This window comes from Paracoccus panacisoli (genome assembly GCF_042435015.1).
Taxonomy (GTDB): Bacteria; Pseudomonadota; Alphaproteobacteria; order Rhodobacterales; family Rhodobacteraceae; genus Paracoccus; species Paracoccus panacisoli.
Map to the genome: position 1 here is coordinate 31,530 of NZ_JBHMQU010000052.1, position 54,331 is coordinate 85,860.

General features: G+C 71.3%; 55 protein-coding genes and 2 tRNA genes (1 of these 57 running past the window's edge). 37 read left to right on the forward strand and 20 right to left on the reverse strand.

Translation table 11 applies throughout. The features are described 5' to 3' along the window. Both ACFHYO_RS11505 and tyrS read right to left on the reverse strand, forming a co-directional pair. Window positions 1-603, reverse strand: a 603-nt coding sequence (locus tag ACFHYO_RS11505) for a PfkB family carbohydrate kinase (RefSeq protein WP_394320552.1), incomplete at its 3' end; no start/stop codon positions are given. Then, window positions 600-1,847, reverse strand: a complete 1,248-nt coding sequence (tyrS, locus tag ACFHYO_RS11510; protein ID WP_394320554.1) for a tyrosine--tRNA ligase — start codon at window positions 1,845-1,847, stop codon at window positions 600-602. The genes ACFHYO_RS11505 and tyrS, both read right to left, overlap by 4 nt. A gap of 91 nt (window positions 1,848-1,938) precedes the next feature. Between tyrS and ACFHYO_RS11515 the strand changes: the two genes are divergently transcribed. From ACFHYO_RS11515 to ACFHYO_RS11615, 21 genes are all read left to right on the forward strand, one after another. Further along, window positions 1,939-3,063, forward strand: a complete 1,125-nt coding sequence (locus tag ACFHYO_RS11515) for an anhydro-N-acetylmuramic acid kinase (protein WP_394320555.1) — start codon at window positions 1,939-1,941, stop codon at window positions 3,061-3,063. Window positions 3,064-3,201: 138 nt separating this feature from the next. Continuing rightward, window positions 3,202-3,996: a PRC-barrel domain-containing protein gene (locus tag ACFHYO_RS11520; protein ID WP_394320557.1), complete on the forward strand. Its 795-nt coding sequence runs from the start codon at window positions 3,202-3,204 to the stop codon at window positions 3,994-3,996. 178 nt (window positions 3,997-4,174) lie between these two features. Then, window positions 4,175-5,371: a hypothetical protein gene (locus ACFHYO_RS11525; RefSeq protein WP_394320559.1), complete on the forward strand. Its 1,197-nt coding sequence runs from the start codon at window positions 4,175-4,177 to the stop codon at window positions 5,369-5,371. Between the two features lie 210 nt (window positions 5,372-5,581). After that, window positions 5,582-5,658, forward strand: a tRNA-Asp gene (locus ACFHYO_RS11530). 27 nt (window positions 5,659-5,685) lie between these two features. Further along, window positions 5,686-5,762, forward strand: a tRNA-Asp gene (locus ACFHYO_RS11535). Window positions 5,763-5,882: 120 nt separating this feature from the next. Next, on the forward strand, window positions 5,883-6,353 hold the full coding sequence (locus tag ACFHYO_RS11540; protein ID WP_394320561.1) for an SspB family protein: 471 nt from the start codon (window positions 5,883-5,885) through the stop codon (window positions 6,351-6,353). 136 nt (window positions 6,354-6,489) lie between these two features. Beyond that, complete coding sequence (locus ACFHYO_RS11545) at window positions 6,490-7,050, forward strand: class I SAM-dependent methyltransferase (protein WP_036711629.1); 561 nt, start codon at window positions 6,490-6,492, stop codon at window positions 7,048-7,050. Window positions 7,051-7,146: 96 nt separating this feature from the next. Next, window positions 7,147-8,544: a class II fumarate hydratase gene (gene fumC / locus ACFHYO_RS11550; RefSeq protein WP_394320563.1), complete on the forward strand. Its 1,398-nt coding sequence runs from the start codon at window positions 7,147-7,149 to the stop codon at window positions 8,542-8,544. Window positions 8,545-8,582: 38 nt separating this feature from the next. After that, window positions 8,583-8,729: a hypothetical protein gene (locus tag ACFHYO_RS11555; RefSeq protein WP_394320565.1), complete on the forward strand. Its 147-nt coding sequence runs from the start codon at window positions 8,583-8,585 to the stop codon at window positions 8,727-8,729. A 32-nt stretch (window positions 8,730-8,761) separates the two neighbouring features. Then, window positions 8,762-9,457: a fumarylacetoacetate hydrolase family protein gene (locus tag ACFHYO_RS11560; protein ID WP_394320567.1), complete on the forward strand. Its 696-nt coding sequence runs from the start codon at window positions 8,762-8,764 to the stop codon at window positions 9,455-9,457. 152 nt (window positions 9,458-9,609) lie between these two features. Then, a complete protein-coding gene (locus ACFHYO_RS11565; protein WP_036709407.1) occupies window positions 9,610-10,326 on the forward strand; it encodes a GntR family transcriptional regulator in 717 nt (238 codons plus the stop codon). Between the two features lie 99 nt (window positions 10,327-10,425). Further along, window positions 10,426-11,388 carry a dihydrodipicolinate synthase family protein gene (locus ACFHYO_RS11570; protein ID WP_036701467.1) on the forward strand — a complete coding sequence of 321 codons (963 nt, stop codon included), beginning with the start codon at window positions 10,426-10,428 and terminating at the stop codon, window positions 11,386-11,388. A gap of 143 nt (window positions 11,389-11,531) precedes the next feature. Then, on the forward strand, window positions 11,532-12,353 hold the full coding sequence (locus ACFHYO_RS11575; protein ID WP_052512996.1) for an ABC transporter substrate-binding protein: 822 nt from the start codon (window positions 11,532-11,534) through the stop codon (window positions 12,351-12,353). 60 nt (window positions 12,354-12,413) lie between these two features. Continuing rightward, entirely contained in the window at window positions 12,414-13,079 is a 666-nt protein-coding gene (locus ACFHYO_RS11580; protein ID WP_394320570.1) for an amino acid ABC transporter permease, read from the forward strand. An 8-nt stretch (window positions 13,080-13,087) separates the two neighbouring features. After that, window positions 13,088-13,741 carry an amino acid ABC transporter permease gene (locus tag ACFHYO_RS11585; RefSeq protein ID WP_036701462.1) on the forward strand — a complete coding sequence of 218 codons (654 nt, stop codon included), beginning with the start codon at window positions 13,088-13,090 and terminating at the stop codon, window positions 13,739-13,741. Continuing rightward, window positions 13,734-14,456 (forward strand): amino acid ABC transporter ATP-binding protein, encoded by a 723-nt coding sequence (locus ACFHYO_RS11590; RefSeq protein ID WP_036701460.1) that lies wholly within the window; start codon window positions 13,734-13,736, stop codon window positions 14,454-14,456. Before ACFHYO_RS11585 ends, ACFHYO_RS11590 begins: the two co-directional genes overlap by 8 nt. A 14-nt stretch (window positions 14,457-14,470) precedes the next feature. Beyond that, window positions 14,471-15,709: an NAD(P)/FAD-dependent oxidoreductase gene (locus ACFHYO_RS11595; RefSeq protein ID WP_394320572.1), complete on the forward strand. Its 1,239-nt coding sequence runs from the start codon at window positions 14,471-14,473 to the stop codon at window positions 15,707-15,709. A gap of 1 nt (window position 15,710) precedes the next feature. Next, a complete protein-coding gene (locus tag ACFHYO_RS11600) occupies window positions 15,711-16,712 on the forward strand; it encodes a 4-hydroxyproline epimerase (RefSeq protein ID WP_394320574.1) in 1,002 nt (333 codons plus the stop codon). Then, window positions 16,709-18,382, forward strand: a complete 1,674-nt coding sequence (gene lhpI, locus ACFHYO_RS11605; protein WP_394320575.1) for a cis-3-hydroxy-L-proline dehydratase — start codon at window positions 16,709-16,711, stop codon at window positions 18,380-18,382. The genes ACFHYO_RS11600 and lhpI overlap by 4 nt, the downstream gene beginning before the upstream one ends. 4 nt (window positions 18,383-18,386) lie before the next feature. After that, window positions 18,387-19,415 carry a trans-3-hydroxy-L-proline dehydratase gene (locus ACFHYO_RS11610; RefSeq protein WP_394320577.1) on the forward strand — a complete coding sequence of 343 codons (1,029 nt, stop codon included), beginning with the start codon at window positions 18,387-18,389 and terminating at the stop codon, window positions 19,413-19,415. 54 nt (window positions 19,416-19,469) lie between these two features. Beyond that, entirely contained in the window at window positions 19,470-20,288 is an 819-nt protein-coding gene (locus ACFHYO_RS11615; RefSeq protein WP_394320579.1) for a formate/nitrite transporter family protein, read from the forward strand. A gap of 6 nt (window positions 20,289-20,294) precedes the next feature. On the opposite strand, the gene ACFHYO_RS11620 is transcribed toward ACFHYO_RS11615, so the two are convergent. Further along, complete coding sequence (locus tag ACFHYO_RS11620; protein ID WP_231555275.1) at window positions 20,295-21,254, reverse strand: 1-acyl-sn-glycerol-3-phosphate acyltransferase; 960 nt, start codon at window positions 21,252-21,254, stop codon at window positions 20,295-20,297. A 44-nt stretch (window positions 21,255-21,298) separates the two neighbouring features. Next, entirely contained in the window at window positions 21,299-23,860 is a 2,562-nt protein-coding gene (gene pepN / locus ACFHYO_RS11625; protein ID WP_394320581.1) for an aminopeptidase N, read from the reverse strand. 168 nt (window positions 23,861-24,028) lie between these two features. On the opposite strand from pepN, the gene ACFHYO_RS11630 reads away from it, so the two are divergent. The 5 genes from ACFHYO_RS11630 (at window position 24,029) to ACFHYO_RS11650 (ending at window position 28,793) form a co-directional block, all read left to right on the forward strand. Beyond that, the gene (locus ACFHYO_RS11630) at window positions 24,029-24,586 is read left to right on the forward strand and encodes a hypothetical protein (protein WP_394320583.1); all 558 of its coding nucleotides are present in this window, start codon (window positions 24,029-24,031) and stop codon (window positions 24,584-24,586) included. A 216-nt stretch (window positions 24,587-24,802) separates the two neighbouring features. Next, window positions 24,803-26,377, forward strand: a complete 1,575-nt coding sequence (locus ACFHYO_RS11635; protein WP_168782343.1) for a Re/Si-specific NAD(P)(+) transhydrogenase subunit alpha — start codon at window positions 24,803-24,805, stop codon at window positions 26,375-26,377. 15 nt (window positions 26,378-26,392) lie between these two features. Continuing rightward, window positions 26,393-27,913, forward strand: a complete 1,521-nt coding sequence (locus ACFHYO_RS11640) for an NAD(P)(+) transhydrogenase (Re/Si-specific) subunit beta (protein ID WP_394320585.1) — start codon at window positions 26,393-26,395, stop codon at window positions 27,911-27,913. A 117-nt stretch (window positions 27,914-28,030) separates the two neighbouring features. Beyond that, window positions 28,031-28,405 (forward strand): MerR family transcriptional regulator, encoded by a 375-nt coding sequence (locus tag ACFHYO_RS11645; protein WP_394320586.1) that lies wholly within the window; start codon window positions 28,031-28,033, stop codon window positions 28,403-28,405. Further along, window positions 28,386-28,793: a carboxymuconolactone decarboxylase family protein gene (locus ACFHYO_RS11650; protein ID WP_036701439.1), complete on the forward strand. Its 408-nt coding sequence runs from the start codon at window positions 28,386-28,388 to the stop codon at window positions 28,791-28,793. The genes ACFHYO_RS11645 and ACFHYO_RS11650 overlap by 20 nt, the downstream gene beginning before the upstream one ends. A gap of 22 nt (window positions 28,794-28,815) precedes the next feature. Here ACFHYO_RS11650 and ACFHYO_RS11655 read toward each other — a convergent pair whose 3' ends face one another. Further along, window positions 28,816-29,325 carry a L,D-transpeptidase family protein gene (locus ACFHYO_RS11655; RefSeq protein WP_394320588.1) on the reverse strand — a complete coding sequence of 170 codons (510 nt, stop codon included), beginning with the start codon at window positions 29,323-29,325 and terminating at the stop codon, window positions 28,816-28,818. A 159-nt stretch (window positions 29,326-29,484) separates the two neighbouring features. Here ACFHYO_RS11655 and ACFHYO_RS11660 point away from each other — a divergent pair, with 159 nt between their 5' ends. Both ACFHYO_RS11660 and ACFHYO_RS11665 read left to right on the forward strand, forming a co-directional pair. Then, the gene (locus tag ACFHYO_RS11660; protein ID WP_394320590.1) at window positions 29,485-30,813 is read left to right on the forward strand and encodes a DUF3422 family protein; all 1,329 of its coding nucleotides are present in this window, start codon (window positions 29,485-29,487) and stop codon (window positions 30,811-30,813) included. A gap of 138 nt (window positions 30,814-30,951) precedes the next feature. After that, window positions 30,952-31,305: an arsenate reductase family protein gene (locus ACFHYO_RS11665; RefSeq protein WP_156127466.1), complete on the forward strand. Its 354-nt coding sequence runs from the start codon at window positions 30,952-30,954 to the stop codon at window positions 31,303-31,305. 15 nt (window positions 31,306-31,320) lie between these two features. Here ACFHYO_RS11665 and ACFHYO_RS11670 read toward each other — a convergent pair whose 3' ends face one another. From ACFHYO_RS11670 to sciP, 4 genes are all read right to left on the reverse strand, one after another. Next, window positions 31,321-31,938 (reverse strand): YitT family protein, encoded by a 618-nt coding sequence (locus ACFHYO_RS11670; protein WP_074826403.1) that lies wholly within the window; start codon window positions 31,936-31,938, stop codon window positions 31,321-31,323. Between the two features lie 71 nt (window positions 31,939-32,009). Next, the gene (locus ACFHYO_RS11675) at window positions 32,010-32,954 is read right to left on the reverse strand and encodes a nucleoside hydrolase (protein ID WP_036709434.1); all 945 of its coding nucleotides are present in this window, start codon (window positions 32,952-32,954) and stop codon (window positions 32,010-32,012) included. Between the two features lie 943 nt (window positions 32,955-33,897). Beyond that, window positions 33,898-34,611 (reverse strand): response regulator transcription factor CtrA, encoded by a 714-nt coding sequence (gene ctrA, locus ACFHYO_RS11680; RefSeq protein WP_394320593.1) that lies wholly within the window; start codon window positions 34,609-34,611, stop codon window positions 33,898-33,900. 96 nt (window positions 34,612-34,707) lie between these two features. Then, entirely contained in the window at window positions 34,708-34,983 is a 276-nt protein-coding gene (sciP, locus tag ACFHYO_RS11685) for a CtrA inhibitor SciP (RefSeq protein WP_036705088.1), read from the reverse strand. Window positions 34,984-35,154: 171 nt separating this feature from the next. Between sciP and mnmA the strand changes: the two genes are divergently transcribed. Next, window positions 35,155-36,336 carry a tRNA 2-thiouridine(34) synthase MnmA gene (gene mnmA / locus ACFHYO_RS11690; protein ID WP_394320595.1) on the forward strand — a complete coding sequence of 394 codons (1,182 nt, stop codon included), beginning with the start codon at window positions 35,155-35,157 and terminating at the stop codon, window positions 36,334-36,336. Next, window positions 36,333-36,878, forward strand: a complete 546-nt coding sequence (locus ACFHYO_RS11695) for a glutathione peroxidase (protein ID WP_394320597.1) — start codon at window positions 36,333-36,335, stop codon at window positions 36,876-36,878. Before mnmA ends, ACFHYO_RS11695 begins: the two co-directional genes overlap by 4 nt. A 193-nt stretch (window positions 36,879-37,071) precedes the next feature. On the opposite strand, the gene ACFHYO_RS11700 is transcribed toward ACFHYO_RS11695, so the two are convergent. After that, window positions 37,072-37,479: a SufE family protein gene (locus ACFHYO_RS11700; RefSeq protein ID WP_036710463.1), complete on the reverse strand. Its 408-nt coding sequence runs from the start codon at window positions 37,477-37,479 to the stop codon at window positions 37,072-37,074. A 136-nt stretch (window positions 37,480-37,615) separates the two neighbouring features. Between ACFHYO_RS11700 and ACFHYO_RS11705 the strand changes: the two genes are divergently transcribed. Beyond that, window positions 37,616-38,110, forward strand: a complete 495-nt coding sequence (locus tag ACFHYO_RS11705; protein ID WP_394320599.1) for a hypothetical protein — start codon at window positions 37,616-37,618, stop codon at window positions 38,108-38,110. Between the two features lie 45 nt (window positions 38,111-38,155). On the opposite strand, the gene ACFHYO_RS11710 is transcribed toward ACFHYO_RS11705, so the two are convergent. The 5 genes from ACFHYO_RS11710 to ACFHYO_RS11730 form a co-directional block, all read right to left on the reverse strand. Further along, window positions 38,156-38,701, reverse strand: coding sequence for a GNAT family N-acetyltransferase (locus ACFHYO_RS11710; RefSeq protein WP_394320601.1), 546 nt, complete (start codon window positions 38,699-38,701; stop codon window positions 38,156-38,158). A gap of 155 nt (window positions 38,702-38,856) precedes the next feature. Beyond that, window positions 38,857-39,126, reverse strand: a complete 270-nt coding sequence (rpmA, locus tag ACFHYO_RS11715; protein ID WP_036705093.1) for a 50S ribosomal protein L27 — start codon at window positions 39,124-39,126, stop codon at window positions 38,857-38,859. A gap of 3 nt (window positions 39,127-39,129) precedes the next feature. Then, window positions 39,130-39,648, reverse strand: a complete 519-nt coding sequence (gene rplU / locus ACFHYO_RS11720; RefSeq protein ID WP_036705094.1) for a 50S ribosomal protein L21 — start codon at window positions 39,646-39,648, stop codon at window positions 39,130-39,132. Window positions 39,649-39,863: 215 nt separating this feature from the next. Next, window positions 39,864-41,696 (reverse strand): ABC-F family ATP-binding cassette domain-containing protein, encoded by a 1,833-nt coding sequence (locus tag ACFHYO_RS11725; protein WP_394320602.1) that lies wholly within the window; start codon window positions 41,694-41,696, stop codon window positions 39,864-39,866. Between the two features lie 61 nt (window positions 41,697-41,757). Beyond that, window positions 41,758-42,789, reverse strand: a complete 1,032-nt coding sequence (locus ACFHYO_RS11730; protein ID WP_394320604.1) for a serine hydrolase domain-containing protein — start codon at window positions 42,787-42,789, stop codon at window positions 41,758-41,760. A 119-nt stretch (window positions 42,790-42,908) separates the two neighbouring features. On the opposite strand from ACFHYO_RS11730, the gene ACFHYO_RS11735 reads away from it, so the two are divergent. The 4 genes from ACFHYO_RS11735 to ACFHYO_RS11750 all read left to right on the forward strand — a co-directional run bounded on the left by ACFHYO_RS11735 (window position 42,909) and on the right by ACFHYO_RS11750 (window position 48,723). After that, window positions 42,909-43,925, forward strand: coding sequence for a Fe(3+) ABC transporter substrate-binding protein (locus tag ACFHYO_RS11735; protein WP_394320606.1), 1,017 nt, complete (start codon window positions 42,909-42,911; stop codon window positions 43,923-43,925). Between the two features lie 156 nt (window positions 43,926-44,081). Next, entirely contained in the window at window positions 44,082-46,313 is a 2,232-nt protein-coding gene (gene ligA / locus ACFHYO_RS11740; RefSeq protein WP_394320608.1) for an NAD-dependent DNA ligase LigA, read from the forward strand. Continuing rightward, a complete protein-coding gene (recG, locus tag ACFHYO_RS11745; protein WP_394320609.1) occupies window positions 46,289-48,502 on the forward strand; it encodes an ATP-dependent DNA helicase RecG in 2,214 nt (737 codons plus the stop codon). Before ligA ends, recG begins: the two co-directional genes overlap by 25 nt. A gap of 89 nt (window positions 48,503-48,591) precedes the next feature. Continuing rightward, the gene (locus ACFHYO_RS11750; protein WP_269429082.1) at window positions 48,592-48,723 is read left to right on the forward strand and encodes a hypothetical protein; all 132 of its coding nucleotides are present in this window, start codon (window positions 48,592-48,594) and stop codon (window positions 48,721-48,723) included. Between the two features lie 138 nt (window positions 48,724-48,861). Here the strand turns inward: ACFHYO_RS11750 and ACFHYO_RS11755 are convergent, their stop codons facing one another. Continuing rightward, window positions 48,862-49,320: an iron-sulfur cluster assembly scaffold protein gene (locus tag ACFHYO_RS11755; RefSeq protein WP_394320611.1), complete on the reverse strand. Its 459-nt coding sequence runs from the start codon at window positions 49,318-49,320 to the stop codon at window positions 48,862-48,864. Window positions 49,321-49,412: 92 nt separating this feature from the next. Here ACFHYO_RS11755 and hisI point away from each other — a divergent pair, with 92 nt between their 5' ends. After that, window positions 49,413-49,769 carry a phosphoribosyl-AMP cyclohydrolase gene (gene hisI, locus ACFHYO_RS11760; RefSeq protein WP_394320613.1) on the forward strand — a complete coding sequence of 119 codons (357 nt, stop codon included), beginning with the start codon at window positions 49,413-49,415 and terminating at the stop codon, window positions 49,767-49,769. Here hisI and gluQRS read toward each other — a convergent pair. The 3 genes from gluQRS to ACFHYO_RS11775 all read right to left on the reverse strand — a co-directional run bounded on the left by gluQRS (window position 49,715) and on the right by ACFHYO_RS11775 (window position 52,669). Further along, window positions 49,715-50,602, reverse strand: coding sequence for a tRNA glutamyl-Q(34) synthetase GluQRS (gene gluQRS, locus ACFHYO_RS11765; RefSeq protein WP_394320618.1), 888 nt, complete (start codon window positions 50,600-50,602; stop codon window positions 49,715-49,717). The genes hisI and gluQRS overlap by 55 nt on opposite strands. Then, window positions 50,599-51,936: a methylenetetrahydrofolate--tRNA-(uracil(54)-C(5))-methyltransferase (FADH(2)-oxidizing) TrmFO gene (gene trmFO, locus ACFHYO_RS11770; RefSeq protein ID WP_394320614.1), complete on the reverse strand. Its 1,338-nt coding sequence runs from the start codon at window positions 51,934-51,936 to the stop codon at window positions 50,599-50,601. Before trmFO ends, gluQRS begins: the two co-directional genes overlap by 4 nt. 82 nt (window positions 51,937-52,018) lie before the next feature. Further along, a complete protein-coding gene (locus ACFHYO_RS11775) occupies window positions 52,019-52,669 on the reverse strand; it encodes a 50S ribosomal protein L25/general stress protein Ctc (protein WP_036704036.1) in 651 nt (216 codons plus the stop codon). A gap of 195 nt (window positions 52,670-52,864) precedes the next feature. On the opposite strand from ACFHYO_RS11775, the gene ACFHYO_RS11780 reads away from it, so the two are divergent. Then, complete coding sequence (locus tag ACFHYO_RS11780; protein WP_394320616.1) at window positions 52,865-53,689, forward strand: alpha/beta fold hydrolase; 825 nt, start codon at window positions 52,865-52,867, stop codon at window positions 53,687-53,689. A gap of 3 nt (window positions 53,690-53,692) precedes the next feature. Here the strand turns inward: ACFHYO_RS11780 and ACFHYO_RS11785 are convergent, their stop codons facing one another. After that, on the reverse strand, window positions 53,693-54,331 hold the 3' portion of the coding sequence (locus ACFHYO_RS11785) for an alpha-hydroxy acid oxidase (protein WP_168782328.1). It continues 525 nt past the right edge of the window; only the last 639 of its 1,164 coding nucleotides appear in the window; the start codon falls outside the window, past its right edge; it ends in the stop codon at window positions 53,693-53,695.

A 54,331-nucleotide genomic window follows, 5' to 3' on the forward strand; every position in this document is an offset into this window, starting at 1 on the left:
CGTCTCGGCCTCGGCGCGGTTGAGGTAGAGCGTGACGTGATCCGGCCCGATCAGCGGGGCGAGGCGTTCGGCCTTGCCCGGGCTCGCCGGCACCACCCGCAGGTCGGCGCGGGACAGCGCCGGGTCGGCGGCGATGGCTGCGAGCTGCGCGGTCGTGAGGTTCCCGTCCACCACGACAAGGCCGCGCCATGGGTCGGCGGCGCTGCCCAGCCGGCCGTCGCGCAGGGGCGCCAGCACCGCCTCGCCCGCCGCCTCGAGCGAGTGGGCGTCGGCGATGGCGGCGATCAGCCCCTCGCTGTCCTCGATTGCCATGTAGGCGTCGGTGGGGCGCGCCGGATCGCGGTGAACCCAGTCCACCCCCACCCCCAGCGCGCGGGCCGCGTCGATCAGCGCCGCGCCCTCGGGGTCGGTGCCGACCGCGCCCAGCACCGCCGCCGCCCGCCCGCGCGCGGCCAGCGCCGCGGCGACGTTAAGCGCGACGCCCCCCGGCTGGTGGCGGATACGGCCCGGCACGTCGGCGCCCGGCCCCATCGGCGCCGGGCTGCGGCCGATCACGTCCCAGAGCACCGCGCCGAGACAGAGGACGGGCAGGGCCGCGCTCATGCCGGGCGCAGCATCCGGTGCTTCTTCTTGCCGATCGAGACCTTGATCCCGTCGCCCACCGTCGCGGCCGTGACCATCGCCTGCGGGTCGCTGACGGCGGCGTTGTCGAGCCTGAGCCCGCCCTCGGCGATCAGCCGCTTGGCCTCTTTCCCCGAGCCGACCAGCCCCGACTGCACCAGCATCTGCTGGACGCTCACCCCCTCGGCCAGCACCGCGGCGGGCAGCGTCACCACCTCGAGGTCGCCGCCGGCGCCGCCCTGCTCGAACACCTCGCGCGCGGTCGCCTCGGCCGAGGCGGCGGCCTCGGGGCCGTGCAGCAGCGCCGTGACCTCGTTGGCCAGCCGCACCTTGGCCGCGTTGATCTCGGACCCGCCGAGCGCGCCCAGACGCTCGCATTCCGCGACCGGCAGCTCGGTGTAGAGCTTGAGGAAGCGGCCCACGTCGGCGTCGGTGGTGTTGCGCCAGAACTGCCAGAACTCGTAGGGCGAGAGCATCGCCCCGTTCAGCCACACCGCGCCGCCCGCCGACTTGCCCATCTTTCGCCCGTCCGAGGTCGCCAGCAGCGGCGAGGTCAGGCCCCAGATCTCGCGGTCGAGCACCCGGCGGGTCAGGTCGATCCCGTTGACGATGTTGCCCCACTGGTCCGACCCGCCCATCTGCAGCCGGCAGTCGTAGCGCCGGTAGAGCTCGAGGAAGTCGTAGGCCTGCAGGATCATGTAGTTGAACTCGAGGAACGACAGCGACTGTTCGCGGTCGAGCCGCGACTTGACGCTTTCGAAGGACAGCATCCGGTTGACCGAGAAATGCCGGCCGATGTCGCGCAGGAACTCGAGGTAGTTGAGCCCGTCGAGCCATTCGGCGTTGTTGAGCATCCGCGCGCCCTCGGGGCCGTAGTCGAGGTAGCGCGCAAAGACCTGCCCCATGCCGTCGATGTTGCGCTGGATGGCGGCATCGTCGAGCAGCGGGCGTTCCTCGGACCGGAAGGACGGGTCGCCGACCTTGGTCGTGCCGCCGCCCATCAGCGTGATCGGGCGGTTGCCGGTCTTCTGGAACCAGCGCAGCATCATGATATTCAGCAGGTGCCCGACGTGCAGGCTGGCCGCCGTCGCGTCGTAGCCGATGTAGGCGGTGACCGGCCCCGCGATCAGCGCCTCGTCGAGGGCCTGAAGGTCGGTGCAGTCGGCCAGATAGCCGCGCTCGATCATCACGCCGAGAAAGTCGGATTTCGGACGGTATGTGGTCATCGGCGCAGCTCCGGGTCGGGTGGCAGGGGTTTTTCCCCAGGTTTCGACGTGGCTATACAGCCGGCCAGGGGCAAGGGAAAGCGAGGGGCGGATGTTCGGCACGGCGGGGGGCCTGACCCGGGGCCGGATGGTCACGGCGCTGGGGATGATGTCGGGCACCTCGCTCGACGGGGTCGATGCGGCGGTGCTGATGACCGACGGCGAGGAGATCGCGGATTTCGGGCGCAGCGGCTTTCGCCCCTACGGCGCGGCCGAGGCCGACGTGCTGCACGCCGCCCTCGGGCGCTGGCCGGGTGAGCCGGGGGTCGCGGCGGCGGCGGCGCTGTCGGTCGCCTCGCACGCGGCGCTCGCGGCGGATTTCCCCGAGGCGGCGGTGATCGGCTACCACGGCCAGACGCTTGCCCATGATCCGGCCGGGGGGCGGACCCACCAGGCCGGGCAGGGGTGGCGGCTGGCGCGGGCGACCGGGCGGCCCGTGGTGTGGGACTTTCGCACCGAGGACGTGCGGCAGGGCGGCGAGGGGGCGCCGCTGGTGCCGGTCTTTCACCATGCGCTGGCCCGCTGGGCGGTCGGGCAGGGGCGACTGCCGTCCGCGCCGGTGGTGTTCCTCAACCTCGGCGGGGTCGGCAACCTGACCTGGTGCGACCCGCGCGCGGCCGATCCGCTGGGTGCCTGCCTTGCCTTCGACACCGGCCCGGCGAACGCGCCGCTGAACGACCTGATGCGGGCGCGACGGGGTGCTGCGCGCGACGAGGGCGGGGCGCTGGCCGCCGCGGGGGCCCCGCGCGAGGCGGTGATCGCGGACTTCCTGCGCCACCCGTATTTCGCCCGGCCGGCGCCCAAGTCGCTGGACCGGGATGCCTTCGCGGCGCTCGGCCCGGCGGTCGCGCAGATGGATGAGGCCGATGCCGCGGCGACGCTGGTCCACGCCGCGGCGGCGGCGGTCGCGGCGGGGCTGGCGCTGCTGCCGGCGCGCCCGGCGTCGATCCTCGTCTGCGGCGGCGGGCGGCGGAACGCGGCGCTGATGGCGGCGCTGGGCACCCGCACGGGCGTCACGGTGCAGCCGGTCGAGGCCGCGGGCCTCGACGGCGACATGATCGAGGCGCAGGCCTTTGCCTTTCTCGCCGTGCGGGTGCTGCGCGGGTTGCCGACCTCGGGGCCGTCCACGACCGGCGTTCCGGGCCCGGTCTGCGGGGGGCGGATCAGCGCTCCGTGAGGGGCGCGCGGCGGGCGGCCGCCTCGCCTGCGGCGCGGAAACATTTCCGAGGGAACGACTTTCTCGCGGGGTGCGTTGTCGGCTCGAAGCGGGGGTCCGGAAGGGTCGCCGCCGAGACCTAGAGGAAGGACTGACCCGATGAAAGCTTTGCTTCTCGCCGCGACCTCGTCGCTTGCGCTGACCGGTTTCGCCATGGCGCAGACCGCCGCCCCGGCGCCTGCGCCGGCCACGACCACCACCACGACCGTCGCCGACCCGGTGGCCGCCGCGGGCGACAAGGCCGAGGACGCCGCCGACAAGGCCGAAAACGCGGTTGACGCCGCCGGCAACAAGGTCGACGAGGCGGTGACGACCTCGGCCGCCGACAAGGCCGAGGATGCCGCTGACCGCGCCGAGGATGCGGCGGACAAGGCCGAGGAGAAGGCCGACGCGGCCGCGACCGCAGGCACCGCGACCACCACGACCACGACCGTTCCGGCTGCGACCACCACCACGGCGCCGGCGGCGACCACCACCACCACGGCGACCACCGCGACCCCGGCTGACGCCGTTGTCGTGGCCCCCGACGTCGATGCGCCGGTGATGTCGGCCGAGAACCCCGGTCTGCTGGGCTCGTACATCATGAACCGCCGGATCTGGACGACCAACCAGCCGTCCTCGACCGCGTGGGCTGACACGACCATGACCGAGCGTCCGGCCGAGTGGACCGACATCGCCAAGGTCGGCGACATCGTGGTCGACCCCGAGGGCAACATCATGGGCTACACCGCCGACATCGGGGGGTTCCTGGGCCTCGGCGCCAAGACCGTGCTGCTGGGCAAGGACGCCCTGCACCTGGTGCGGATCGGTGACGACGTGTTCTACGCCACCAACTTCACCAAGGAAGAGCTCGAGGCGCTGCCCGACTTCGACTCGACCACCGTGCTCAAGTGATTTGTAGCCGCCCTTGCGGCGGCCACCCCGCTTAACAAAGAACAAGGGCGCCCTAAGGGCGCCCTTTCCAATTCTGGGGAACCCTAGGCGGGTCAAGTTGTTGTGACAGCGATGCCTGAGACACCGGCGGGCACGTCATAACAAAAATGACCTTAGAATGACCGAGAGGAAACTCCCCATGATGATCAAGCAGCTTCTGGGCACCGCGGCCGCCCTGGCCTTTGTCGCAGCCGGCGCGATGGCCCAGACGTCCCCGGCCCCGGCCGAGACGACCGCGCCCGCCGCCGATGCGACGGCGCCTGCGGCACCTGCGACGACGGCGCCTGCGGCGACCGACGCGGCGACCACGGCCCCGGCCGTCGCCCCGGCGACCGACGCGACCGTTGCCGTCCCAGGCGGCCAAGTCGTCGTCCAGCAGGCCGAGCCGACCGTGAACGTCAACGTGCCGACCCCGGACGTGAAGGTGAACCAGCCCGCGCCGCAGGTGACGGTGGAACAGCCCGAGCCGACGGTGACCGTCACCCAGGCCCCGCCCGAGGTGAACGTCGAGCAGTGCGCCCCGAAGATCACCGTGACCCAGGCCGAGCCGACCGTCACCGTCAACATCCCGCAGCCGGTCGTCTCGGTGGCGCTGCCCGATCCGGTCGTGACCGTGGGTGACGTTACCCCGGTGGTCACCGTCGACGTGCCCGAGCCGGTCGTCTCCTTCGTTCAGCCCGAGCCGCGCGTCGTCGTCGAGAGCGCCGATGCCAAGGTCAACGTGACCGACGCCGAGGCCCAGGTCGAGGTGACCAAGGCCAACGAGGCTCAGGTCGAGATCCGCCAGAACGAGGCCACAGTCGACGTCCAGCAGACCGGCGAAGCGCAGGTCAACGTCGGCGCCGCCCCGGCCCCGGAAGTCGCGGTCGAGAAGGCCGGCGAGGCTCAGGTCAAAGTCGAGCAGGGTGATGCCGCGGTCAACGTGACCGGCGCTACCCCGGCCGCCGGCGCCGCTGTTGCTCCGGCTGCCGCCCCCGCCGCGGCGCCCGCCGATGGCACCGTGGCCGTGGCTCCGGTGATGGCTTCGGACATCGCGCTGCGTGAGGGCTATAACGCCGTCCCGGCCGGTGAAGTGACCGGCGAGGGCCTCGACGGGCTGCAGGTGTTTGCCCGCGAAGGCAACGACTACCGCGAGATCGGCGAGATCGATGCCTTCGACGCCGCCAACAATTCGGCCATCGTGTCGGTGGGCGGCTTCCTCGGGATCGGCGAGCGTCAGGTTGCGTATCCGCTCGACCAGATCTCGTTCCAGCGCACCCCCGCGGGCGACCTCGAGGCCTATGTCGGCACCCCCGCCGACCAGATCGAAAACCTGCCGGCCTACACCCGCAACTGATCCGAGGCTTGGCCTCTGGACCGGAAAGGCCCCGCACCCGCGGGGCCTTTTCACGTTCCGCGCGGGGGTGATGACGGCCCCGCCGCGCGCCTGCATCCGGGGTCGGGGGTTTTTTGCGGGAAACCCATCCGACCCGCGCTTTGTCGCTTGACCGCACCGGCGGGGCTGCGTAAACCCCCCGCACCCCGGAGGCGATCCGGGTGTGGTTGGGCGGTTGTAGCTCAGTTGGTTAGAGTACCGGCCTGTCACGCCGGGGGTCGCGGGTTCGAGCCCCGTCAACCGCGCCACCACCACACCATCGCCCTGGACCATGCGCGGTTGTAGCTCAGTTGGTTAGAGTACCGGCCTGTCACGCCGGGGGTCGCGGGTTCGAGCCCCGTCAACCGCGCCATCCTTCCCCTTTCCCGACCTGACCGTTGCGCCGCCGCGTCGCCCCGACGCGCCGGGCTTTTCATTCCCCGCGCCATCCCTATGCTCGACCCAAGGGACGAGCCTGCAGGAGAGACGCCACATGGCACGCGGAATCGACTATGGCGGCATGATGCATCGGGCGATGCAGGGTCTGATCGCCGATGTGCTGCAGGCCGTGGCCGAGGACGGCCTGCCGGGCGAACATCATTTCTTCATCACCTTCGATACCCGCGACGAGGGGGTCGAGATGGCCGACTGGCTGCGTGAGCGCTATCCCGAGGAAATGACCATCGTCATCCAGCACTGGTTCGAGAACCTGGCGGTGACGCACGAGGGGTTCGCGATCACGCTGAACTTCGGCAACTCGCCCGAGCCGCTCTACATCCCGTTCGATTCGCTTCGGACCTTCGTCGACCCTTCGGTCGAGTTCGGGCTGCGGTTCGAGACGCAGGAGGACGGCGAGGACGACGAGGAGACCGCCGAGACCCCGGCCGAGCCCGAGGCCGCCGCGCCCTCGACCCCCGCCACCGGCGGGGCCGAGGTCGTCAGCCTCGACAAGTGGCGGAAATAACCGCGAACGGCGCTGCGGCCTTCGGCTGACATCGGACCGTCGCGGGACTGACGCGCGGCCGACACGGGGCCGCGGCGCGACTGTCACATCGCGCGGCTAAGGGAGGGCGGAACCCGCCCCCCGCATGAGAGCCCCGATGTCCGACCTCTCTCTCTTTCTCGGCCAGCTGATCCGTCGCCCGACCGAGATCCGGGCCATTGCGCCCACCGCCAGCGCCGCCGCGCACGAGATGGCCCGCTGCATCCGCCCCGAGATGGAGGCCGTGGCCGAGATCGGCGCCGGGACCGGCACCATCACCCGCGCCATCCTCGCCCGCGGCCTGCCGCCCGCCCGGCTCGAGCTCTACGAGCTGAACGCCGCCTTCTGCGCGCGCCTGCGGGACGCCTTTCCGGGGGTGACGGTGCACAACCGCCCGGCGCAGGACATGGTGAACGTAGGGCGCAAGAACCTCGACGCGGTGATCTCGGGCGTGCCCACGCTGCCGATGCCCGACGAGATGCAGCACGCCATCGTCGGCGCGGCGCTGTGGATGCTGAAGCCCGGCGCGCCCTTCGTGCAGATCACCTACGGCACCCAGCCACCGCTGTCCGAGCGGGTGCGCGAGGACCTGGGCCTCAGCTTCACCCGCAGCCGGCGCATCTGGCGCAACCTGCCGCCGGCGCAGGTCTATGCCTTCCGGCAGGTCGAGGCCGGTTAGCGGCGCATCCCGCGTCCGTTAACGCAACCAGAGAATTGCCTTCGCGCAGGGGCTTGCCTATCACCCCGGCAACCCCAAACACCGCGGAGGCACCCGATGACCAAGACCACCCGCACCGAAACCGACAGCTTCGGCCCGCTCGAGGTGCCGTCCGACAAGTACTGGGGCGCGCAGACGCAGCGCTCGATCCAGAACTTTCCGATCGGCTGGGAAAAGCAGCCCGTGGCCATCGTCCGGGCGCTCGGCGTCATCAAGCAGGCGGCGGCGCAGGTGAACATGGCCACCGGCAACCTCGACCCCAAACTGGGCGAGGCGATGGTGCAGGCGGCCTCTGAGGTCGTGGCCGGCAAGTTCGACGACAACTTCCCGCTGGTCGTCTGGCAGACCGGGTCGGGCACGCAGTCGAACATGAACGCCAACGAGGTGATCTCGAACCGCGCGATCGAGATCCTGGGCGGCGAGCTGGGGTCGAAGAAGCCGGTCCACCCCAACGATCACGTCAACATGGGTCAGTCGTCGAACGACACCTTCCCGACCGCGATGCACGTCGCCATCGGCATGGTGGCCCGCGACGTGCTGCTGCCGGGGCTGGAAAAGCTCGCCGACGCGCTCGAGCGCAAGCGCGACGAGTTCGCCGACATCATCAAGATCGGCCGCACCCACACCCAGGACGCCACCCCCCTCACGCTGGGGCAGGAGTTCTCGGGCTACGCCCATCAGGTCCGCATGGGGATCGAGCGGGTGCGGATGTGCCTGCCGCAGATCTACGAGCTGGCGCAGGGCGGCACCGCGGTCGGCACCGGGCTGAACACGAAGAAGGGCTGGGACACGGCCATTGCCGACGAGATCGCCTCGATCACCGGGCTGCCGTTCGTGACCGCGCCGAACAAGTTCGAGGCGCTGGCCGCGCACGATGCGATGGTGTTCTTCTCGGGCGCGCTCAAGACGGTCGCGGCAAGCCTCTTCAAGATCGCCAACGACCTGCGGCTGCTCGGCTCGGGCCCGCGCTCGGGTCTGGGTGAGCTGATCCTGCCCGAGAACGAGCCGGGCAGCTCGATCATGCCGGGCAAGGTGAACCCGACCCAGGCCGAGGCGCTGACGATGGTCTGCGCGCAGGTCATGGGCAACGATGCGGCGGTGGGCTTTGCCGGCAGCCAGGGGCATTTCGAGCTGAACGTCTACAACCCGATGATGTCCTATAACGTGCTACAGTCCATGCAGCTTCTGGGCGACGCGGCGGGGTCGTTCACCGACAACATGGTGGTCGGCACGCAGGCCAACCGGCCGCGGATCGAGAAGCTGATGAAGGAAAGCCTGATGCTGGTGACGGCGCTCGCGCCCACCATCGGCTATGACAACGCCACCAAGGTCGCCAAGACCGCCCACAAGAACGGCACCACCCTGCGCGAGGAGGCCGTGGGCCTCGGCTTCGTCACCGAGGAGGAGTTCGACCGCATCGTGCGCCCCGAGCAGATGGTCGGCCCCGAGCACTGACGCGCAGGCGTGCCGCCGAGCCGCCCCTGCGCCGGCTGGTGGCGCGGGGGCTCGCGGCGGCGGGGCAGGGCATCCGCGCTCACCACGCCCGCCTCGCGGTGCCGGTGGGCCGCGCCAGCCTGCGGGGCGCCGTGATCGTGCTGGCGGCGCTGCTGGCGCCGTTCGTCCTCTCGGGCTGGCGGTGAAAGCCGCCGGCCCCTCAACTCGGGTGACCCGCATGACCACGCTTCTCTTTCCCGCCCCCGACTGGCCGACCCTTCCGGTCGAGGGCTCCGACGCCCGCTTCCCGGTCCGCCGGGTGTTCTGCGTCGGGCGCAACTACGCCGCCCACGCCGCCGAAATGGGGGCCGAGGTGGACCGCGAGGCGCCATTCTACTTCACCAAGTCGGCGCTGGCGGTGGTCCCCTCGGGGACGACCCAGCCCTATCCCCCCGCGACCGCCGACCTGCATCACGAGGTCGAGCTGGTGGTCGCGCTGGGCGCCGCGGGGTTCCGCGTCGCGCCCGAGGCGGCGATGGGGCTGGTCTGGGGCTACGGCGTCGGGCTCGACATGACCCGACGTGACCTGCAGGCGGCGGCCAAGGACAAGCGGCGGCCCTGGTCGATGGGCAAGGACTTCGCGGGCAGCGCGGTGATCGGGCCGCTGACGCCCGCCGCCGGGTTCACCCCGGACGCGCAGCGCATCGCGCTCAGCGTGAACGGCGACCTGCGGCAGGACGCGGTGCTGGCCGAGATGGTCTGGCGCGTGCCCGAGCTGATCGCGGACCTCTCGCGCTACGAACGGCTGGGGCCGGGCGACCTGATCATGACGGGCACCCCGGCGGGGGTGGGGGCGGTGGTCCCCGGCGACCGACTCGAGGGGCGGATCGACGGGCTGGCGCCGGTGACGCTTTCGGTCGGGCCCGCGGACTGAGGCTGCGCGGCGCCTGAGCCGCGCGCAACCGCTTGACCGAGAAAACCATATACCGACGCGCCCGGGGCCGTTAACACCGGCGGGGCAGGCGGGCGTGCCGGACGCGGCCCCGCCACGCCCCCCGCTGCTCCCTTGCGAAGAGAACCGAATCGATGACCGACGAGAGCCTGGCAGCCCTGCCCGACGCCGCGCCCGAGCGCCGTCGGGGGTCCGGCGTGCGCCTTGTCTATGAAACCCTCCGCGATGAGATCCTCGACCTGGTGCTGCGCCCCGGCAGCGCACTGGACGAGGTGGCGCTGGCCGAACGCTTCGGGATGTCGCGCACCCCGATCCGCGAGGCGCTGGTGCGCCTGGCCGGCGAGGGGCTTGTGGACACGCTGCCCAACCGCTCGACGATGGTCGCGCCCATCGACTATCTGAACCTGCATCATTTCTTCGACGCGATCACGCTGATGTACCGGGTCAGCAACCGGCAGGCGGCGCGCTATCACACCCCGGCCGACCTGGCCCGCATCCGCGCCGCGCAGGCTGATTATGCCGCGGCGGTGAACGCCCAGGACGCGCTGGCGATGATCGCCGCCAACCGCGCCTTCCATGCCGCCATCGCCGAGGCGGGGGGCAATCCCTATTACACGCAGTTCTTCGTGCGGATGCTGGACGAGGGGCGGCGGCTCTTGCGGCTCTACTACCAGTCCTTCGACGACCGTCTGCCGCAGGAATACGTCGAGGAGCACGAGGCGATCATCGCCGCCATCGCCTCGGGCGACGTGGGCGCCGCCGACCGGCTGGGGCGCGCCCATGCCGACCAGATCGTGGCCCACATCCAGGCGCTGCTCGCGCGCGACGACCGCGACGACCCGGCGCTTTAGCTTCAAATTCTTGTCGACAAGTAAAATACAATCGGGCAGAGTGAGCGGCGAGGACGAGTCGGGCACCGCCCGGCTGTGACATGAGGAGGAGACGGCCCGATGACCCCTGCGATCTTCACTGGCGTGATCCCGGCGCTGATGACCCCCTGCACCGCCGACCGGAAGCCCGACTTCGAGGCGCTGGTCCGCAAGGCGCGCGAGCTGATCGAGGCGGGGATGTCCTCGGTCGTCTATTGCGGCTCGATGGGCGACTGGCCGCTGCTCACGGACGCGGAGCGGATGGAAGGCGTCGAGCGGCTGGTCAAGGCCGGCATCCCGGTGATCGTCGGGACCGGCGCGGTCAACACGGCCTCGGCCGTGGCCCACGCCGCCCATGCGCAGAAGATCGGCGCCGCGGGCCTCATGGTGATCCCGCGGGTGCTGTCGCGTGGCAACTCGCCCATCGCCCAGCGTCACCACTTCAAGGCCATCCTGTCGGCCGCGCCCGACCTGCCGGCGGTGATCTACAACTCGCCCCACTACGGGTTCGAGACCCGCGCCGACCTGTTCTTCGCGCTGCGGGCCGAGCACCCGAACCTCGTCGGCTTCAAGGAGTTCGGGGGCAAGGCCGCGATGTCCTATGCCGCCGAGTACATCACCGCGGGCAACCCCGACGTGGTGCTGATGGCGGGCGTCGATACCGGCGTCTACCACGGCTACGTCAAGGCAGGTGCGGCGGGCACGATCACCGGCATCGGCAACGCCATCCCGCGCGAGGTGCTGCACTTCGTCGCACTGGCCCAGAAGGCCGCGACCGGCGACGTCGATGCCCGCGTCCGCGCCCGCGAACTGGGCGAGGCGCTCGAGGTGCTGTCGACCTGGGACGAGGGGACGGACCTTGTCCTCTATTACAAGCACATGATGGTCATGCAGGGCGACGCCGAATACGCGCTGCATTTCAACGAGACCGACGAGCTGACCCCGAGCCAGCGGGCCTGGGCCGAAGCGCAGTTCAACCAGTTCCGCGCCTGGTACGCGGAGTGGAGCAAGCTGCCCGGCGCGGTGCAGGACTGCCTGCCCTGAGGTCCGCCCAACGCCGCCGGAGAGAGGCGGATCGATCTGCATAATCCATGTATTTCAGATTGATCCGTGGCGGCGCTCACCCGAAGGTGGGAACAATCGGGAATCGAAACCGGGCCAGAGCGCCCGAGAACAGGGAGAGACACATGACCGCCAAGACCACCGTGAAGACTCTGGCCTTCGGGCTCATGGCCGCGACCGCGCTTGCGGGCACGGCGCAGGCCGACAAGCTCGACGACATCATCGCCTCGGGCACGCTGCGCTGCGCCGTGGTGCTCGACTTCCCGCCGATGGGGTCGCGCGACGCCAACAACCAGCCGGTCGGCTTTGACGTGGACTACTGCAACGACCTCGCCAAGGCGCTGGGCGTCACCGCCGAGATCGTCGAGACCCCGTTCCCCGAGCGCATCCCGGCGCTGATGGCGGGCCGCGTCGATGTCGGCGTCGCCTCGACCTCGGACACGCTCGAGCGGGCCAAGACGGTCGGCATGACCATCCCCTATTACGCCTTCGAGAACGCCGTCGTCGCCAACGACAAGGTCGAGATGACCAACTGGGAAGGCATGAAGGGCAAGACCGTCGGCGCCACCGCCGGCACCTACGAGGCGATCTGGCTGGAAGGCAAGGTCAAGGAGTGGGGCGAGGGGCAGTTCCGGCCCTACCAGACCCAGGCCGACGTATTCCTGGCGCTGAGCCAGGGCCAGCTCGACGCCACCGTCTCGACGGTCGAGGTCGCCAACGCCAACGTCAAGTCGGGCAACTTCCCCGGCATCCGCGTCGTGGACAAGGCGCCGATGGTGCCGGACTACGTGTCTCTCTTCACGCTGCGGCAGGAATACGGGCTCATCAACTACATGAACCTGTTCATCAACCAGCAGGTCCGCACCGGCCGCTACAAGGAACTGTACAACAAGTGGGTGGGCGAGGGTGAGCCTGCCGACCTGACCATCAAGGGCGTCTATCGCTGATCGGCAGGGGCGGCGCCGGCTGAGGCCGCGCGCCGCCCGGCCTGACCGATAGGGGGGCGCATGTTCGGTTATACGTTCCAGTGGAAACAGGCGCTCGCCCGCCTGCCGCAGATGCTCGACGGCGCGGCCGTCACGCTGCAGATCGCGCTGCTGTCGATGGCCCTCGGCATCCTGCTGGCCATCGTGCTCACGCTGTTCCGGCTGTCGGGGAGCCGCATCCTGTCGGGGTTCGCCACCGCCTGGGTCGAGATCGCCCGCAACACGCCGGCGCTGTTCCAGATCTACATGGCGCATTTCGGGGTGGCGAGCTTCGGCATCCACTTCTCGCCCTTCACCTCGCTGCTGATCGGGATCACCTTCAACAACGCGGGCTACCTGGCCGAGAACTTCCGCGGCGCGCTCAAGGCCATTCCCGACACCCAGCCGCGGGCCGGGCGGTCGCTGGGGATGACGCCGCTGCAATCCTTCCGCTACGTGGTCGTGCCGCAGATGCTGCGCATCGCCTTCCTGCCGATGACCAACCAGATGGTGTGGGCGATCCTGATGACCTCGCTCGGCGTCACGGTGGGGATGAACACCGACCTCTACGGCGTCACCCAGGACCTGAACGCGCTCACCTTCCGCACCTTCGAGCTGTTCGCCATCGCCGCGGTGATCTTCTACCTGATGACCAAGACCGTCCAGCTCGGCGCGCGCCTGCTTGCGGCGCGGATGTTCCGGTACTGAGGGGCGCCATGTTCGACACCGCACTCACCTCGGCCGACCTCGTCTTCCTCGCCAAGGGCGCGGGGATGACGCTGCTCGTCACCGCGATCTCGGTCGTGCTCGGCACCATCCTCGGCGTGATCTTCGGGGTGTTCCGCACCCAGGTCGGGCCGGTCTGGGCGGCGCCGCTGACCTTCGTGCTCGACGTGTTCCGCTCGATCCCGCTGCTCATCCAGCTCGTCCTCGCCAATGCCTTCATGGGCATGGTGCTGCGGCTGCAACTGTCGGGCTTCACCATCGCCTGCGGGGTGCTGACCCTCTACACCGCCGCCTATTGCGCCGAGATCGTGCGCGGCGCCATCGGCGCGGTGCCGGCCACCACGCGCCGCGCGGCACGCTCGCTGGGGCTCAACTGGTGGCAGGACATGGCCAACATCGTCATGCCGCTGGCCACCCGCGTGGCGCTGCCGTCCTGGATCGGGCTGGCGCTCGGGGTGATGAAGGACAGCGCGCTGGTCTATGTCGTGCAGGTCACCGAGCTGCTCAAATCCACCCAGATCCTCATCACCCGCCTGCAGGAGCCGCTGTTCCTGCTGCTGATCTGCGGTGCCTTCTATTTCCTCATCAGCTTCCCGCTCGCCCGGTTCGGCGGCTGGCTTGAAAGACGGTGGTCCCATGATTGAGATCGAGAACGTCCGCAAATCCTTCGGCCCGCTCGAGGTGCTCAAGGGCATCGACCTGACGGTGGCCAAGGGCGAGGTGCTGACGGTGATCGGCGGTTCGGGGTCGGGGAAATCGACGCTGCTGACCTGCATCAACGGGCTTGAGCCGATCGATTCCGGCCGCATCCTTGTCGACGGGACCGAGGTTCACGCCAAGTCCACCAACCTCAACAAGCTGCGCCGCAAGATCGGCATCGTCTTCCAGCAGTTCAACGCCTTCCCGCATCTGACCGTGCTCGACAACGTGACGCTGGCGCCGCGCAAGGTGCTGGGGATGGGCCGGGCCGAGGCCGAGGCCGAGGCGAAGAAGCAGCTCGAGCACGTGGGGCTTGGCGACAAGCTCGACGTCTATCCGGGGCGGATGTCGGGCGGCCAGCAGCAGCGCATGGCGATTGCCCGGGCGCTGGCGATGCAGCCGGCCTACATGCTGTTCGACGAGGTGACCTCGGCCCTCGACCCGATGCTGGTGGGCGAGGTGCTGGACACGCTCAGGATGCTGGCGCGCGAGGGGATGACCATGATCTGCGTCACCCACGAGATGAAGTTCGCGCGCGAAGTCTCTGATCGCGTGGCCTTCTTCCATCAGGGCGTGATGCGCGAGATCGCCCCGCCGGCCGAGCTGTTCGGGGCGCCGAAGACGCCCGAGTTGCAGAAGTTCCTGGCCGCGACCCACTGACAGGACGCCCCGCGATGCAGCCTGATGTTCTGGTGATCGGGGCCGGCGTGGTCGGCCTGTCGGCGGCGATTGCGGCCCAGGCGCGCGGCCTGTCGGTGACGGTCGTGGACCGCGAGGGGCCGGCGGCGGGCGCCTCGGCCGGGAACGCGGGGGCGTTTGCCTTTACCGACATCCTGCCGCTCGCCTCGCCGGGGATCATGCGCAAGGCGCCGGGCTGGCTGATGGACCCGGTGGGGCCGCTGACGGTGCCGCCCGCCTATGCGCTCAGGATCGCGCCGTGGATGCTCCGCTTTGCCGCCGCCTGCCGGCCCGGCCGGGTGGCGGCCTCGATCGCGGCGCAGACGGCGCTGATGGACCTGTCCCGCGACGAATTGCAGCCGTTCCTCAGGGCCACCGGGACCGAGGGGATGCTGCGGAAGGACGGCAACCTGCAGGTCTATGAAAGCGACGCCGAGTTCGCCGCCGCCGCCCCCGGCTGGGCGGCGCGCGCGGCGCACGGGATCGCGTTCCGCCATGTGGAGCGCGAGGAGATGGCGGCGATCCAGCCCGGGCTTGCCCCGCGGTTCATCCGCGGCACCTTCACCCCCGGCTGGTATTCCATCGACGACCCGAAGCTCTACACGCTCGCGCTCGCCGAGCATTTCCGCGCCCGCGGCGGCCGTATCGAGGTCGCCGCCGTCACCCGGCTCTCCGCGACCGACACCGGCATCGTGGCCGAAACCGCCGACGGCCGCCGCCTGACCGCGGCGCAGGCGGTGCTGGCCGCCGGGGCCCATTCGCACCGCCTCGCCCGGACGCTGGGCGAGCGCATCCCGCTCGAGACCGAGCGCGGCTACAACACCACGCTGCCGCCCGACGCGCTGGACCTGCGCACGCAGGTCACCTTTGGCGGCCACGGGTTCGTCGTCACGCGGCTCTCGACCGGGATCCGGGTCGGCGGCGCGGTCGAGCTGGGCGGGCTGGCGCTGCCGCCGAACTGGCGCCGCGCGCAGGCGATGCTGGCCAAGGCCAAGGCGTTCCTGCCCGCGCTCAGGACCGAGGGCGGCACGCAATGGATGGGCTTCCGCCCCTCGCTGCCCGACAGCCTGCCCGCCATCGGCCGGGCGCGGGCAACGCCGCGGGTGATCCACGCCTTCGGCCACGGCCACCTGGGCCTCACCCAGTCCGCCGGCACCGCCCGGCTGGTCGCCGACCTGCTGACCGGCGCCGCGCCGGTCCTCGACCTGTCCCCGTTTTCGCCCCAGAGGTTCTGACATGGCCGTCCACACCTTCACCTGCATCGACGGCCACACCTGCGGCAACCCGGTGCGCCTCGTCGCCGGCGGCGGGCCGCGGCTCGTGGGCGCCGACATGCTCGAGAAGCGCGCCCATTTCCTGCGCGAGTTCGACTGGATCCGCACCGGCCTGATGTTCGAGCCGCGCGGCCACGACATGATGTCGGGCTCAATCCTCTATCCGCCGACGCGGCCCGACTGCGACGTGGCGGTGCTGTTCATCGAGACCTCGGGCTGCCTGCCGATGTGCGGCCACGGCACCATCGGCACGATCACCATGGGGATCGAGAACGGCCTCATCACCCCGCGCGCGCCGGGCGCCCTGTCGATCGAGACGCCCGCCGGCAAGGTCGACATCAGCTACGTGCAGGAGGGCCGCTTCGTCGAGGAGGTGCGGCTGACCAACGTCCCCGGCTTCCTCTACGCCGAGGGCCTGACCGCCGAGGTCGAGGGCCTGGGCGAGATCGTCGTGGACGTCGCCTACGGCGGCAATTTCTACGCCATCGTCGAGCCGCAGAAGAACTTCCGCGACATCGCCGACCATACGGCGGGCGAGCTGATCGGCTGGTCGCCGAAGCTGCGCGCGGCGCTGAACGCGAAATACGAGTTCCTCCACCCCGAGCACCCGGCGATCAACGGTCTGTCGCACATCCTGTGGACCGGGGTCGCGACCCAGCCCGGCGCGCACGCCCGCAATGCGGTGTTCTATGGCGACAAGGCCATCGACCGCAGCCCCTGCGGCACCGGCACCTCGGCCCGCATGGCGCAGCTGGCCGCCAAGGGGCGGCTGGGGGTGGGGGACGAGTTCCACCACGAATCGATCATCGGCTCGATCTTCAAGGGCCGGGTCGAGGCCGACGCGCGGGTGGGCGACCGCGCCGCGATCATCCCCTCGATCGCGGGATGGGCGCGGATGACCGGCTACAACACCATCTTCATCGACGACCGCGACCCCTTCGCGCACGGTTTCGTGGTCCGGTGAGCGCCACCCGCATCCTGCCAGGTGTGGCCGAGGGGCCGGTGCTGGCGGCGGATGCGCCGCTGAGCTTCTGGGGCGGGGTGGACCCGGCGACGGGGCGGGTGATCGACGTGCACCATCCGCTGGCCGGCCGGTCGCTCGGGGGCGCGGTGCTGGTGCTGCCGGGCACGCGCGGCTCGTGCAGCGGCTCGGGGGTGGTGCTGGACATGGTGCTGTCGGGGCAGGGGCCGGCGGCGCTGGTGTTCTCGGACCCCGAGGAGGTGGCGACGCTCGGCGCGCAGGTCGCGGCGGCGCTGTTCGGCGCCCCCCTGCCGGTGCTGCGGGTGTCGGCTGAGACCCGCGCGGCTCTGTCCCGCGCCGGATCGGTGCGGATCGAGGCCGAGGTGCTGGTCGCGGACGGGCTGCGGCTGCCCCTCGGGTCGCTGCCCGCCGCGGCGCTGGCGCTGACGGACGCGCAGCAGGCGATGCTGGACGGCGCCGAGGGCGAGGCCGCGGCGCTGGCGATGCGGATCGTCACGGCGACCGCGCGCCAGCAGGGGGCCGCACGGCTGGTCCCCGTCAGCCGCGCCCATATCGACGGCTGCATCTACGCCTCGCCCGCCAACCTGCGCTTTGCCGAGGCCTTCGCCGCGATGGGCGCGCGGGTGCGGGTGTCCACGACGATGAACGCGATCTCGGTGGACCACGCGAACTGGCGCACGCAGGGCGTGCCGCCCGACTTCGGCGGCCCGGCGCAGCGGCTCGCCGACGCCTATGTGGCGATGGGGTGCCGGCCGAACTTCACCTGCGCGCCCTATCTCGACGACCCGCCACGGTTCGGGGAGGTGATCGGTTGGTCGGAATCCAACGCGGTGATCCACGCCAACAGCGTGCTGGGGGCGCGGACCGAGAAGCACCCGGATTTCCTCGACCTGTGCATCGCGCTGACCGGGTTCGCGCCGGACACCGGGGTCTATCTCGACGCCAACCGGCAGGCGCGTCGGGTGCTGACGGTCACGCGGCCTGCGGGGGCGGACGATCCCTTCTGGCCGCTGCTGGGGTGGGTCGCGGGGGCGGCGGCGCCCGACCGCATCCCGCTGATCCGGGGCGCGGGCGCCGCGGGGGCGGACGACCTCAAGGCGCTGTGTGCGGCCTTCGGCACCACCTCGGCCGCGCCGATGCTGCACATCGAGGGGGTGACGCCCGAGGCCGGACAGGTGGCGCCGGACGCCGACACGGTGACGCTCGACCGGGCGGCGCTGGCGGCGGGCTGGGCGGCGCTGAACGATGGCCCCGCGGACGTCGATCTGGTCGCCATCGGCAGCCCCCATGCCTCGGCCACCGAGGCCGCGGCGCTGGCCGCGGCGCTCGACGCGGCCGGGCCGGGGCCGCTGGCTGTGCCGCTGATCCTGACGCTGGGCCGCGGGGTGCTGGCGGCGCTCGAGGCCGACGGCACCGCCGCCCGGCTCGCCGCGCGGGGCGTCAGGCTGATCCCCGACCTTTGCTGGTGTTCGATCACCGAGCCGGTGTTTCCGCCCGCCGCCCGCGTGGTGATGACGAACTCGGCCAAATACGCCCATTACGGGCCGGGGCTCTCGGGGCGCGCGCTGCGCTTCGGCAGCCTTGGCGACTGCGCCCGCGCGGCGCTGACCGGGCAGGCGCCGCAGGGCCTGCCGCCGTGGCTGAAGGAGTGAGGCGATGCGATCCAGCCAGACCATCCACGTGATCTCCGCCCATGCCGAGGGCGAGGTCGGCGACGTCATCGTAGGCGGCGTCCTGCCGCCCCCCGGCGAGACGCTTTGGGCGCAGTCCCGCTGGATCGCCGCGGACGGGCGGCTGCGGAACTTCGTGCTGAACGAGCCGCGGGGCGGGGTGTTCCGGCACGTCAACCTGCTCGTCCCGCCCAGGCACCCCGAGGCCGACGCCGCCTTCATCATCATGGAGCCGGAGGACACGCCGCCGATGTCGGGGTCGAACTCGATCTGCGTCTCGACCGTGCTCTTGGACGGTGGGCTGGTGCCGATGACCGAGCCCGAGACGCGGCTGGTGCTCGAGGCGCCGGGCGGGCTGGTGCGGGTGCGGGCCGAATGCCGGAACGGCAAGGCCGAGCGCATCTTCGTCGAGAACCTGCCGAGCTTCGCCTCAAGGCTGGACGTGCCGCTGACGGTCGAGGGGCTGGGCACGATCACCGTCGACACGGCCTATGGCGGCGACAGCTTCGTGATCGTGGACGCCGCCGCGCTTGGCTTTGCGCTGGTCACGGACGAGGCACACGCCATCGCCCGGCTGGGGGTGCAGATCACCACGGCCGCCGACGCGCAGATAGGCTTTCACCACCCGACCAACCCGGACTGGCGGCATTTCTCGTTCTGCCTCTTCGCAGGCCCCGTCACCCGCAACGGGCATGAGCTGACCAGCAGCGCCGCAGTGGCGATCCGGCCGGGCAAGGTGGACCGCTCGCCCACCGGCACGGCGCTGTCGGCGCGGATGGCGGTGCTGGCGGCGCGGGGCGAGATGGGGGCAGAGGACCGGCTGACGGTGCGCTCGCTCATCGGCTCGACCTTCGCGGGGCGTATCCTCGGCGAGACCGAGGTGGGCGGCACCCCGGCGATCCGGCCCGAGATCTCGGGGCGTGGCTGGATCACCGGGGTTCACCAGCACATGCTCGACCCCGACGACCCGTGGCCCGAGGGCTACCGCCTGTCCGACACCTGGGGCGCGCGCTGACGGAACGCCCCGTGCGGGCAGCCGTTGACCCCCGACCCAAGGGAAGGACAGCGGATGAGCGGCGCCGACACCACACCCGACGATTTCGAGCCGGCCGACCTGCCGGCCAAGGCGCGGGCCGCGTATGGCGACAAGCTGGCGCTGGGCACGGGCCAGACCGTCGCGCTGGCGGTGATGGCCGGGGCGTTCATCGCCTTCGGCTCGGTCTTCTTCCTGATCGTTCAGTCGGTCCCCGACACGGTGCCATATGGCTTCGTGCAGGCGCTGTCCGGGGCGGCGTTTTCGTTCGGCCTGATCCTCGTGATGATCGCGGGGGCGGAGCTTTTCACCGGGAACACGCTGATGCTCTCCCGCCTCTATGCGGGCGACAGCGGGATGGGTCAGATCGCCGCCGCCTGGGCGCTGGTCTATCTGGGCAACCTCATAGGCTCGGTGCTGATCGTCGCGCTGTTCCTCGCGGCGGGCGGGGCCGAGGCGGGCGACGGGCTGATGCAGGCCGCGATCCTCGACACCGCCGGGTCAAAGACGGCGAAGGGGGCGGGGGCGATCTTCGCCTCGGGCATCCTCGCCAACATGCTCGTCTGCCTCGCGGTGTGGATGACGTTCGCCGCGCGCACCTTACCGGGCAAGGTGCTGGTGATCGTGCCGCCCATCGCGGCCTTCGTCGCCGGCGGGTTCGAGCATTCCGTCGCCAACATGTCGCTGATCCCGGCCGGGCTGGGGGTGCTGTGGACCGAGTCCGGGGCGGTCGCGGACCCCTCGCTGACCGCTGCGGGGTTCGCGCACAACCTGCTGTGGTCCACGCTCGGCAATATCGTCGGCGGCGGGCTGATCGCGCTGGGCTACTGGCTGGGCTACGACCGCGAGGCCTGACGCGGCTCAGGGCCGGCCGGGCGGCAGCGTCCCGGCGGGCTTGCCGATCCCGCGCCGCCGCCGCGCCTCGCGCAGGTGCGACAGATGCGCGGCCTCGGGGCCGGGCGGGGGGAGTGAGAGCACCGCGTGGCGCAGCGCCTCGATCCCGTCCTCGGACCGGGCGGGCAGGGTGGCCGCGGGGATCGGGGCGCCGATGGTGATGCGGTAGGTGTGCCCGGCCTTGTTCAGCACCTCGTTGAACAGCGTCACGTCCCTGAGCGTCGGGTGGATCGCGTCGAGCAGGTAGAACAGCGCCGAGTTCCGCGCCCGGATGTTGAGCGGGATCACCGGCACGTCGAACTTGCGCGCGATCATCGCGGCCGACGGCATCCACGGCCGCTCGTGCAGCGTCAGCCCGTGCCGCTTGGCCAGCCGCCCGGACGGAAAGATCAGCCCGATCCGGCCTTGCCCGAGCGCCCGGCGGGTATAGTCCATGGTATAGCGGGTCTTGGCGTGGCTGCGCTTTTCCAGCCGCCACTCGACTGGGGCGATCAGCTCTTCCGTCTGCGGCAGCACCCGGATCATGTCGTGGTTGGCGTAGATGAAGAGATCGTCCCGCACCGCCGAGACGACCGCGTGCAGCACGATCCCGTCCGCGATCCCCGTCGGGTGGTTCGAGACGATCAGCGCCGGGCCGGTGGCGGGGATGTGCTCAAGGCCCTCGACCCGGATGTCGCGCACGATCAGCGCCGAGATGCGGCGCATGATCTCGGCGGTGGGCAGGTCGCGGAACTCGGCCGCCAGCATGATCGAGCGCGGATAGCGCAGAAGCCGCATCATCCCCCAGCGAGCGAGGGTGTGGTGCGGCTTGCCGGAATAGAGCCACGGCGCCCGTTCGGCGATCAGCGGGTCAAGCCGCTGCTGCATCTCGGCCAGCGCCGGCAGGGGGCCGGGCGGGGCGAGGTTCGGATCGGACGACCTGATCATCGTGGGGCGATTATTTCCCTCGCGCGGCTTGCCCGCAAGGCGGCTCAACCTCCGGCGGCAAGAATGCGCGTGACCATCTCGGCCGTGTTGCGCGAAAGCCCCGGCCGGGCGGCGATCCGTTCCAGCGCCGCGCGGGCGCGGGCGCGACGGCCCGCGTCGTAGCGCGGCCAGGTCTCGAAGAGCGAGGTCATCCGCGCCGCCGTCTGCGGGTTCACCGCGTCCATGCGGATCAGCCAGTCGGCCACGAAGTCGTAGCCCGAGCCGTCGGCGGCGTGGAAGGCGGCATGGTTCGCGCCCAGACCCCCGATCAGCGCCCGGAAGCGGTTCGGGTTCTGCCAGTCGAAATCCGACCGCGCAGCAAGGCTTTGGGCGATGCCCACCGCCTGCGCCGGGTCCGCGGCCATCGGCTGGACGGTGAAGAACTTGTCCATCACCAGCCGGTTGGCGCCGAACTGCGCCTCCATCCCCGCCAGCGCCGCCTCGGCCCGCCCGGCGCGGACGAGCTGGCTCAGCGCGCCCATCCGCTCGGTCATGTTGCGGGCCTTCGCCCACACCTCGGCCGCACGCTCGCCGCCGTCGAGGCGGCTGAGCCACGCCAGCGCCGCGAGCCGGGCGCTGCGGGCGCCCGACTGCTCGGCGTCGGGGGCGTAGTCGTAGGGGCAGTCCATCTCGGCCATGATCTGGTCGAGGACGCGGGCGTGCTGGGCTGCCAGCTCCTCCATCAGCGCCTCGCGGGTGCGGTGGATGGCGTCGGGGTCGGGGGTGCCGCCGCGGCGGGCGATCTCGGTCGCCACCTCGTCCTCGGCCGGCAGCCGCAGCATCAGGGCGAGGAAGGCCGGGTCCATCGCGCTGTCGGCCAACACCCCGCCATAGGCATACGTCAGGGCGGGGTCCGCCTCGCCGCCCGCCGCCATCTCGACCAGCGTGTCGAGGGCGAGGCTGTTTGCGGCCTCCCACCGGGCGAAGGGGTCGGTGTCGTGAGCCATGAGCACCGCCCGGTCGGCGCGCGGGATCTCGCGGGCGACGGTGACGGGGGCCGAGAAGCCGCGCAGCAGCGAGACGATGGGCCGTCCGCCCAGCCCGTCGAAGCTGAAGCTCTGCGCGGCCTCGGTCATCTCGAGCACGGTGGTCGGCAGCACCTCGTCGCCGTTGGCCGAGATCAGCCCCACGGCGATGGGGATCACGCGCGGGGGCTTCTCGGGCTGCCCGGGGGTGGGCCGCGTGGCCTGGGTGAAGTGCAGCGTCAGCCGGCCCGCCTTCTCGTCCCATGCCTCGGTCAGGGTCAGCTCGGGCGTGCCCGCGTCCGTGTACCAGCGCTTGAACTGCGCGAGGTCGCGGCCGGTCGCGTCCTCGAACACCTTCAGCCAGTCCTCGATGGTCGCCGCCTGCCCGTCGTGGCGGTCGAAATAGAGATCAAGCGCCGACCGGTAGCCGTCGTCGCCGACCAGCCGCTTGAGCATCCCGATCACCTCGGCGCCCTTTTCATACACCGTCGCGGTGTAGAAATTGTTGATCTCATCATAGCGGTCGGGCCGCGGCGGGTGGGCGAGGGGGCCGGCATCCTCGCGGAACTGGCGCGCGCGCAGGGTCACCACGTCCTCGATCCGCTTCACCGCCGCCGAGCGCAGGTCCGAGGTGAACTGCTGGTCCCGGAGCACCGTCAGCCCTTCCTTGAGGCAGAGCTGGAACCAGTCCCGGCAGGTGATGCGGTTGCCGGTCCAGTTGTGGAAATACTCGTGCGCGATCACCGCCTCGATGCGCTCATAGTCGCTGTCGGTGGCGGTCTCGGGCGAGGCGAGCACGAGCTTCGAGTTGAAGATGTTCAGCCCCTTGTTCTCCATCGCGCCCATGTTGAAGTCGTCCACGGCGACGATGTTGAACACGTCGAGGTCGTATTCGCGGCCGTAGACCTCTTCGTCCCAGCGCATCGACTTGACGAGGCTTTCGAGCGCGAAGCCCGCGCGGTCCTCATCGCCCGGGCGCACCCAGACGTTCAGCGCGACTTCGCGCCCCGACATCGTGGTGAAGCGGTCCGAGACGGCGCGCAGGTCGCCCGCGACGAGGGCGAAGAGATAGGCGGGCTTGGGCCACGGGTCGTGCCACTCGGCCCAGCCCGGCCCGCTGGCCACCGGGTTGCCGTTCGACAAGAGCACCGGCAGGTCGGCGCGGACGGTGACGCGGAACGGCGCCATCACGTCGGGGCGGTCGGGATACCAGGTGATGTGGCGGAAGCCCTCGGCCTCGCACTGGGTGCAGAACATCCCGCCCGAGAGATAGAGCCCCTCGAGCGTGGTGTTGGCCTCGGGGTCGATCTCGACGGTGGCCGAGAGGGTGAACGGCCCCTCGGGCAGCGTGGCGGCGGCGATGGTCATCGTCTCGTCGGCGAGCGTCAGGGCGGTCTCGGGGACCGGCGTGCCGTCGATCGCGACCGAAAACGTCCGCAGTCCGGCCCCGCCGTCGAGGGTCAGATCGCCGGCGGAAACCCGCTCGAGCCGCAGTTCGGACTGCACCCGCGTGCCCCGCGGGGCCAGCGTCACGTCGAGCCGCGTTTCGTGCAGGCGGAAGGGCCAGGGGCGGTATTCGCTGAGGAATCGGGTCTGGGACATCTCGGGCCTTGCTGACTGCACACGGTGCGGGGAAAAATGTTGAGGCAGCGGAACTTGTGCTTGTGGCGTGTGTTAAGCGCAGGATAAGCGGGTCGCAAGCCGGGCCTATTTCCCCTCGGGGTGGCCGCAGGCGGTCCGACGATCGACCGATTTACTATGGAGACCATCATGGCCAACTACGATCCGAACGATCCGCGCCGCACCGACGCGACCGACCCCCACCGCCCGGTGGATCCGAGCGGTCGCAGCACCGTCGTGACCGAAACCTATGTCGAGCCGGTCGAGAAGAAAGCCTCGCCGCTGCCGCTGATCATCGGCATCCTGCTGGCGCTGGCGCTCGCCTGGTGGCTGCTGTCGACGTTCATGGGCGGTGACCGCACCACGACCACGCCCGACACCACCACGACCAGCACCACCACGGCGCCGGCGACCACGACCACCACCACGCCGACGACCACCACGACCGAGCCGGCGACCACCTCGTCGAGCACGACCGCCCCGGTGACCACCACCGAGCCGGCGACCACTGCGCCCGCGACGACGACCACGACCACCGAGCCGGCGACCACCGCCCCGGCGACCGGCGCGGCGACGACCGAGACCACCACGACCGAGACCACGACGACCGCCCCGGTGACCGACACGGCCACCACCCCGGCGACCGACTCGGCCACCACCTCGACCACGACCACCACCCCGGTGACCACCCCGGCCCCGTCGAACTGATCGGTTCGACCGCCGGCCTGACACCTCGGGCCAGACTGACCGCCGCGCAGCCTCTGCGCGGCGGTTTCCATTTGCGCCGCCCCGCACGGTGAGCGCGGGAGCGCGGGCCGCACTGACGTCCCGTCCTGCCCTGCGAAAGCCTGACAAAACCTTGTGATCCCGCGCCCGCCGATGATAATGCGACCCGGATTGCGGCCTGCGGGGAGAGGAAAACCGGTGAAGATCGGCGCGTTGAAGGAAACATTCGACGGCGAGGCGCGGGTGGCGATCACGCCCTCCTCGGCCGGCCATCTGCAGAAGCTGGGCCACGCGGTCCACGTCCAGTCCGGGGCCGGCGCACGGGCCGGGTTCTCGGACGCGGCCTATGAGCGGGCGGGCGTGACGGTGCATCCGACCGCCGCGGCGCTTCTGGGCGCGGTCGACGTGGTGGCCAAGGTCCGCCCGCCGACCGAAGCGGAGATGGCGCAGATGCGCGAGGGGCAGACGCTCATCTCGTTCTTCTACCCCGGCCAGAACCCCGAGCTGCTGGAGGCGGCGCGCGACCGCGGCGTGAACGCCATCGCCATGGACATGGTGCCCCGCATCAGCCGCGCGCAGAAGATGGACGCGCTGTCCTCGATGGCCAACATCGCGGGCTACCGCGCGGTGATCGAGGCGGCGAACAACTTCGGCCGCTTCTTCACCGGCCAGGTCACGGCCGCGGGCAAGGTGCCGCCGGCCAAGGTGCTGATCGTCGGCGCCGGCGTCGCGGGGCTGGCCGCCATCGGCGCGGCCACCAGCCTCGGCGCGCAGGTCTATGCCTTCGACGTCCGCCCCGAGGTCGCCGAGCAGATCGAATCGATGGGCGCCGAGTTCGTCTATCTCGACTTCAAGGAGCAGGCGCAGGACGGTGCCGCGACCGGCGGCTATGCCGCGCCCTCGAGCCCCGAGTTCCGCGAGGCGCAGCTTGCGCGCTTCCGCGAGCTCGCGCCCGAGATGGACATCGTTATCACCACCGCGCTGATCCCCGGCCGGCCCGCGCCGAAGCTGTGGACCGAGGACATGGTCGCGGCGATGAAGCCCGGCAGCGTCATCGTGGACCTTGCCGCCGAGCGTGGCGGCAACTGTGAGCTGACGGTGCCGGACGAGAAGATCGTGACCGAGAACGGCGTCACGATCATCGGCTACACCGACTTCCCCTCGCGCATGGGGGCGCAGGCGTCCGAGCTTTACGGCAACAACGTCCGCCACATGATGGCCGACCTGACGCCCGCCAAGGACGGCGCGCTGGTCCACAACATGGAGGACGACGTGATCCGCGGCGCCACGGTGACGCGCGACCACGACGTGACCTGGCCGCCGCCGCCCCCCAAGGTGCAGGCGATCGCGGTGCAGAAGCCGAAGGAGAAGGCCCGCGAGCTGACGCCCGAGGAGCGGCGCGCCAACGAGCTGGCCGAGTTCAAGCGCCAGACCCGCAGCCAGGTCGGAATGCTCGTCACCGGCGGCGTGCTGATGCTGCTGGTGGGGCTGTTCGCGCCCGCGAGCTTCCTGTCGCATTTCATCGTCTTCGTGCTGGCCTGCTTCGTGGGCTTCAGCGTGATCTGGAACGTGGCGCACTCGCTGCACACGCCGCTCATGGCGATCACCAATGCGATCTCGTCGATCGTGATCCTCGGCGCACTGCTGCAGATCGGGTCGGGCTCGGCCTGGGTCGTCATCCTCGCGGCGCTCGCGGTGCTGATGACCGGCGTCAACATCTTCGGCGGCTTCCTGGTCACGCGCCGGATGCTCGCCATGTTCCAGAAGTCGTAAGGGTAGGGTGAGCGCATGGAAACCACTGTGATCACCACCGAGCCGGGCCTCGCCCCCGTCGTGTCGCACGGCGCGGGCGTCCTCGACGCGGTTCCGGTCTTCGGCTTCACCACCGCCGCCTATGTCGTGGCCGCGGTCCTGTTCATCCTCGCGCTGGGCGGGCTCTCGGGCCAGGAAAGCGCCAAGCGCGCGATCTGGTACGGAATCGTCGGCATGGCGCTGGCGGTGCTGGCCACGCTGTTCGGGCCCGGCCTCGGGCACTGGTGGCTGTCGCTCATCATGATCGCCATCGGCGGCGGGGTGGGCTACGTGCTCGCCACCCGCGTCCAGATGACCGAGATGCCGCAGCTCGTCGCCGCGATGCACAGCCTCGTGGGCCTTGCCGCGGTGTTCATCGGGCTGAACGCCCAGATCGAGCTGGGCCGGGTCATGCACGCCCGCCTCAGCGGGCTGACCGAGTTCTTCCACGGCTTCGCCGCCGTCCTCGCCCACAAGACCCCGGCCGAGATCGCCATGCTCAAGGTCGAGGTCGCGCTCGGCGTGTTCATCGGTGCGGTGACCTTTACCGGCTCGGTCGTGGCCTACGGCAAGCTGGCCGGCAAGGTGGACGGCAAGCCGAAGAAGCTGCCCGGCGGGCATATGCTGAACGCGGGCGCGGCGGCCCTGTCGCTGCTGCTGACCATCCTCTATGTCGCCGGCGTCGGCCCGGCGATGCTGTGGCTGCTGCTCTTGACCGTGATCGCGGGCTTCATCGGCTGGCACCTGATCATGGGGATCGGCGGGGCGGACATGCCGGTGGTCGTCTCGATGCTGAACAGCTACTCAGGCTGGGCGGCGGCGATGATCGGCTTCACCCTCTCGAACGACCTGCTCATCGTCGTGGGCGCGCTGGTCGGCTCGTCCGGTGCGATCCTCAGCTACATCATGTGCAAGGCGATGAACCGCTCGTTCATCAGCGTGATCCTCGGCGGCTTCGGCGGCGAGACGGGCCCGGCGATGGAGATCGAGGGCGAGCAGATCGCCATCGACGCCGAGGGCGTGGCCGCGGCGCTGAACGAGGCCGACAGCGTCATCATCGTCCCGGGCTACGGCATGGCGGTGGCGCAGGCCCAGCAGTCGGTCAGCGAGCTGACCCGCAAGCTGCGCGCCGCCGGCAAGAACGTGCGCTTCGCCATTCACCCCGTCGCCGGCCGTCTGCCCGGGCACATGAACGTGCTGCTGGCCGAGGCCAAGGTGCCCTATGACATCGTGCTCGAGATGGACGAGATCAACGAGGACTTCCCCTCGACCGACGTGGCGATCGTCATCGGCTCGAACGACATCGTGAACCCGGCGGCTCAGGAAGACCCGAACTCGCCCATCGCCGGGATGCCGGTGCTCGAGGTGTGGAAGGCCAAGCAGGTGTTCGTCAGCAAGCGCGGACAGGGCACCGGCTACTCGGGGATCGAGAACCCGCTGTTCTACAAGGAGAACACGCGGATGTTCTACGGCGACGCGAAGAAATCGCTCGACGCGCTGCTGCCGATGATCGACTGACCGGACCCCCGGTCCCACGACCCGAAACCCCCGCCCGACCCGGCGGGGGTTTTTTCGTGCTTGAGCTGGAGTGCGCTCCAGCCGCTAGAACCCCTCTCGTTCCATCGGAGGCAGGCCATGAAGATCGGCGAACTGGCGCGGCAGACCGGGCTCAGCGTGGACACGCTGCGCTTTTACGAGCGGATCGGCCTGATCCAGCGGCCGGCCCGCGACGGGGGCGGGCGGCGCGACTATGATCCGGCAGTGCTGGACTGGATCGCCTTCCTCGCCCGGCTGGCGGCGACGGGGATGCGGCAGGCCGACCGGGTCCGCTACGCCGCGCTGCGCCGGCAGGGGGACGCGACCCTCGCCGCCCGCCGGGCGATGATCGAGGCGCACCGCACGGCCATCGCCGCGCGGGTGGCCGAACTCAACGCGGCGCTGGCGCTGATGGACGACAAGATCGAGACCTTTCGCCGCATGGAGGCAGAGCATGACCGACCGACATCTTGAGGCAGGCGCCGCGGTGGCCGCCCGGCTGAACCCGACGCTGCACGAGGCGCTCTCAGCCCGCTACGACGGGCTGCTGCCGGGCATGGCCGACAGCCTGATCGAATGGGCCTACGGCCACCACTACGCCCGCCCCGGGCTGGACCTTAAGACCCGCCAGCTCTGCACCGTGGCGGCGCTGGCGGCGATGGGCGGCGGGACCGGGCCGCAGCTTCGGGTCAACGTCGCCCATGCGCTGGCGGCGGGGGCCTCGCGCACCGAGATCACCGAGGCGATCTGGCAGATGGCTGTCTACGGCGGGATGCCGGCGGCGATCAACGGCCTGAACGCCGCGGCCGAGGTGTTTGCCGCGGCCGACGAAGCCGCCGCTGCGGACGGCGGGGCGGGGTGAGGCGCGGCGCCAGCCCCCGCCCTCAGGGGTTGATCTGGATCGGCGTGCCGTCGCGGACCATCGCATAGATGTCCTCGGCCTCGGCATCCGTCACCGCGATGCATCCCGCGGTCCAGTCCCGGCGGATGCGCGACAGCGCCCGCCCCTCGGGCCCCTGGCCGTGGATGAAGATGTCGCCCCCCGCCTGCTGCCCCAGCGCCGCCGCATAGGCGCTGTCCACCGAGTTCGGATAGGAGATCCCGATCGACAGGTGGTAGCGGCTGTCGGGGTTGCGGCGGTCGATGTAATAGAGCCCCTCGGGCGTCTTGCCGTCGCCCGAGAACTGCTTGTGGCCCCGCGGCTCGTTCCCCAACCCGACGTTGTAGGACTTGATCACCGTGTTGCCCGACAGGAACAGCATCTGCCGCGCCGACTTGTTGACCACGATCTGGGTGACCGGCGGGCCGCTGTAGCTCTTGAACTTGCTCGGCGCGCAGGACGCGACGAGCGCCAGCAGCAGACCCGCCGTGATGAGCTGGAGGAGACGTGACATGACGGATTCCCTGATTCTGGCCCAACCCTGCCGAATGGCTGGCCCCGGTGCAACCGGGCCGGGCATCACATCCCGCTGATAGGGGGGCGCCGGCGAAGCCCCGCCCCCCGCCCAAGGGACGGCTTGCGCGCCGCCGCCATTCTCGCGTGAGATGCGGCCATGAGCCAGGACGCCCTTCCCATCGACACGTCGCTCGACCACCCGCTGCGGTTCGAGATGGTCAACGAGCTGCACGCGCGCCCCTCGCCGCGGCTGACCGCGCCGTGCAAGGTCGTCTACCTCGCCTTCAAGGAACCGCGCGACGCCGCCAACCGCGACCGGGGGCATGACTTCGCCCATCTGGCCGAGCTGGCGCGCCGCCACGGCGCCCCCGCGCCGCAGCCGGGCATCGGCCAATACGCCGCGGTGATGGGCCGCCACGAGCTGCGGTGGGAGGGGCATACCGAGTTCGTCAGCTACACGAGCTTCACCCCCGGCCGCCCGGTCCGCCCCTTCGACCCCGGCATGGCCGAGCTGTTCCCGCCCGAGTGGCAGGCCCGCGCGCCGGGCAAGCGCCTCGTCGCGGCGCTGATCGACGTCGAGCCGTTCCCCGACACCGACGCGGAGCTGGCCGAGCGGCTGGACGAATGGTTCGTTGTGGACGGGCTGACGGCGGTGCAGGTGCTCGACGGGGCCACGGTGATCGCCACCGACTTCCGCATCGATGCGGTGGGCTGGATGCGCTTTGCGGTCTTTGCCCGCGAGGGCGTGGGGCCGGAGCGGCTCGGGCGGGTGGTGCAACGGCTCACCGAGCTCGAGACCTATCGCGCCATGGCGATGCTGGGCTTTCCCCGGGCGCGGTCGCTCAGCGCGACGCTCAACGCGATCGACACCCAGATGGCGGCGCTGGTCGAGGGGCTGGGCGACGACGCCCGCCCGGCCGAGGCGGTGCTGCAGGATCTGCTGGCGCTGTCGGCCCGGCTCGAGACCGCGGCCACGCAGCACAACTTCCGCTTCGGCGCGACCCGCGCCTATGAGGCGATCGTCCACGACCGCATCGCCGCCCTGCGCGAGACCCGGTTCCAGGGCCGCCAGACGCTGACCGAGTTCATGTCCCGCCGCTTCGAGCCCGCGATGCGGACCGCGCGCTCGACCGAGGCGCGGCTGGCGGCGATGCTCGACCGGGCGGCGCGGGCGGGCGAGCTGCTGCGCACCCGCGTGGACGTGCAGCGCAGCGAACAGAACCAGGAGATCCTGTCGCGGATGGACCGACGGGCCGACCTGCAACTTCGCCTGCAGCACACGGTCGAGGGGCTGTCGGTGGTGGCGATCAGCTATTACGCGGTGGGGCTTTTGGGCTATGCCGCGGCGCCCTTGGCGCATGCGGCGGGGATCGACAAGACCCTGCTCGTCGCGGCGCTGACGCCGCTGGTGGTGGTCGCGGTGTGGCTGGGGATGCGCCGGGTGCGGGCGCGGCTGCACGATGCGGCGGGGCACGGCGATCTCTGACGGGGTTGCGCTGCCCCCCGCGCCGCGGGCAGTCTGCGGCCGACCGTTCCAGAGGAGAGTCCCCATGCGCCTTGCCCTGTCCCTCGCCGCGCTGCTGGCGCTTGCCGGCTGCGGCGTGCCGTTCGTGCCGTTCATCTGATGGGCGAGGACGTGCGGCGGCTGACGCTCTACGGGCTTGCGCATTGCTCGACCTGCCAGAAGGCGCAGGCGGACCTCGAGGCCGCGGGCTGGCAGGTGGCGTTCCGCGACGTGGCGGCCGAGCCGCTCTCCGAGGCCGAGCGGGCGCGGCTGGTCGACGAGTTCAGCGACAAGCTGGTCAACCGCGCGAGCCTGACGTGGCGGGGGATGTCCGAGGCCGAGCGGTCGATGGCGCCGGTGGCGATGCTCGGCGCGAAACCCTCGGTCATGAAGCGTCCCGCGATCGTCGCGGGCGACGCGCGGCTGCTCGGCTGGACGGCGAACGTCAAGCGGGCGCTGGGGGTGCCGGCCTGAGGGGGCGCGGCGCGCTCAGACGATGTAGCGGTCGCGGCGGTGGTTGATCGCGATCACGAGGTTCAGCACCGCCGCGCCGAGCGCCGACCAGGCCACCCGCTCCCACGGCATGAGGGCGAGGGCGGCCGCGAAGACGAGCGCGTCGAAGCCCATCTGCACCCAGCCGGCCTTGATCCCGAAGCGGTCCTGCACGTCGAGCGCCACGGCCCCGATGCCGCCGAGGCTCGCCCGGTGGCGGAAGAGCGCGAGCAGCGCCGCCCCGCAGACCAGCCCCGCGAGCACGGCGGCGGCGCCGGGGTGGATGGCCTGGAAGCCGATCAGCCGGGGCAGGGCGAGGCTGGTCGCCACCATGATCAGCACCGCCGCGACCGTCCGGCGCAGGAACCCCGCGCCGAGGCGGCGGTAGCCGAAGCCGTAGAATGGCAGGCTGAGGGCGAGGTAGACCGGCCCGAACGGAACCCCGGTCGCCTGCGCGACGAGCAGCGCCAGGCCGGCGAGCTGCCCGGTGATCAGCCCGGCCGAGGCCAGCAGATGCGCGCCGAACGCGGCCATGACCCCGCCGAAGAGGATGCCCTGGGCATCCTCGGCGCGGCTGTGGGGATGGGCGATGGCGGCGGGCGAGGTGGCGCTCATGGCCCGCGCGATGCCCCATCGGCGCGCGGTTGTCCAGCGGGGGGGGCGAGGCTGCCCCGCCGGGCGTTCCCTCACCCGCGGGCGTCGAGCCGCCCGATCCGCTCGGTCAGCAGGTCGAAGAAGCGCGGCGCGTCGAGATCGCGGATGAAGAGCGCGTTCGCCGGGCGCCCGGTCACGCCCCACCAGTCGGCGACGGTCATGCCGCGGGTGAAGCGGCCCTCGGTCTCGATCTCGACGTTGATCCGCCGGCCGGAGAAAATTTCGGGCGCGATGAGATAGGCGACCGCGCAGGGGTCGTGCAGCGGCGCCCCGTCGTGGCCGTATTTCGCCCGGTCGTAGCGCTCAAAGAAATCCGTCCAGCTCGCCACGACCTCGCCCACCCGGCCGCTTGCGCGCATCCCCTCGACCCAGGCACGGCTGGTGAGCGCGCAGTGGGTGACGTCGAGGGGCATGACGACGAGATCGACGCCGGCGGCAAAGACCTCGGCCGCGGCGAGCGGGTCAACGAAGATGTTGAACTCGGCCGCCGGGGTGACGTTGCCGACCTCGAAATAGGCCCCCCCCATCATGACGATGCGGCCGACGCGGGCGATGACGTCGGGTGCCTGCCGGAAGGCCGCGGCGATGTTGGTGAGCGGGCCGATGGGGACGAGGGTGACGCTGCCCGCGGGTTCGCGGCGCAGCGTCTCGACGAGGAAATCCACGGCGTGGCGGTCCTGCACGGGCATGGTCGGCTCGGGCAGGGTGATCCCGTCGAGGCCGGTCGCGCCGTGGACGTTCTCGGCGGTGACGAGCCGCCCCTCGAGCGGCGCGTTGCACCCGGCGTAGACGGGGATGTCGGGGCGCCCGGCCAGCTCGCAGATCGCGCGGGCGTTGCGCAGGGTGAGCGGCAGCGGCACGTTGCCCGCCACCGCCGTGATCCCCAGCACCTCGAGCTCGGGCGAGGCGAGCGCCAGCAGGATCGCCACGGCATCGTCCTGGCCGGGGTCGGTGTCGATGATGATCTTCTGCGCCATACGGGGTGGTCCTGTCGGTGGTGCCGTCGTGTCAGCGGCCCGGGCAGCATGGCGTGACGGGGCGGCGGGGGGAAGGGGGGGCGGGGGAAGGGTGTGGCTGAAGGCGCTGGGCAAGGGGGTGTCGCACGGCGCGGGCGCAGGGGTGGTGGACGGCGCGGAGGATCGGGTTTGAGGCTTACCCGCGAAGGGGAACCGAGCACACCATGCGCAAAGCGCGCCCTCTCGTAAGAGGCGCTCATCTCAACCGGGCCGCGCACCCGCGCTCTCTTGCGAAAACCCCGCCCGTCCGGCGCCCACCGCGCATGGCCGCGACCCCGCGCCCTGCAGGGGGATCCCCACCGTCCGGCGGTCATCGCGACCGGGCAGTCTCCCCGTGCAGAGCTACCGAAACCCCGCCCGGTCGGCGCTCACGGTGACCGGGGTCGCGCTCCTCGCGCTCTGCTGCGCAATGCACCGCTGGTCCGGCGATCACCGCGATTGGCCGTGCCATCGCGCTCTGCGGCGGAGACCCCGTCGGTCCGCCAGTCACTAAGACAGGGCCATGCACCCGTGCTCTGCTACGGAAACCCCGCCCAACCGGCGCTCACCGCGAATGGCCACGACCCCGTACCCTGCAGCGGAATAATCACCGTCCGGCGGTCATCGCGACCGGGCAGTCCCCCCATGCCGTGCTGCGGATACCCCGCCTGTGCGGCGCTTATGGCGACCGGGGCGCGCTCGTCACGCACCGCCGCACAATGTCCCGCCGGTCCGACGGTCACCGCGACCGGCCGTGCCCTGCGCCTTGCGGCAGAGAGCTCCGCCTGTCCGGCGGTCGCTGCGACCGGGCCAACCCTCGCCCTCTGCTGCGGAAAGCGCGCCCCCCGGCCACGCGGCGCTCAACCCCGAGGCCGACCTCCACCGAAACCGCTCCCACTCGCGCCGCCGCCCTCGCCCCGCGCTTTCACGCCCCCATCGCCATCCGCTCAGCGTGCACCGACTCCTGCGGGTCGCGCAGGACGTAGCCGCGGCCCCAGACCGTCTCGATGTGGCTGTCGCCCTTGAGCGCCTCGGACAGTTTCTTGCGCAGCTTGCAGATGAAGACGTCGATGATCTTGAGCTCGGGCTCGTCCATCCCGCCGTAGAGATGGTTCAGGAACATCTCCTTGGTCAGCGTGGTGCCTTTGCGCAGGCTCAGAAGCTCGAGGATCTGGTATTCCTTCCCGGTCAGGTTGACCGGCTTGCCGTCCACCTCGACCGAGCGGGCGTCGATGTTCACCACCATCTTGCCGGTGCGGATCACCGCCTGGCTGTGGCCCTTGGAGCGACGGATGATCGCCTGGATGCGCGCCACCAGCTCTTCCCGGTGGAAGGGCTTGGTCATGTAATCGTCGGCGCCGAAGCCGAAGCCGCGCAGCTTGATCTCGGTGTCGTCCGAGCCGGTCAGGATCAGGATCGGGGTGTCGATCCGCGAGACGCGGAGCTGCCGCAGCACGTCGAGCCCGTTCATGTCCGGCAGGTCGAGGTCGAGCAGGATCAGGTCGTAGTCGTAGAGCTTGGCCAGATCGACGCCTTCCTCGCCCATGTCGGTCAGATAGACGTTGAAATTGGCATGGTTCAGCATCAGCTCGATGCTGCGCGCCGTCGTCGGGTCGTCCTCGACCTGCAAGATTCGCATTTCCGTCCCCTTTCGGTGCCCTCTCTTTCCCGGCACCCTGCCCGAGGAATCGTTAATTTACGGTTAGCAGGTCAACAGAAATCTACCCCCGGTTGATCAATCCGGCGATTTGCGGCGGATGGCCTTGACCTTGAGCGCCGCCGCCCCCTCGCGCGCCACGGCGGCGATCCAGCAGTCGAGTTCCTCTTCGGTCAGGGCGTAGCGGTCGCTCGCCTCGTCGCGGCTGAGCAGCCCGTGTTCCACCGCCTGCACCACCACCGCCTTGCGCCGCGCCACCCAGCGGTCAGTGGTGCGCGGCAGGTCCGCACGGCTGAGGATCGAGCCGTCGGGGAGGGTCACGGTGCGCGGGCCGGGGGTCTTTCGGACGAACATGGCGGGCCTTTCGGATCGGGTGGTGAGGCGTTCCTGACACGGCCGCCGTTAAGGCCGGGTGAAGAACGGCCGTGGGGTTCGGTTGAAAAGCCGGGCATTTTCGCTATATCCCCAAGGTGGTGCGGCCCGCGCGGGCGCGCGCCCGATCAGCCGACAGCCCGGACCATCCCCGTGACCAGTCTTTCCCCGCGCCCCCCGGCGCCGCATCTCAATTCCCTGGGCTTCGCCCGCCCGCCCGCCGAGACGCGGGTGGTGGTGGCGATGTCGGGCGGGGTGGACAGCTCGGTCGTGGCCGCGATGCTCAAGGCCGAGGGCTATGACGTCATCGGTGTCACGCTGCAGCTTTACGATCACGGCGCTGCGCTGAAGAAGAAGGGCGCCTGCTGCGCCGGGCAGGACATCCACGACGCCCGCCGCGTGGCCGAGCGGATCGGCATCCCGCATTACGTGCTCGACTACGAGAACAAGTTCCGCGAATCGGTGATCGAGGAGTTTGCCGACGCCTATCTGGCGGGCGCCACCCCGGTGCCCTGCATCCGCTGCAACGAGCGGGTGAAGTTCCGCGACCTGCTGCAGACGGCGCGCGAGCTCGACGCCGACTGCATGGCGACGGGGCACTATATCCGCCGGCTCGAGGGGCCCGCGGGGGCCGAGCTGCACATGGCCGCCGACCCGGCGCGCGACCAGAGCTATTTCCTGTTCTCGACCACGCAGGAGCAGCTCGAGTTCCTGCGATTTCCGCTCGGCGGCCTCGCCAGCAAGGCCGAGACGCGGGCGCTGGCGCAGCAGTTCGGGCTGGTGGTGGCCGACAAGCCCGACAGCCAGGACATCTGCTTCGTCCCCGAGGGCAACTACGCCGCGGTGATCGAGAAGCTGCGCCCCGGCGCGGCCGAGCCGGGCGACATCGTCGATCTCGACGGCCGGGTGCTGGGGCAGCACCGGGGCGTGATCCACTATACCATCGGCCAGCGCCGGGGGCTGGGGATCGGGGGGCTGGGCGACCCGCTCTACGTCGTGCGGCTGGACGCCGAGACGCGCCAGGTCGTGGTCGGCCCGAAGGCCGCGCTCGCCACCCGACTGGTGCCGGTCGCCGAGGTGAACTGGATCGGCGGGGGCGCGCTCGGCGACGTGGCCGAGCGCGAGATCATGGTGCGGATCCGCTCGACCCGGCCGCCGGCGCCGGCGATCCTGCGCCCGACCGGGCCGACCACCGCGACCGTGGAACTCGCCACAGCCGAAGAGGGGGTCAGCCCCGGACAGGCCTGCGTCTTCTACGCCGCCGAGGGCACGCGCGTGCTGGGCGGCGGCTGGATCACCATCACCGAAACCCGCAGATCGGAGAGCCGCGGATGAGCGAGATCGGACGGATCGACCTGACGATGAACGACGGCAGCCATGGCTCGCTGGACGACTGGCGGGGCAAGGTGGTGCTGCTGGTGAACGTCGCCTCGAAATGCGGGCTGACGGGGCAGTACGAGGGGCTCGAGGCGCTCTATCGCGCGCGCAAGGACGACGGGCTCGTGGTGCTGGGCGTGCCCTCGAACGACTTCAAGGAGCAGGAGCCGGGGACGGACGCCGAGGTGCTGGCGTTCTGCCAGGGTACCTATGGGGTAACCTTCCCGCTGGCCGCGAAGACCCCGGTGAGCGGCGCGGCGCGGCATCCGCTGTATGCGGCGCTGATCGCGGCCGAGCCTGCGGCCGAGGGAGAGGGGCCGTGGCGCGAGAAGCTCTCGGGCTACGGGATCACCGCGAACCCTGCGCCTGAAGTGCAGTGGAATTTCGAGAAGTTCCTGATCGGCCGCGACGGGCGGGTGGTCGGGCGGTTCGCACCGGACGTGGCGGCGGACGACCCGCGGCTGACGGCGGCGATCGACCGGGCGCTGGCCGAAGCCTGAGGGCAGGAGGGGGCGCGGCCCCCTTTGGCCTTTCTGGGCTTTCTGGGCTTTTGTCCCGAAATAACTCAGCGCGACGGGCTTCGAGGTGTCTGGAAGCCCCTGTATTCCCGAGTGAAGAAGGGCACGAACAGAGCGCCCGCGGCGTCAGCTCGGTGTGGCCACCGTTCCGCGCAGCCGCGCGGGCAACATCCCCTCAGGCAGCCGCGGCGCTCTCGCGGATCCGGGCCACCATCGCGCGCACTCCGTTCGAGCGTTGGGCCGACAGATGCTCGTCGAGCCCCAGCCGCGCCAGCTCGGCCGCCGCATCGATGCGGGTGACCTCGGCCACGGGCACGCCGGCGTAGAGCGCGTGCAGCACCGCGATCAGTCCGCGCACGATCAGCGCGTCGCTGTCGCCCTGAAAGTCGAACCGCCCGGCCTCGATGCGCGGCAGGATCCAGACCTGGCTCGCGCATCCCTCGACCTTGGTCGCGGGCACCTGCAGGGCGGGGTCCATCGGCGGCATGGCGCGGCCCAGCTCGATCAGGTGGCGGTAGCGGTCCTCCCAGTCGTCGAGGAACTCGAAGGTCTCGGCAATCTCCTCGAAGGCGGCGGTGGCCATGGGCGGTCCTTTCGCTGATCCCGGGCTGTTAGCGTGCGGCGGCGCCAAGGTCAAAGCGGCGGCCAAGCTTTCCCTTGAGGCGCGGCGGTCCGATCGCCTAAGACTGGCGCGACGCTGAACATGAAAAGGCCGCGCGATGACCCGTCCCCTCTGGATCCTCTGTCTTTGCGCGGCGCTGGCGGGATGCGGCGACAGCAGCCTCAACCCGATGCGGTGGTTCGACCGCGGCGGCGCCCCGCGCGGGCCGCAGACGCTCGAGCCGCGCGGCGGCTATGCCGACACCGACCAGCGGCTGCCGGTCCCGCAGGTCCTCTCGGCCCGGTGGGAGCCGACGGTCGAGGGGCGGCTGCTGGTCGTTACCGCCATCGCGCCGACCAAGGGCTGGTGGGACGTGGCGCTGGTGACCGAGACGCCGCAGCCGGCGGGCCGGGTGCGGCCGGGGCCGGACGGGGTGCTGCGGCTGAAGCTGGTCGGCGCGCCGCCGCTGGCGGAGGACACCGCGGCGCGGACGCCGGCCCAGCCGGGGGCGGACACGCTGACCGTGGCCTTTCCGCTGAGCAATGCGGCGCTGGAGTGGATCGACTCGGTCACGATCAGCGCCGGGCTGAACGGGATCTCGCTCAAGGTCTGACGCAGGGCGCCAGCCGGCGGGGCGGGGCGGCGGGGCCGCCCGCGCTCAGCCCATCTGGCGCAGATAGGTCCAGGTGGGCACCCGGGCGTTGCGGGCGACCGACCAGCTTTCGGCGTCGCCGAGATAGGCGAAGCCCGCGTTGGTCAGCACCTTGGCCGAGCCGGGGTTGTCCTGAAACGCCTCGGCGAAAAGCGTCCGCGAGCCGTGCGGGTTGGCGTTGACCAGCGCCTGCACGGCCTCGGTCGCCAGCCCCGTGTTCCAGAAGCCCGAGCCGATCCAGAACCCGAGTTCGGATTGTTCGGGCTCGATCCGGGTCAGCGAGACGACGCCCAGCAGCTCGCCCAGGCCGGATTCGCTCGCGTCGATCGCCCACACGTCCTCGTGCCGGTCGGGTGACATGGCGCGGGCGACGTATTGCGCCGCGGCCCCGGGGGGCAGGGGGTGGGGGATGGCGCGGGTGCCGCAGGCCACCCGTCGGTCCGAACTGTAATGCTGGATCGGTCCCTCGTCCGAGACGCGCAGCGGGCGCAGCAGGAAACGCTCGGCCCGGATTTCGGGCTGGGTGGTGCCGATCAGCACAGCCTGGGTCATCGGGATCCTCCGGGGGGTGGCGTCCGCCGCGGCGGGGCGGCGGACGCGGGCGCGCGGTTGCGTGCGGGAATGGTGACCCGCGACGAACGCCATGCCGGAAAGCGCAAGGGGGACCGGCGCTGCCGATCCCCCTTGTCTGGCGTTCGTCGGCGGAGTTACTCGGCGGCCGGCGCGGCGGCCTGGACCGAGATGTAGGTGCGGCCCTTGAGGCCCTTGCGGAACGTCACGGTGCCTTCGGTCAGGGCGAACAGCGTGTGGTCGCGGCCCATGCCGACGTTCTCGCCCGGCCACCACTGGGTGCCGCGCTGACGCACGATGATGTTGCCCGGGATGGCCGACTGGCCGCCGAACAGCTTGACGCCGAGGCGCCGGCCGGCCGAGTCGCGGCCGTTGCGGGACGAGCCGCCTGCTTTCTTGTGTGCCATGGCTTACGCCTCCGTGCTTTCAGCGGCGGCCGTCTTGCGGGCGCGCTTGGGTTTCTCGGCCGTTTCGGCCGACTTCTCGCCCGCCTCGCCGGTCGCCACGCGGGCGGCCATCTCGGCCTGGTCGGACTTGTTCATCGCATAGCGGTCGTCGCCCTTGACGCGCGGGCCGTTGCCCGAGCGCGCGCCGACGGCGGCCTTGACGTCCGACGAGTCGGCGCCCGATTCGAGCAGGTCGGTGACGCGCAGCAGGGTCAGCTGCTGGCGGTGCCCACGGGTGCGCTGCGACGAGTGCTTGCGGCGGCGCTTGTGGAAGGTGATGACCTTGTCGGCCTTGATGGTGTCGATGACCTCGGCCACGACGCCGGCGCCGGCGACGAGCGGCGCACCGATGGTGCCGCCGATCATCAGGATATCGTTGAACTGGACCTTGTCGCCGGGCTCGGCGGCCAGTTTCTCGACGCGCAGCACGTCACCGGATTGAACCCGGTACTGCTTGCCGCCCGTCTTGAGGACTGCGAACATGATGTCGTCTTTCGTCTCTGCCGCGCCCTGTGGCCCCGGTTTCCCGGCGTTTGGCGGGGTCGCCCCCTTGCCTCGGACAGCGCACCCCGTGGGGGGTGATTGTGAAAAATGAATGGCCGGCCAAGGCGGGTGCCCGGCCGGTCCGCGGTTATATGGCGGATGACGGCGCGCGAGTCAACGTCCATCCCGCATCCGTCCCACATCGGGGCGGCGCGTCAGCCCTCGGCGCGGTCGGCCAGATCGAGCCATTCCTCTTCGGCCGCGGCCAGCGCCGCCTGCCGCTCGGCCAGCCCCTCGGAGGCTTTGGCGAACTTGGCGGGCGCGGTCTGGAACAGGTCGGGCTGCGACAGGAACTCGGACAGCTTGCCGATCTCGGCCTCGAGCCGTTCCATCACCGCCGGCAGCGCCTCGAGCCGGTGACGCTCGCTGAAGGTCAGGCCGTTGCGCGCCGCAGAAGCAGCCGCCGGGGCCGGCGCAGGCGCCGCCGGGCGGGCCTGGGCCGGGGTAACGGCCTCCGTAGGGGCAGGGGCAGGCGCATCCTCGCCCCGCTGAGCGCGGTAGTCGGTCCAGCCGCCGGCATAGATCACCGCGCGGCCGTCGCCCTCCATCGCCACGGTGGTGTCGGCCACGCGGTCGATGAAGTCGCGGTCGTGGCTGACCAGCAGCACCGTCCCGTCATATTCGCCGAGGATGTCCTGCAGCAGGTCCAGCGTCTCGATGTCGAGGTCGTTCGTGGGTTCGTCCAGCACCAGCAGGTTCGAGGGCCGGGCCATGATCCGCGCGAGCAGGAGCCGCGCCTTCTCCCCGCCCGACAGGCTGCCGACCGGCGCCCGGGCCTGGGCGTCATCGAAGAGGAAATCCTTGAGATAGGCCACCACGTGCCGCGGCTGGCCACGCACCATGACCTGATCCGAGCGCCCCGAGACCCGCATCTCGGGGTCGTTGGTCAGCGCCTCCCACAGGGTCTGGGTGTCGTCGATGGCGGCGCGGGCCTGGTCGAAGACGGCGATCTCGAGGTTGGTGCCGTGCGTCACCGTGCCGGTGTCGGGGGCTGTCTCGCCGGTCAGCATCTTGATGAGGGTGGTCTTGCCGGCCCCGTTCGGACCCACGAAGGCCACCCGGTCGCCGCGCATCACCCGCAGGTCGAAGGGCCGCAGGATCACCCGGTCGCCGAATTGCTTGCTGATGCCCTGCGCCTCGATCACCCGCTTGCCCGACTGGGTGCCGGCGTCGAGCGCCATCGCTGCCGTGCCCTGCCGGCGGATCTGCGAGGCGCGTTCGGCGCGCAGCGCAGCCAGCGCGCGGACCCGGCCCTGGTTGCGCTTGCGGCGCGCGCTGATCCCCTCGACCGCCCAGCGGGCCTCGGCCTTGATCTTTCGGTCGAGCTTGTGGCGGGCCTCGTCCTCGGCCGCCCAGGTCGTCTCGCGCCAGTCCTCGAAGGCCTCGAACCCCTTGTCCTGCCGCCGCACCTCGCCGCGGTCGATCCACAGCGTCGCGCGGGTCAGGCGGCGCAGGAAGGCGCGGTCGTGGCTGATGAGGACGAAGGCCGTGCGGGTCTCGGAGAGCTGCTGTTCCAGCCAGCCGATCGCCTGGATGTCGAGGTGGTTCGTCGGCTCGTCGAGCAGCATCAGGTCCGGCGCCTCGGCCAGAAGCCGGGCGAGCGCCGCGCGCCGCCGCTCGCCGCCCGAGGCTGTGGCAACGGGGCGGGCGGGGTCGAAGCCCAGGCCCTCGGCGGCGGCGGCGACGCGCCAGTCCTCGCCCTCGCCCAGGCCCGCGGCGGCAAACTCGCCCAGCGTCGCGAAGCCCGAGAGGTCCGGGTCCTGTTCCATATAACCGACGCGGGTGCCGGCGGGGACGATGACCTCGCCGCGGTCCGGTTCGACCAGCCCGGCCATGACCTTCATCAGCGTGGACTTGCCCGACCCGTTGCGGCCGACCAGCGCGACGCGGTCGCCCTCCTGGACGGTCAGCGAGAGGTCGTCGAACACCGGGGTGCCGCCGAAGGTCAGCGAGATGCCGGTGAGTTGCAGAAGCGGAGCGCGGGCCATGGCCGGGGCGGTTATCCCGCGCGCCGCCAGCCGTCAACGCGGCGCAGGCGACGGCGGGCGTTCATGCCGCCACCAGCCGCGCGGCGAGATCGTGCAGCGCGCTGCGATAGCCCGTGCGGGCCGAGGGCTGGTCGGGGTCCGAGGTGATCGCCACCGCCGCCGCCGGCGCGCCCCCCGCGGGCGGGAACACATAGATCATCTGCCCGCCGTAGCCCCAGCCATAGCGCACCGGCCGCCCCATGCCGAAGCGGCCGACCCGGCCGATGAACCAGCCGTAGCCGTAGGATTCGCCCGAGAAGATCGAGTTGGTGCGCGGCGTCCAGCTCTCTCCGATCCAGCTTGGCGGGATCACCCCGGCGCCGCCCCGCGCATAGGCGGTGCCGAAGGCCAGGAGCGAGCGGGTGGACATCGCCATCTCGTTGCCGCCCAGATAGATGCCCGGCGGGTCCTGCTCCCACCCGGTGATGGCGAATCCGGGGATCGCGCCCAGCCAGTCGCGGGCCAGCGCCAGCGTCGAGCGGCCGCTGGCGTGGGTCAGGATCGCCGAGACGAGATGCGACGAGGCGGTGGAATAGAGCATCCGGCCGCCCGGCTCGGCCTCGAACGGCGCGGCGAGCGCGGTGCGGACCCAGTTCCCGCTGCTCACCCAGCGGCCGTAGTTCGGCCCCGATTGGCGGCCCAGCCCCGCCTGCATCGACAGAAGGTTGCCGACCGTCACGCGGGCCAGCCGTGGGTCGGGATCGGGGGGCAGGTCGGCGGCGGGCAGCAGCGCCACGATGGGCTGATCGGCGCCGGCGATGACGCCGCGGGCGATGGCGATCCCGGCCAGCGCCGAGATCATCGACTTCGAGGCCGACTTGATGTTGGTCGGCCGGTCGGGGGTGAAGCCGTGGTAGCCGCGGGCGGCGATCTCGCGCCCGCCGTCGGGCCCGTCGCGCCAGACGGCGACGGCGCGCAGCTGGGTCAGCGCGGCGGCCTCGGCCAGCATGGCGTCGAGCGTCGCGTCCGCGGCCCGCACGAGCGAGGGGGCAGCGGTGAAGGCCGCGGCGGCTGCGATGAACCGGCGGCGGTCGGGGCGGGGGGATGTGGTCATGGCAGGGATATGGCACGCGCGCGGGGCGAAACAATCCGGCATAGCGAAACGATAAGGTATTGACCCGTGGCGGCGGCTGTTCCATTCAGCATCCGAGTAACCGACATAAGGACTCGGATATGAACCGCCTGCTGATCGCCGCGCTTGCCGGCACCACCGCGCTTCCCCTCGCCGCCGGGGCTGCTGCCGCCGCCGAGGTCAACATCTACTCGCACCGCCAGCCCGAGCTGATCCAGCCGCTGCTGGACGCGTTCACCAAGCAGACCGGCATCCCGGTCAACATCGCCTTCGTGGACAAGGGCATGGTCGAGAAGCTCAAGGCCGAGGGCGACCGTTCGCCCGCCGACCTGATCCTGACCGTGGACGTGGCGCGGCTGGGGCAGGTCAAGGACGCGGGCGTGACCCAGCCGGTCGAGGATGCGGCGCTGGACGCGGCCATCCCCGAGAGCCTGCGCGACAAGGATCACCAGTGGTATGGCCTGACCACCCGCGCGCGGATCGTCTATGCCAGCAAGGACCGCGTGGTCGACGGTGAGGTGACGACCTATGAGGATCTGGCCGATCCGAAGTGGAAGGGGCGCATCTGCACCCGGCCGTTCACCGACGACTACAACGTGGCGCTGACCGCCGCCTATCTCGCCCACCACGGCGAGGCCGACACGGTGAAATGGCTCGAGGGTGTGAAGTCGAACCTCGCCAAGAAGCCCGAGGGCAACGACCGCGGCCAGGTCAAGTCGATCTGGGCCAAGGAGTGCGACATCAGCCTGGGCAACACCTACTACATGGGCCAGATGCTCGCCGATCCCGAGCAGAAGGACTGGGCCGAGTCGGTCCGCATCGTGTTCCCGAAGTTCGAGAATGGCGGCACGCACGTGAACGTCTCGGGCGTGGCGATGACGAAATCGGCGCCGAACAAGGACGCCGCGCTGAAGCTGATGGAGTTCCTCGCCAGCGACGAGGCGCAGAAGATCTATGCCGAGACCAACAACGAGTTCCCGATCAAGGCCGGGGTCGAGCGGTCCGAGCTGGTCAAGAGCTGGGGCGAGTTCACCCCGGACAGCGTTGATCTGACCGAGATCAGCCGCCTGCGGCCCGACGCGCTGAAGCTGATCCAGCAGGTGGACGTGGACGGCTGAGCCGCCCCCACAGTTGACCGATCCGGCCCGCGCCCTGACCGGCGCGGGCCTTTTCGTGTCCGGGCCGCAGCTCCGCGCCCGCCGACTGGACCGGGACCGCGCCCGCGGTTAGACCTTTTCGCGGTGCCGCCCTCTCCGCGGCCGGACGAGGACGAGATGGCGGAACGGCGCACGGCATCAGACGGGGTGAGCGGCCTTGAGCCCGCGGCCGAGGCCGCCGCGCTGCGGGCCGAGCTGGATGCGGCGAACCTCGCCTATCACCGCGACGACGCGCCGCTGATGGACGACGCCGCCTATGACGCCAGGAAGCGCCGGCTGGCCTCGCTGGAGGCAGCGCACCCGGACCTGCGCCGCGAGGACAGCCCGACCTCGCAGGTCGGCGCCGCGCCGTCCGAAAAGTTCGCCAAGGTCCGCCACGCCCAGCGGATGCTGTCGCTCGAGAACGCCTTTGCGCCCGAGGACGTGGGTGAGTTCCTGTCCCGCATCCGCAGCTTCCTGAACCTCGGCCCCGACGCGCCGCTGGCGCTGACCGCCGAGCCGAAGATCGACGGGCTGTCGCTCTCGCTGCGCTACGAGGGCGGGCGGCTGGTTCAGGCCGCGACCCGCGGCGACGGCACCACCGGCGAGAACGTCACCGCCAATGCGTTGACGATCAAGGATATTCCCCAGCGCCTCGACGGGGCGCCAGAGGTGCTCGAGGTGCGGGGCGAGGTCTACATGAGCCACGCCGACTTCGCCGCGCTGAACGCCGAGGGCGCCGAGCGGGTGTTCGCCAACCCGCGGAACGCCGCCGCCGGCTCGCTGCGGCAACTCGATCCGGCCGTGACGGCGCGCCGCCCGCTCAGGTTCTTCGCCTATGGCTGGGGCGAGGTCTCGGCGCTGCTGGCCGACACCCAGTCCGGCGCCATCGCCCGGCTGGCGGCGCTGGGCTTTCCCACGACCGCGCCGCGGCTTTGCCACACGCTCGACGAGCTGCTCGGGTTCTGGGCCGAGACCGAGCAGGCGCGCGCGACGCTCGGCTTCGACATCGACGGCGTGGTCTACAAGGTCGACGACCTCGCGCTGCAGCAGCGGCTGGGGTTCCGCGCCACGACCCCGCGCTGGGCGCTCGCGCACAAGTTCCCGGCCGAGCTGGCGTGGACCCGACTCGCGGGCATCGACATCCAGGTGGGGCGCACCGGGGCGCTGTCGCCGGTGGCGCGGCTCGATCCGGTGACGGTGGGCGGCGTCGTCGTCTCGAACGCCACGCTGCACAACGAGGATTACATCGCCGGGCGCGACAGCCGCGGGGCGCCGATCCGCGACGGCCGCGACATCCGCGCGGGCGACTGGGTGCAGGTCTATCGCGCCGGCGACGTGATCCCCAAGGTCGCCGACGTGGACCTGACCCGGCGCACCAACCCCGAGCCGTTCGCCTTCCCCGAAACCTGCCCGGACTGCGGCAGCGACGCGATCCGCGAGCCGGGGGATTCGGTGCGCCGCTGCACCGGGGGGCTGGGCTGCCCGGCGCAGGCCATCGAGAAGCTGCGCCATTTCGTCTCGCGCGCGGCCTTCGACATCGAGGGGCTGGGCGCCAAGCAGGTCGAGGCGTTCTATGCCGACCCCGAGCTGACGGTGCGCGAGCCCGCGGACATCTTCACCCTCGCCGCTCGGGACGAGGGGCGGCTCGCCGCGCGCGACGGCTGGGGGCCGCGCTCGGCCGAGAACCTCTTCGCGGCGATCGAGGCGCGGCGCCACGTGCCGCTCGCCCGGCTGATCTTTGCACTCGGCATCCGTCATGTGGGCGAGGTGGCGGCGGGGACGCTCGCCCGCCACTACGGGACGTGGGACGCGTTCCGCGTCGATGTGGACGCCGCCGCCCCCGCCGCCGCCCGCCACCGCGCGGCCGAGGAGGCCGTCGCCGCCGAACGCGCCGCGGCGCAGGCCGAGGGCCGCCGCGCTGCCCTCGCCGCCGTGCGCAAGGCGGTGTGGGACGCCGCACCCTTGCCCGACGGGGCGCAGGCCGCGTGGAGCGAGCTGGTCGGCATCGACGGCTTCGGCGCGGTCGCCGCCGAGGCGCTGACGGCGGCTTTCTCGGCCCCGGCCGAGCGCGGGGCCATCGACCGGCTGCTCGCCCACCTGACCGTCGAGCCCGCGGCGGCGCCGCAGACCGCGGGCAGCGCCATCGCCGGGCTGACGGTGGTGTTTACCGGCACGCTGGAACGGATGACGCGGGCCGAGGCCAAGGCGCGGGCCGAGGCGCTGGGCGCCAAGGTGGCGGGCAGCGTCTCGAGCAAGACCGACCTTCTGGTCGCCGGTCCCGGTGCGGGCTCCAAGGCCACCCGCGCCGCCGAACTCGGCGTGCGGGTGATCGACGAGGACGAATGGCTGGCGCTCGCGCAGGGATGAGCGGCGGTGAGGCCCCCCGCGCCCCCGAGGGCGATCCTGCGGACGCCGAAGGCGAGGGGCTGACCGGCGCCGCGCCGCCCACGCCTCGGCCTCCGCCCAAGGGCCGCCCGCCGATCCTCTTCCCGCTCTTCGCCTCGGCCGAGACGCTGCCCGGCATCGGGCCGCGCGCCGCCGAGGCGCTGGCGACGCTCGCCATCACCCGGCCCCGCGACCTGATCTTTCACCTGCCCTCGGCCGGCATCCCGCGCCGCAGCGTGGCGCGGATCGCCGACCTCCGCCCGCCCGAGATCGCCACCCTCACCGTCCGGGTCGAGCGTCACGCGCCCCCCTCGGGCAAGGGGCGGCCGTGGCGGGTGATCTGCACCGACGCCGCGGGCAGCGCGGGCGACCTCACGCTGGTCTTCTTTCACGCCCGCGCCGCCTGGGTCGAGGCGCAGCTGCCGCCGGGCGCGGTGCGGGTCGTCTCGGGCAAGGTCGAGCTCTTCGACGGGCTGGCGCAGATGGTCCACCCCGACCACATCCTGCTGCCCTCGGACCCGGCGCCTGCGCCGTTCGAGCCGGTTTATCCGCTGGCTGGCGGCCTGACCCAGCGGACCGTCGCCAAGGGCGTCGCGGCCGCGCTCGAGCGGGTGCCGCCGCTCAGTGAGTGGATCGAGCCGTCGCTGAAGGCGCGCGAGGGCTGGCCGGACTGGGCCGACGCGCTCGCCACGGCGCACGCGCCGGGGGGGATGGGGGATCTCGCCGCCGGGGCGCCGGCGCGGGCGCGGCTCGCCTATGACGAGCTGCTGGCCCATCAGGTGACGCTGGCGCTGGTCCGCCGCGCCCGACGACGGGCGGCGGGGCGGGTCACGCAGGGCGACGGGCGGCTCGCCGCGCGGGTGCTCGCCGCGCTGCCCTATGCCCCCACCGCGGCTCAGACCCGCGCGGTGGCCGAGATCGCCGCCGACATGGCCCAGCCGCACCGGATGAACCGGCTGCTGCAAGGCGACGTGGGGTCCGGCAAGACGCTGGTCGCGCTGCTAGCGCTGATCCAGGCGGTCGAGGCGGGCGGGCAGGGGGTGCTGATGGCCCCGACCGAGATCCTCGCCCGCCAGCATCTCGCGGCGCTGGCGCCGCTGGCCGAGGCGGCGGGGGTGCGGCTCGCGCTGCTCACCGGCCGCGACAAGGGCGAGGCGCGGGCCGGGCGGCTCGCCGATCTCGCCGCGGGGCGCATCGACATCCTCGTCGGCACCCACGCGGTCTTCCAGCCCGGCGTCACCTTCCCCGACCTGCGCCTTGCGGTGATCGACGAACAGCACCGCTTCGGCGTGGCCCAGCGGCTCGAACTCGCTGCCAAGGGTCTGCGGCCTGACATGCTGGTGATGACGGCGACGCCGATCCCGCGCAGCCTTGCGCTGGCCCAATACGGCGACATGGACCTGTCTGTGCTGGACGAGAAGCCGCCGGGGCGGCAGCCGATCACCACCACGGCGGTCCCCGACACGCGGCTTGAGGCGGTGGTCGCGCGGCTGGCCGACGCGATGGATCGCGGCGCGCGCGCCTATTGGGTCTGCCCGCTGGTCGAGGAAAGCGAGCAGGTGGACCTGACCGCCGCCGAGGACCGCTATCGCGCCCTCGCCGCCCGCTTCGGCGACCGGGTGCGGCTGGTCCACGGCCAGATGCCGCCCGAGGCGCGGGACGCCGCGATGGCCGACTTCGCCGTCGGGCGGGCGCAGCTTCTGGTGGCGACGACGGTGATCGAGGTGGGCGTCAACGTCCCCGAGGCCACGATCATGGTGATCGAGCGGGCCGAAAGCTTCGGCCTTGCCCAGCTTCACCAGCTCCGCGGCCGGGTCGGGCGGGGGACCGGCGCCTCGAGCTGCCTGCTGCTCTATCACGAGCCGCTGGCCGAGTCAGGGCGGCGGCGGCTGCAGATCCTGCGCGAGACCGAGGACGGGTTCCGCATCGCCGAGGAGGATCTGGCGATGCGCGGCGCGGGCGACGTCATCGGCACCGCGCAATCGGGCCTGCCGCGGTTCCGCATCGCCGATCTGGAACGGCAGGCGGACCTGCTGGCGCTGGCCCGGCAGGACGCGCGGCTGTTGGTCGAGACCGACCCCGAGCTCGCCTCGCCCCGCGGGCAGGCGGTCCGCAACCTGCTGTGGCTGATGGAGCAGGACCGCGCTCTCGCGCTGATGGCGGCGGGCTGAGCGGTCGCGTTAAAAGTTCTTAAAATGTTCTTTACCGAATCGGCGGAACATGAGAACAAAAGGGCAACCGTTAACGAGAGGTGCCCGTGATGAGACCGACCGTGAAGCCGACCCGCACGCTGCCCGACCTGCCCGATGCCCTGGCCGACATGCTGGGGGTCGCCGCGATCGGCGTGGCCACCCTCACCGTGCTGTGGCTGCCTGCGCTGGCGGGTGTGTGAGGTCATGCAAGCTCGCTGACAGCTTGCCCTGCTCTGTTCTGCCCCGCGTCACCCCGAACGATCCGCCTGATCGTCGCCGGAGTCCCCCGGCCTCATGGTAGCGCGCAACTGGCCGGCCCTGGCAGGGGCCGGTCTTTTTCATTCCCGCGTGTCACCCGCAGCCGCCGCGGCCTCCTCGGCCGCCTCGGCCGCCGCCTGCCAGGCGAGCAAGATCGAGGCGTGGCGGTTGGGAAACTCGCGCGCCGCCAGCAGCGCCTCGGCGCCGTCGAAGGGCGGCGCGGGCGGGGCGGCAGCCTCGGCCAGCATGGCCCGCAGCGCGTCGCGGGCGCGGGCGAGCTCGGCCGGGGTGCGGCCCATGACCGCGCCGCCCAGCACCGCCGCCGAGGCCTGACCCAGCGCGCAGGCCCGCACCTCCTGCGCGAAGCCCACGACCCGCCCATCCGCCAGCACCACGTCCGCCGTCACGGTCGATCCGCATTGCGGCGAGCGGAAGCTGGCGCTGCCCTGCGGCGCGTCGAGGCGGCCCAGATGCGGGATGTCGGCCGCGAGCGCCAGCAGGCGGCGCGAATAGAGCGCCATCAGATCGTCGTCGGCCATGCGGTCCCCCAGTCTGCGGTTCCCCTGTCCCGGCGGCTTTCCCCGGCCGGTGCTGCGGTCTAGATAGGCACGCGGCCGCGAAAGGAAAACCGATGTTCGACCCCGCCACGCTGCGCTACGACGCCAACGGCCTGATCCCGGCCATCGCCCAGGACCATGCGACGGGCGAGGTGCTGATGCTCGCCTGGATGAACGCCGAATCCGTGGCCCGGACGCTGGCCGAGGGGCGCGCGGTCTACTGGTCGCGCTCGCGGCGGGCGTTCTGGGTCAAGGGCGAGACCTCGGGCCACACCCAGCGGCTGGTCGAGATGCGGCTCGACTGCGACCGCGACTGCCTGCTTCTGCTGGTCGATCAGGTCGGCCCGGCCTGCCACACCAACCGCCGCTCGTGCTTCTACACCGCCGTGCGCGAGGGCGCCGAGGTCGAGCTGTCCAGGCCGATCATCTGACGGATGTCCTCCGGCGTCCGCCCCTCGGCACGGTAGAGCGCGAGCGCGCGGGCGTCGTCGCGCTTGGCGAGGCGGCGGCCTGAGTCGTCGCGGATCAGCCGGTGGTGCAGATAGTCGGGCTGCGGCAGGTCCAGCAGCGCCTGCAGCAGGGCGTGGATATAGGTGGCGTCGAACAGGTCCTTGCCACGCGTCACCAGCGTGACCCCCTGCGCGCCGTCGTCCACCACCACCGACAGGTGATAGCTCGTCCCCATCCCGCGCCGGGCCAGCACCACGTCGCCGATCCCCGCCACCATGTCGGCCGCCGCGAGGCGGTGCGTGGTCCCCGGCAGCACCGCGCGGTCGTGAAAGCCGACGCCGTCCGTGCCGAGCCGGGCGAGCGCCGCACCCATGTCCAGCCTTATGGCGTCGTCGGGGCCTGCCTCCGACATCGGCCGCCCCCGGCAGGTGCCGGGATAGACCGGGCCGTCGGGGCCGATCACGGCGCCCTCCTGCGGGGCCGAGAGCGCCGCGGCGATGTCGGCCCGCCGGCAGCGGCAGGGGTAGGTCAGGCCCATATCCGCGAGGCGGTCGAGCGCGGCGCGGTAGGCGGGCAGCCGCTCGGACTGGCGCATGACCGGGGTGGGCCAGTCGAGGCCGAGCCAGCGCAGGTCGGTGTCGATCGCGGCCTCCCATTCGGGGCGGCAGCGGGCGCGGTCGATATCCTCGATGCGGAGAAGGAACCGGCCCGGCGCGGCATGGGCGGCGGCGGTCAGGGCGGCGAAGGCATGGCCGAGATGCAGCGGCCCGGTGGGCGAGGGGGCAAAGCGCGTGACCTCGCCCCCGGGGGTCATGCGGTGGCCAGCCAAGCGGCGAAGTCCTGCTTGGCGCGCTCGGTATAGGCCGGGTAGCGGTCCTTGCGACCGCGCCGCCCGCCCCTGGCCTCGACCGGCGGGAACAGGCCGAAGTTGACGTTCATCGGCTGGAAGCTCCTGGCCTCGGCGCCGCCGGTGATGTGGTGCACGAGCGCGCCCATGGCGGTCGTCTGCGGCGGCGGCCCGAGATCTCGCCCCAGCGCCTCGGCCGCGGCCATCCGCCCGGCGAGCAGGCCCATCGCGGCGCTCTCGACATAGCCCTCGACCCCCGTGACCTGGCCTGCGAAGCGCAGGTGGGGGTGGGCGCGCAGCCGCAGCCGGTCGTCGATCAGCGTCGGCGAATTGAGGAAGGTGTTGCGGTGGATGCCGCCCAGCCGGGCGAAGCTGGCGTTCTCCAGCCCCGGGATCATGCGGAACACCTGGGTCTGCGCGCCGTATTTCATCTTGGTCTGGAAACCGACGATATTATACAGCGTTCCCAGCGCGTTATCCCGGCGAAGCTGAACCACCGCGTAAGGTTTCTCGCCCGGATTGTGGGCGTTGGTCAGCCCCACCGGCTTCATCGGCCCGTGGCGCAGGGTCTCGCGCCCGCGCTCGGCCATGACCTCGATGGGCAGGCAGCCGTCGAAGTATCCGGCGGTTTCGCCCTCGTGGAACTCGGTCTTTTCGGCAGCGAGGAGCGCGTCGATGAACGCCTCGTACTCGTCGCGGGTCATCGGGCAGTTGAGATAGGCGGTGCGCTCGTCCTCGGTCTCGCCCTTGTCATAGCGCGACTGCCGCCACGCGACGCTCATGTCCACCGTATCGGCGTGGACGATGGGCGCGATGGCGTCGAAGAAGGCGAGCGCGTCGGCCCCCGTCTCGGCCCGGATCGCCGCGCCGAGCGCAGGCGAGGTCAGCGGGCCGGTGGCGAAGATCCAGCGGCCGTCCGGGGGCAGGGCGTCGACCTCGCCCGGCTGGAACGAGACCAGCGGCTCGGCCCGCAGCGCCGCGGTGACGGCGGCCGAGAAGGCGTCGCGGTCCACCGCCAGCGCGCCCCCCGCGGGCAGGCGGTGGCGGTCGGCCATCGCCATGATCAGCCCGTCCGCGGCCCGCATCTCCCAATGCAACTGCCCCACGGCGTTGTTTACGTCGTCGTCCGAGCGGAAGCTGTTCGAGCACACCATCTCGGCGCAGTCGCCGGTGCGGTGGGCGAAGGTGCCGACCTCGGGGCGCATCTCATGGATCACCACGGGGACGCCCGCGCGGGTGATCTGCCAGGCGGCCTCGGACCCGGCCATGCCGGCGCCGACGATATGGATGGGATCGCTCATGGGATGGACCTAGCAGCGCGGGGCGTCATGCAAAAGGGCGGCGCCGCGGCGCCGCCCCCTTCATGCCACCCGAAGGGTGGGATCAGTTCTCGACCGGGGCGATGTCGGGGCCCATCTCGGTGGTGGGCACCGTCTCGGAGGCCGCATCGTCTTCCGACCGCAGGCCCGAGGGCGCGGCGATGTTGGCGATGACGAAGTTGCGGTCGATGGTCGGCTTGGCGCCGGCGGGCAGCTGCACATCGTTGATGTGGATCACGTCGCCGATCTTCTTGCCGGTCAGGTCCACCGTGATGTGGTCGGGGATGTCCGACGCGGTCACCACCAGCTCGACCTCGGGGCGCACCACGACCAGCGTGCCGCCGCGCTTGAGGCCGGGCGAGTCCTCGTGGTTCTCGAAGGTGACGTGGATGAACAGGTTCACCCGCGTGTTCCGGTGCAGGCGCATCAGGTCGATGTGGGTCGGCAGGTCCTTGACCACGTCGCGCTGGACGCCGCGGCAGATGACGCGCACGTCCTCTTGCCCCTCGACCTTGAGGTTCCAGAGCGTCGACATGAACCGCCCGGCGCGCAGCTTGGTCAGCAGGGGGTTGAAGTCGAGCTGGATCGGCATCGGGTCTTTCCCGTCGCCGTAAACGATACCGGGCACCTTGCCTTCGCGGCGAGCTTGGCGGGCGGCCCCCTTGCCTGTCCCCGCGCGTGCCTCGGCCACCAGATCAGGGATCTCTTTGGCCATTGCTGTATTCCTCTTGCATTGCATGAACCGGCCGCCTCCAAGGGTGTCTTGGCCGGAAGCGGGGCCTATAGCGCAGGCCGGGCGGATTGAAAAGCCGCAACATCCCGGCGGGGGGCCGGTCGCGCGGCCCCGGGGAAACCGCGGCCGGGCGGGGGCGTTGGCTCGGCGAACCGACCAATGCGAAAGGGAAACGTCATGGCCTGGATCGAGACCGACGACGGGGTGGGGCTCTACACCAAGGACTGGGGGCAGGGACAGCCGGTTGTGCTGATCCACGGCTGGCCGCTTTCGGCCGATTCGTGGGAACATCAGGCCCGCGCGCTCGTCGAGGCGGGCTACCGCGTGGTCAGCTATGACCGGCGCGGCTTCGGCCGCTCGGACCAGCCGTTCGAGGGCTACGACTACGATACGCTCGCCGACGACCTGTCCGCGGTGATGGACGCGCTCGAGCTCGAGGATGCGACGCTCGTCGGCTTCTCGATGGGCGGCGGCGAGGTGGCCCGCTACATGAGCCGGCATGAGGGTCGCGGCGTGGCACGGGTGGCCTTCCTCGCCTCGGTGGCGCCGGGGCTGCTCAAGTCCGCCGACAACCCCGACGGCGCAACGCCCGAGGTGCTTGCGCAGATGAAGGCGGGGATGACGCAGGACCGCCCGGCGTTCTTCCGGAGCTTCCTCAAGGACTTCTACGGCGTGGGCACGTTCCGGCGCCCGGTCAGCCAGGCGGTCGTGGACTGGAGCTGGGGGATGGCGATGCAGGCGAGCCCGCTGGCCACCACCGCTTGCGTCGATGCCTTCGGCACCACCGACTTCACCGCCGACGTGGCCGCGATCACCTGCCCCGCGCTGATCATGCACGGCACCGCGGACGGGGCGGTGCCGCACACCGCCGCCGGCTTGCGGCTGTCGAAGATGCTGCCGCAGGCGCGCTACGTCGAGCTCGACGGCGCCCCGCACGGCATCCTTGCCACCAACGCCGACGAGGTGAACGCGGCGCTGCTCGACTTCCTCGCGGACGGGTAGGGCTCAGGCGTAGTCCGTCGCCCAGTTGGCCGGCACCATGACGTTGTGCCGGCCGACCTGCTTGATGTCGCGCTCGCCGCACAGCGCCATCGTGGTGTCCAGCTCCTTGCGGATCACCTCAAGTGCGGCGGTCACACCCTTTTCGCCCATCGCGCCGAGGCCGTGGATGAAGGCCCGGCCGATCCACGTCGCGTGGGCACCGAGCGCGAGCGCCTTGAGCACGTCCTGCCCCGAGCGGATGCCCGAATCGAGGTGGATCTCGACCTGGTCGCCGACCGCCGCCACGATCTCGGGCAGCACCCGGATCGAGCTCAGCGCGCCGTCGAGCTGCCGCCCGCCGTGGTTCGACACCACGATGGCATCGGCGCCGAAGTCGGCGGCGATCCGCGCGTCCTCGGCGTCGAGGATGCCCTTGAGGATCAGCTTGCCGCCCCAGAGGTCGCGGATGCGGGCGATCTTCGTCCAGTCAAGCTGCGGGTCGAACTGCTCGGCCGTCCAGCTGGAGAGGTTGGCGGTGTCCGTCACCCCTTTGGCGTGGCCGACGATGTTGCCGAAGAACCGCCGCTTGGTGCGCAGCATCTCGAGCCCCCAGCCCCAGCGGGTCGCCAGATCGGCGATGGACGAGGGGGTCAGCTTCGGCGG

What these genes read in the sequence shown, in the direction of transcription:
- ACFHYO_RS11695 (WP_394320597.1), top strand. Translation starts at nt 36,333, where the DNA reads ATGAGCGAGATCGGACGGATCGACCTGACGATGAACGACGGCAGCCAT.
- ACFHYO_RS11675 (WP_036709434.1), bottom strand. Translation starts at nt 32,954, where the DNA reads ATGGCGCAGAAGATCATCATCGACACCGACCCCGGCCAGGACGATGCC.
- ACFHYO_RS11590 (WP_036701460.1), top strand. Translation starts at nt 13,734, where the DNA reads ATGATTGAGATCGAGAACGTCCGCAAATCCTTCGGCCCGCTCGAGGTG.
- fumC (WP_394320563.1), top strand. Translation starts at nt 7,147, where the DNA reads ATGACCAAGACCACCCGCACCGAAACCGACAGCTTCGGCCCGCTCGAG.
- ACFHYO_RS11645 (WP_394320586.1), top strand. Translation starts at nt 28,031, where the DNA reads ATGAAGATCGGCGAACTGGCGCGGCAGACCGGGCTCAGCGTGGACACG.
- ACFHYO_RS11600 (WP_394320574.1), top strand. Translation starts at nt 15,711, where the DNA reads ATGGCCGTCCACACCTTCACCTGCATCGACGGCCACACCTGCGGCAAC.
- ACFHYO_RS11520 (WP_394320557.1), top strand. Translation starts at nt 3,202, where the DNA reads ATGAAAGCTTTGCTTCTCGCCGCGACCTCGTCGCTTGCGCTGACCGGT.
- ACFHYO_RS11565 (WP_036709407.1), top strand. Translation starts at nt 9,610, where the DNA reads ATGACCGACGAGAGCCTGGCAGCCCTGCCCGACGCCGCGCCCGAGCGC.
- ACFHYO_RS11610 (WP_394320577.1), top strand. Translation starts at nt 18,387, where the DNA reads ATGCGATCCAGCCAGACCATCCACGTGATCTCCGCCCATGCCGAGGGC.
- ACFHYO_RS11570 (WP_036701467.1), top strand. Translation starts at nt 10,426, where the DNA reads ATGACCCCTGCGATCTTCACTGGCGTGATCCCGGCGCTGATGACCCCC.
- ACFHYO_RS11775 (WP_036704036.1), bottom strand. Translation starts at nt 52,669, where the DNA reads ATGGCCAAAGAGATCCCTGATCTGGTGGCCGAGGCACGCGCGGGGACA.
- ACFHYO_RS11665 (WP_156127466.1), top strand. Translation starts at nt 30,952, where the DNA reads ATGGGCGAGGACGTGCGGCGGCTGACGCTCTACGGGCTTGCGCATTGC.
- ACFHYO_RS11525 (WP_394320559.1), top strand. Translation starts at nt 4,175, where the DNA reads ATGATGATCAAGCAGCTTCTGGGCACCGCGGCCGCCCTGGCCTTTGTC.
- ACFHYO_RS11585 (WP_036701462.1), top strand. Translation starts at nt 13,088, where the DNA reads ATGTTCGACACCGCACTCACCTCGGCCGACCTCGTCTTCCTCGCCAAG.
- ACFHYO_RS11750 (WP_269429082.1), top strand. Translation starts at nt 48,592, where the DNA reads ATGAGACCGACCGTGAAGCCGACCCGCACGCTGCCCGACCTGCCCGAT.
- ACFHYO_RS11670 (WP_074826403.1), bottom strand. Translation starts at nt 31,938, where the DNA reads ATGAGCGCCACCTCGCCCGCCGCCATCGCCCATCCCCACAGCCGCGCC.
- ACFHYO_RS11620 (WP_231555275.1), bottom strand. Translation starts at nt 21,254, where the DNA reads ATGATCAGGTCGTCCGATCCGAACCTCGCCCCGCCCGGCCCCCTGCCG.
- rpmA (WP_036705093.1), bottom strand. Translation starts at nt 39,126, where the DNA reads ATGGCACACAAGAAAGCAGGCGGCTCGTCCCGCAACGGCCGCGACTCG.
- ACFHYO_RS11615 (WP_394320579.1), top strand. Translation starts at nt 19,470, where the DNA reads ATGAGCGGCGCCGACACCACACCCGACGATTTCGAGCCGGCCGACCTG.
- ACFHYO_RS11545 (WP_036711629.1), top strand. Translation starts at nt 6,490, where the DNA reads ATGTCCGACCTCTCTCTCTTTCTCGGCCAGCTGATCCGTCGCCCGACC.
- ACFHYO_RS11725 (WP_394320602.1), bottom strand. Translation starts at nt 41,696, where the DNA reads ATGGCCCGCGCTCCGCTTCTGCAACTCACCGGCATCTCGCTGACCTTC.
- ACFHYO_RS11540 (WP_394320561.1), top strand. Translation starts at nt 5,883, where the DNA reads ATGGCACGCGGAATCGACTATGGCGGCATGATGCATCGGGCGATGCAG.
- ACFHYO_RS11560 (WP_394320567.1), top strand. Translation starts at nt 8,762, where the DNA reads ATGACCACGCTTCTCTTTCCCGCCCCCGACTGGCCGACCCTTCCGGTC.
- ACFHYO_RS11595 (WP_394320572.1), top strand. Translation starts at nt 14,471, where the DNA reads ATGCAGCCTGATGTTCTGGTGATCGGGGCCGGCGTGGTCGGCCTGTCG.
- ACFHYO_RS11730 (WP_394320604.1), bottom strand. Translation starts at nt 42,789, where the DNA reads ATGACCACATCCCCCCGCCCCGACCGCCGCCGGTTCATCGCAGCCGCC.
- ACFHYO_RS11755 (WP_394320611.1), bottom strand. Translation starts at nt 49,320, where the DNA reads ATGGCCGACGACGATCTGATGGCGCTCTATTCGCGCCGCCTGCTGGCG.
- recG (WP_394320609.1), top strand. Translation starts at nt 46,289, where the DNA reads ATGGCTGGCGCTCGCGCAGGGATGAGCGGCGGTGAGGCCCCCCGCGCC.
- ACFHYO_RS11660 (WP_394320590.1), top strand. Translation starts at nt 29,485, where the DNA reads ATGAGCCAGGACGCCCTTCCCATCGACACGTCGCTCGACCACCCGCTG.
- rplU (WP_036705094.1), bottom strand. Translation starts at nt 39,648, where the DNA reads ATGTTCGCAGTCCTCAAGACGGGCGGCAAGCAGTACCGGGTTCAATCC.
- pepN (WP_394320581.1), bottom strand. Translation starts at nt 23,860, where the DNA reads ATGTCCCAGACCCGATTCCTCAGCGAATACCGCCCCTGGCCCTTCCGC.
- trmFO (WP_394320614.1), bottom strand. Translation starts at nt 51,936, where the DNA reads ATGAGCGATCCCATCCATATCGTCGGCGCCGGCATGGCCGGGTCCGAG.
- ACFHYO_RS11515 (WP_394320555.1), top strand. Translation starts at nt 1,939, where the DNA reads ATGTTCGGCACGGCGGGGGGCCTGACCCGGGGCCGGATGGTCACGGCG.
- ACFHYO_RS11630 (WP_394320583.1), top strand. Translation starts at nt 24,029, where the DNA reads ATGGCCAACTACGATCCGAACGATCCGCGCCGCACCGACGCGACCGAC.
- gluQRS (WP_394320618.1), bottom strand. Translation starts at nt 50,602, where the DNA reads ATGACCCCCGGGGGCGAGGTCACGCGCTTTGCCCCCTCGCCCACCGGG.
- ACFHYO_RS11655 (WP_394320588.1), bottom strand. Translation starts at nt 29,325, where the DNA reads ATGTCACGTCTCCTCCAGCTCATCACGGCGGGTCTGCTGCTGGCGCTC.
- ACFHYO_RS11710 (WP_394320601.1), bottom strand. Translation starts at nt 38,701, where the DNA reads ATGACCCAGGCTGTGCTGATCGGCACCACCCAGCCCGAAATCCGGGCC.
- ACFHYO_RS11780 (WP_394320616.1), top strand. Translation starts at nt 52,865, where the DNA reads ATGGCCTGGATCGAGACCGACGACGGGGTGGGGCTCTACACCAAGGAC.
- sciP (WP_036705088.1), bottom strand. Translation starts at nt 34,983, where the DNA reads ATGTTCGTCCGAAAGACCCCCGGCCCGCGCACCGTGACCCTCCCCGAC.
- ligA (WP_394320608.1), top strand. Translation starts at nt 44,082, where the DNA reads ATGGCGGAACGGCGCACGGCATCAGACGGGGTGAGCGGCCTTGAGCCC.
- ACFHYO_RS11705 (WP_394320599.1), top strand. Translation starts at nt 37,616, where the DNA reads ATGACCCGTCCCCTCTGGATCCTCTGTCTTTGCGCGGCGCTGGCGGGA.
- hisI (WP_394320613.1), top strand. Translation starts at nt 49,413, where the DNA reads ATGTTCGACCCCGCCACGCTGCGCTACGACGCCAACGGCCTGATCCCG.
- ctrA (WP_394320593.1), bottom strand. Translation starts at nt 34,611, where the DNA reads ATGCGAATCTTGCAGGTCGAGGACGACCCGACGACGGCGCGCAGCATC.
- ACFHYO_RS11700 (WP_036710463.1), bottom strand. Translation starts at nt 37,479, where the DNA reads ATGGCCACCGCCGCCTTCGAGGAGATTGCCGAGACCTTCGAGTTCCTC.
- tyrS (WP_394320554.1), bottom strand. Translation starts at nt 1,847, where the DNA reads ATGACCACATACCGTCCGAAATCCGACTTTCTCGGCGTGATGATCGAG.
- ACFHYO_RS11580 (WP_394320570.1), top strand. Translation starts at nt 12,414, where the DNA reads ATGTTCGGTTATACGTTCCAGTGGAAACAGGCGCTCGCCCGCCTGCCG.
- ACFHYO_RS11575 (WP_052512996.1), top strand. Translation starts at nt 11,532, where the DNA reads ATGACCGCCAAGACCACCGTGAAGACTCTGGCCTTCGGGCTCATGGCC.
- ACFHYO_RS11640 (WP_394320585.1), top strand. Translation starts at nt 26,393, where the DNA reads ATGGAAACCACTGTGATCACCACCGAGCCGGGCCTCGCCCCCGTCGTG.
- ACFHYO_RS11735 (WP_394320606.1), top strand. Translation starts at nt 42,909, where the DNA reads ATGAACCGCCTGCTGATCGCCGCGCTTGCCGGCACCACCGCGCTTCCC.
- ACFHYO_RS11650 (WP_036701439.1), top strand. Translation starts at nt 28,386, where the DNA reads ATGACCGACCGACATCTTGAGGCAGGCGCCGCGGTGGCCGCCCGGCTG.